The organism is Bifidobacterium sp. ESL1118 (genome assembly GCF_058505595.1).
The window spans coordinates 1,959,317-2,016,987 of sequence record NZ_CP196371.1; the positions used below are offsets into that span (position 1 = coordinate 1,959,317).

At 56.6% G+C, this 57,671-nt stretch carries 36 protein-coding genes and 6 rRNA genes (2 of these 42 running past the window's edge); 10 read left to right on the forward strand and 32 right to left on the reverse strand.

What is annotated here, in order from left to right; genetic code table 11:
* Positions 1 to 138: the 3' end of an ATP-binding protein gene (locus ACSYSS_RS07940; RefSeq protein ID WP_491703476.1), read on the forward strand. It extends 1,446 nt beyond the left edge of the window; only the last 138 of its 1,584 coding nucleotides appear in the window; its start codon lies off the left edge, out of view; it ends in the stop codon at positions 136 to 138.
* 47 nt (positions 139 to 185) lie between these two features.
* Here the strand turns inward: ACSYSS_RS07940 and ACSYSS_RS07945 are convergent, their stop codons facing one another.
* From ACSYSS_RS07945 to ACSYSS_RS07955, 3 genes are all read right to left on the reverse strand, one after another.
* On the reverse strand, positions 186 to 941 hold the full coding sequence (locus ACSYSS_RS07945) for an SDR family NAD(P)-dependent oxidoreductase (protein WP_491703477.1): 756 nt from the start codon (positions 939 to 941) through the stop codon (positions 186 to 188).
* 488 nt (positions 942 to 1,429) lie between these two features.
* The gene (locus ACSYSS_RS07950; RefSeq protein ID WP_491703478.1) at positions 1,430 to 3,067 is read right to left on the reverse strand and encodes a UDP-glucose--hexose-1-phosphate uridylyltransferase; all 1,638 of its coding nucleotides are present in this window, start codon (positions 3,065 to 3,067) and stop codon (positions 1,430 to 1,432) included.
* Positions 3,064 to 4,164 carry a phosphotransferase enzyme family protein gene (locus tag ACSYSS_RS07955; protein ID WP_491704281.1) on the reverse strand — a complete coding sequence of 367 codons (1,101 nt, stop codon included), beginning with the start codon at positions 4,162 to 4,164 and terminating at the stop codon, positions 3,064 to 3,066. Before ACSYSS_RS07955 ends, ACSYSS_RS07950 begins: the two co-directional genes overlap by 4 nt.
* 404 nt (positions 4,165 to 4,568) lie before the next feature.
* Here ACSYSS_RS07955 and ACSYSS_RS07960 point away from each other — a divergent pair, with 404 nt between their 5' ends.
* Positions 4,569 to 5,732 (forward strand): ROK family protein, encoded by a 1,164-nt coding sequence (locus ACSYSS_RS07960; RefSeq protein WP_491703479.1) that lies wholly within the window; start codon positions 4,569 to 4,571, stop codon positions 5,730 to 5,732.
* Here ACSYSS_RS07960 and purM read toward each other — a convergent pair.
* From purM to purC, 4 genes are all read right to left on the reverse strand, one after another.
* A complete protein-coding gene (gene purM, locus ACSYSS_RS07965) occupies positions 5,729 to 6,808 on the reverse strand; it encodes a phosphoribosylformylglycinamidine cyclo-ligase (protein WP_491703480.1) in 1,080 nt (359 codons plus the stop codon). The two genes, ACSYSS_RS07960 and purM, sit on opposite strands and share 4 nt — an antisense overlap.
* Before the next feature lie 72 nt (positions 6,809 to 6,880).
* Positions 6,881 to 8,392 carry an amidophosphoribosyltransferase gene (gene purF / locus ACSYSS_RS07970; protein WP_491703481.1) on the reverse strand — a complete coding sequence of 504 codons (1,512 nt, stop codon included), beginning with the start codon at positions 8,390 to 8,392 and terminating at the stop codon, positions 6,881 to 6,883.
* Between the two features lie 188 nt (positions 8,393 to 8,580).
* The gene (locus ACSYSS_RS07975; protein WP_491703482.1) at positions 8,581 to 12,750 is read right to left on the reverse strand and encodes a phosphoribosylformylglycinamidine synthase; all 4,170 of its coding nucleotides are present in this window, start codon (positions 12,748 to 12,750) and stop codon (positions 8,581 to 8,583) included.
* Between the two features lie 187 nt (positions 12,751 to 12,937).
* A complete protein-coding gene (gene purC, locus ACSYSS_RS07980; protein ID WP_491703483.1) occupies positions 12,938 to 13,705 on the reverse strand; it encodes a phosphoribosylaminoimidazolesuccinocarboxamide synthase in 768 nt (255 codons plus the stop codon).
* A 373-nt stretch (positions 13,706 to 14,078) separates the two neighbouring features.
* On the opposite strand from purC, the gene mscL reads away from it, so the two are divergent.
* The 3 genes from mscL to ACSYSS_RS07995 all read left to right on the forward strand — a co-directional run bounded on the left by mscL (position 14,079) and on the right by ACSYSS_RS07995 (position 20,468).
* Complete coding sequence (gene mscL / locus ACSYSS_RS07985) at positions 14,079 to 14,606, forward strand: large conductance mechanosensitive channel protein MscL (protein ID WP_491703484.1); 528 nt, start codon at positions 14,079 to 14,081, stop codon at positions 14,604 to 14,606.
* A 297-nt stretch (positions 14,607 to 14,903) separates the two neighbouring features.
* Positions 14,904 to 19,427: a CshA/CshB family fibrillar adhesin-related protein gene (locus ACSYSS_RS07990; protein ID WP_491703485.1), complete on the forward strand. Its 4,524-nt coding sequence runs from the start codon at positions 14,904 to 14,906 to the stop codon at positions 19,425 to 19,427.
* 255 nt (positions 19,428 to 19,682) lie between these two features.
* Positions 19,683 to 20,468, forward strand: coding sequence for a nitroreductase family protein (locus tag ACSYSS_RS07995; protein ID WP_491703486.1), 786 nt, complete (start codon positions 19,683 to 19,685; stop codon positions 20,466 to 20,468).
* A 282-nt stretch (positions 20,469 to 20,750) separates the two neighbouring features.
* On the opposite strand, the gene ACSYSS_RS08000 is transcribed toward ACSYSS_RS07995, so the two are convergent.
* The 20 genes from ACSYSS_RS08000 to ACSYSS_RS08095 form a co-directional block, all read right to left on the reverse strand.
* The gene (locus tag ACSYSS_RS08000) at positions 20,751 to 21,569 is read right to left on the reverse strand and encodes a TrmH family RNA methyltransferase (RefSeq protein WP_491703487.1); all 819 of its coding nucleotides are present in this window, start codon (positions 21,567 to 21,569) and stop codon (positions 20,751 to 20,753) included.
* Positions 21,570 to 21,760: 191 nt separating this feature from the next.
* Entirely contained in the window at positions 21,761 to 22,024 is a 264-nt protein-coding gene (locus ACSYSS_RS08005; protein ID WP_491703488.1) for a hypothetical protein, read from the reverse strand.
* 222 nt (positions 22,025 to 22,246) lie between these two features.
* A complete protein-coding gene (gene ptsP, locus ACSYSS_RS08010; RefSeq protein ID WP_491703489.1) occupies positions 22,247 to 23,866 on the reverse strand; it encodes a phosphoenolpyruvate--protein phosphotransferase in 1,620 nt (539 codons plus the stop codon).
* Complete coding sequence (locus tag ACSYSS_RS08015) at positions 23,866 to 24,126, reverse strand: HPr family phosphocarrier protein (protein WP_491703490.1); 261 nt, start codon at positions 24,124 to 24,126, stop codon at positions 23,866 to 23,868. Before ACSYSS_RS08015 ends, ptsP begins: the two co-directional genes overlap by 1 nt.
* A gap of 244 nt (positions 24,127 to 24,370) precedes the next feature.
* Complete coding sequence (gene alsE / locus ACSYSS_RS08020; protein WP_491703491.1) at positions 24,371 to 25,114, reverse strand: D-allulose 6-phosphate 3-epimerase; 744 nt, start codon at positions 25,112 to 25,114, stop codon at positions 24,371 to 24,373.
* 71 nt (positions 25,115 to 25,185) lie between these two features.
* Complete coding sequence (locus ACSYSS_RS08025) at positions 25,186 to 26,304, reverse strand: PTS fructose transporter subunit IIC (protein WP_491703492.1); 1,119 nt, start codon at positions 26,302 to 26,304, stop codon at positions 25,186 to 25,188.
* 45 nt (positions 26,305 to 26,349) lie between these two features.
* The gene (locus ACSYSS_RS08030; RefSeq protein ID WP_491703493.1) at positions 26,350 to 26,661 is read right to left on the reverse strand and encodes a PTS fructose transporter subunit IIB; all 312 of its coding nucleotides are present in this window, start codon (positions 26,659 to 26,661) and stop codon (positions 26,350 to 26,352) included.
* A gap of 59 nt (positions 26,662 to 26,720) precedes the next feature.
* On the reverse strand, positions 26,721 to 27,203 hold the full coding sequence (locus ACSYSS_RS08035; protein WP_491703494.1) for a PTS sugar transporter subunit IIA: 483 nt from the start codon (positions 27,201 to 27,203) through the stop codon (positions 26,721 to 26,723).
* Complete coding sequence (locus ACSYSS_RS08040) at positions 27,203 to 27,643, reverse strand: hypothetical protein (protein ID WP_491703495.1); 441 nt, start codon at positions 27,641 to 27,643, stop codon at positions 27,203 to 27,205. The genes ACSYSS_RS08035 and ACSYSS_RS08040 overlap by 1 nt, the downstream gene beginning before the upstream one ends.
* Before the next feature lie 8 nt (positions 27,644 to 27,651).
* Positions 27,652 to 29,217: a BglG family transcription antiterminator gene (locus ACSYSS_RS08045; RefSeq protein WP_491703496.1), complete on the reverse strand. Its 1,566-nt coding sequence runs from the start codon at positions 29,215 to 29,217 to the stop codon at positions 27,652 to 27,654.
* Between the two features lie 449 nt (positions 29,218 to 29,666).
* Entirely contained in the window at positions 29,667 to 30,605 is a 939-nt protein-coding gene (locus ACSYSS_RS08050; RefSeq protein WP_491703497.1) for an aldo/keto reductase, read from the reverse strand.
* A gap of 214 nt (positions 30,606 to 30,819) precedes the next feature.
* Positions 30,820 to 30,936 (reverse strand): 5S ribosomal RNA (gene rrf / locus ACSYSS_RS08055).
* Between the two features lie 164 nt (positions 30,937 to 31,100).
* A 23S ribosomal RNA gene (locus ACSYSS_RS08060) occupies positions 31,101 to 34,167 on the reverse strand.
* Between the two features lie 405 nt (positions 34,168 to 34,572).
* A 16S ribosomal RNA gene (locus tag ACSYSS_RS08065) occupies positions 34,573 to 36,095 on the reverse strand.
* Together the 16S, 23S and 5S rRNA genes form the textbook arrangement of a ribosomal RNA operon.
* Before the next feature lie 1,028 nt (positions 36,096 to 37,123).
* Positions 37,124 to 37,576 (reverse strand): GNAT family N-acetyltransferase, encoded by a 453-nt coding sequence (locus tag ACSYSS_RS08070; RefSeq protein WP_491703498.1) that lies wholly within the window; start codon positions 37,574 to 37,576, stop codon positions 37,124 to 37,126.
* A gap of 79 nt (positions 37,577 to 37,655) precedes the next feature.
* Entirely contained in the window at positions 37,656 to 38,651 is a 996-nt protein-coding gene (locus tag ACSYSS_RS08075) for a lipid II:glycine glycyltransferase FemX (protein ID WP_491703499.1), read from the reverse strand.
* 194 nt (positions 38,652 to 38,845) lie between these two features.
* A complete protein-coding gene (locus tag ACSYSS_RS08080) occupies positions 38,846 to 39,289 on the reverse strand; it encodes a GNAT family N-acetyltransferase (RefSeq protein WP_491703500.1) in 444 nt (147 codons plus the stop codon).
* A 173-nt stretch (positions 39,290 to 39,462) separates the two neighbouring features.
* Positions 39,463 to 39,579, reverse strand: a 5S ribosomal RNA gene (rrf, locus tag ACSYSS_RS08085).
* A gap of 164 nt (positions 39,580 to 39,743) precedes the next feature.
* Positions 39,744 to 42,810, reverse strand: a 23S ribosomal RNA gene (locus ACSYSS_RS08090).
* A 405-nt stretch (positions 42,811 to 43,215) separates the two neighbouring features.
* Positions 43,216 to 44,738 (reverse strand): 16S ribosomal RNA (locus ACSYSS_RS08095).
* A gap of 727 nt (positions 44,739 to 45,465) precedes the next feature.
* On the opposite strand from ACSYSS_RS08095, the gene ACSYSS_RS08100 reads away from it, so the two are divergent.
* Positions 45,466 to 46,221: a Sir2 family NAD-dependent protein deacetylase gene (locus ACSYSS_RS08100; protein WP_491703501.1), complete on the forward strand. Its 756-nt coding sequence runs from the start codon at positions 45,466 to 45,468 to the stop codon at positions 46,219 to 46,221.
* Between the two features lie 287 nt (positions 46,222 to 46,508).
* Here ACSYSS_RS08100 and otsB read toward each other — a convergent pair whose 3' ends face one another.
* Complete coding sequence (otsB, locus tag ACSYSS_RS08105) at positions 46,509 to 49,262, reverse strand: trehalose-phosphatase (RefSeq protein ID WP_491703502.1); 2,754 nt, start codon at positions 49,260 to 49,262, stop codon at positions 46,509 to 46,511.
* 508 nt (positions 49,263 to 49,770) lie between these two features.
* Here otsB and ACSYSS_RS08110 point away from each other — a divergent pair.
* The gene (locus ACSYSS_RS08110; protein ID WP_491703503.1) at positions 49,771 to 50,538 is read left to right on the forward strand and encodes a sulfite exporter TauE/SafE family protein; all 768 of its coding nucleotides are present in this window, start codon (positions 49,771 to 49,773) and stop codon (positions 50,536 to 50,538) included.
* Between the two features lie 22 nt (positions 50,539 to 50,560).
* Here the strand turns inward: ACSYSS_RS08110 and ACSYSS_RS08115 are convergent, their stop codons facing one another.
* A complete protein-coding gene (locus tag ACSYSS_RS08115; RefSeq protein ID WP_491704282.1) occupies positions 50,561 to 51,019 on the reverse strand; it encodes a nucleoside deaminase in 459 nt (152 codons plus the stop codon).
* Positions 51,020 to 51,345: 326 nt separating this feature from the next.
* Between ACSYSS_RS08115 and ACSYSS_RS08120 the strand changes: the two genes are divergently transcribed.
* Complete coding sequence (locus tag ACSYSS_RS08120; RefSeq protein WP_491703504.1) at positions 51,346 to 53,421, forward strand: cation:proton antiporter; 2,076 nt, start codon at positions 51,346 to 51,348, stop codon at positions 53,419 to 53,421.
* A gap of 9 nt (positions 53,422 to 53,430) precedes the next feature.
* On the opposite strand, the gene ACSYSS_RS08125 is transcribed toward ACSYSS_RS08120, so the two are convergent.
* Positions 53,431 to 54,234, reverse strand: coding sequence for an alpha/beta hydrolase (locus ACSYSS_RS08125; protein WP_491703505.1), 804 nt, complete (start codon positions 54,232 to 54,234; stop codon positions 53,431 to 53,433).
* A 207-nt stretch (positions 54,235 to 54,441) separates the two neighbouring features.
* On the reverse strand, positions 54,442 to 55,224 hold the full coding sequence (locus ACSYSS_RS08130; protein WP_491703506.1) for an acetoin reductase: 783 nt from the start codon (positions 55,222 to 55,224) through the stop codon (positions 54,442 to 54,444).
* Positions 55,225 to 55,479: 255 nt separating this feature from the next.
* On the opposite strand from ACSYSS_RS08130, the gene dcd reads away from it, so the two are divergent.
* The gene (dcd, locus tag ACSYSS_RS08135; RefSeq protein WP_491703507.1) at positions 55,480 to 56,061 is read left to right on the forward strand and encodes a dCTP deaminase; all 582 of its coding nucleotides are present in this window, start codon (positions 55,480 to 55,482) and stop codon (positions 56,059 to 56,061) included.
* A gap of 523 nt (positions 56,062 to 56,584) precedes the next feature.
* Here the strand turns inward: dcd and crgA are convergent.
* On the reverse strand, positions 56,585 to 57,103 hold the full coding sequence (crgA, locus tag ACSYSS_RS08140) for a cell division protein CrgA (RefSeq protein ID WP_491703508.1): 519 nt from the start codon (positions 57,101 to 57,103) through the stop codon (positions 56,585 to 56,587).
* A 91-nt stretch (positions 57,104 to 57,194) separates the two neighbouring features.
* On the opposite strand from crgA, the gene ACSYSS_RS08145 reads away from it, so the two are divergent.
* Positions 57,195 to 57,671, forward strand: the 5' portion of a protein-coding gene (locus ACSYSS_RS08145; protein ID WP_491703509.1) for a DUF881 domain-containing protein. Its footprint extends 294 nt past the window's final position; the window shows 477 of its 771 coding nt (coding positions 1-477); it begins with the start codon at positions 57,195 to 57,197; its stop codon lies beyond the right edge, outside the window.

A 57,671-nucleotide genomic window follows, 5' to 3' on the forward strand; every position in this document is an offset into this window, starting at 1 on the left:
GAAATGGCGAACGCCACCGGCAAATCCAAAGAGACGATTCGCCTTGCACTCCAACGTCTTGAAAAGAGCGGAACGATTAAAGCAATCGGAAAGCCACGTAGCCGAAACCGACGTTACCTTAAAGTCGTCTCTTCATGAAATTAGCTCAGAATGCAACAGACCTCCGCTGACATCACGTGAAGCATTCAGTGTCTATAGAGTTTGGTGTAGGAGCCTTGGGCGCGCGGGCGCACCACAATCGAGTCGATGTCGACGCTGTCCGGCTGGCCCAGAGCCCATCGCACCGATTCGGCAATGTCTTCGGCGGTGAGCGGGTTCGGCACCCCGGCGTACACGGCATCGGCCTTAGCCTGGTCGCCATGGAACCGGTTGAGCGAGAACTCGTCCGTCTTCACCAAGCCCGGCGCCACGTCGATGACACGCAGCGGCTGGCCCACCTGCTCCAGCCTCAAGACCCGAGCCATCACGCGCTCAGCCGACTTTGCGGCGCAGTAACCGGAACCACCTTCGTACGGTTCGATGCCCGCAGTGGACGAAATGACCACCACCGTGCCACCGCCTGGAGCGGCTTTGAGTGCGGGCAGCAACTTCTGCGTGATGCGCAAGGTACCGATCACATTGAGCTCATACATCGCTCGCCAGTCGTCGAGGTTCGAACCTTCCACCGAGTCCTGGCCAACGGCACCGCCTGCGCAGTTGACCAGCGCCTTCACCTCACCGCCTGCGAGCGCCTTGCCCACTGCCGCCTGGGTGGAAGCCTCATCCGTGACGTCGCAGACCACCGGCTCACACGTGCCGGCACCATATTTCTGGTTCAGCTCATCAGCGAGCGCCACCGCCGTGGCCCTCCCGATGCCGCTGGAGGCGCCCGTCACCACCGCGCGCCGGACAACCGCGCCACCGCCCTCAGTCTTTGAAGTTTCCTTACTCATCGCCGCCATATCAATCTCCTTATCTTGAGCCACCGAGCCGTTGAACCGTCCCAGAATGACGCCACAGGCACAACAACATCAAGTAATACTTAAATCTTATCCACGAAACCTTAGAAAATATCGAATTCTCTGCAATTTTCAATCTCACACGCCCGAAAATCGTTCGGTTGGGACTTTCCAAGCGACCTCGCAAAATCTAGTTAAACAATCGTTGTAATTCCGCCATTTCCCGATTCTGATTTGCTATACATTTTCGGAAAAGCCACTACCGAACAAAATCAAACGGTCGGCCGACCTGTTTTGCTGAGCCCGGGCATCGATTTTGGCGAAAACCGAAATCTTTCGTTCAGAGGGGACTTTTTCTCGAAATTTTGTGATAACGAATTCCAGAATCGTCTGAATTCCAGCATGATGAAATTCAAACACAGGCATGTACCTGCTAAAAGTCCCCTCTGAACGAAAATGCCTCACATAAAAGGCCTTTTCATATGAAAAGATCAGATTTTTGCGAATCCCAGACCCTCCATGAAGGCCAATGTGTCCTGTTTACGCTTGAAAACGGCAGTATTGCCTAAGATTCGCTCGCAAATGCTGCCGAGCTCGTCTTGGATGGCGGCGCGAACCACCTCACAGGGGTAGCCATGCGAACCGTTCACCGCCTCTGAAGGCCTTGCACCACTGCAAGAAGCGGCGAGTGCCTGCTGCAGTTCATCCCACTCGAACGTGAATTCGGATTCGGCCTGCGGCAGCGGCTTCCCGGCCACCAGCGCATCCTCGATGTGCGCAAGCTGAGTCTTCAGGCGGCCAGGCAAGACGAAGAGCCCTTGCGCCTCGATAAGCCCGATGGGCTCCTGCTTGACGGCCCAGAACTCAGGGTGCGCGTGGAAGATGCCCTGCGGGAACTCCTCGCTGACACCGTTGTTGCGCAAGATGAGGTTCATCTCGTAGCCGCGGGGCGTGATGACCACGCTCGGCGAGACGGCGCTGCGTCGGCCTTCCGGCCCCTCGCACACAATGTCAAAATCAGGGTTGGAGTAGTGGATCCAGCCTTCGCGGATGCGGTCCGAAAGCTCGACAACGGCCTCTCGCGAGCGCGAGACCACACGCACCGCAGTGCCCGGCCAGTCGAGAATCTCGACGGTGGCGTCACTTTCGCCCGCGAACCGCAGGGTGGCCCAGGCGCCGGCCTTGTGCATGGGCATGAGCTCGCCGCCGCCCTGGTAGTGGTCATGCACCAAAACGGAACCGCCGATGCGTGGCAGCGCTGCGTTGCAGCCCAGGAAGTAGCCGGGGAAACGGTCAACGAAATCAAGCAGATTCACGAAGGTCCGCCGGTCCACATGCATAGGCGTGTGATCGGAGTTCACACAGATGCCGTGCTGGTCAAAGTAGCCATACGGCGAGAATTGCCAAAACCACTGATGGCCCCCGAGCATGACCGGGATGGTGCGCAGCGTGCGCTTGCTGCGCACCGCGAACCCCTCGTTTTCGTAGCAGATGGTGCACTTCGGGTAGCCGCCCGAGACGGCATTGCCGGCCGCAGCATTCTTCATGGTGCGGAACTCCGGCTTTGAGCAGTTGATGGTGACCACGAGGCCGTGCGAATCGAACCGCAGGTTCCGTGCCAAACGCGAGCGCTTCACATAGGTGCTATTGCCGCAGTAGTCGTAGAACCAACGCATCGCCGCCATGCCACCTTCCGACCGCTCGATGTCCGCAAACCGATGTTGCAAAGCGGAGGGAAGCGCAGTGAAACAGCCCATCACCGCGTCGTCAAGCGCATCGTTGTTGCTTGCGGCATCGTCAATGAGCCTGGCCGGAGTGGTGGCCATACGGCCGTCAGCACCCATTTGCTCGGGCGCACCCTCGTCTTCGCCTTCCAGCAATCCCTTTGCCACGGCGGCCGCACGCAGCCGTTCCAGCAAGTCGTCAACAGTGGCCTCGCCCGCCGTCGTTCCCGTCGGCTGGTAGGAGTCCAACCCAAACAGCTCAAACACGCGGTTTCTGGCCCAAGTTTCATCGGCCGAATCAAGTTCCAGACGCCGAACCGCAAAATCCGTCAACGCATCGATGGCTTTGTACACGGCATCGACAGTGCCGACTGGCTGCGCGCTCCTATCTTCAACATCGCTCATCGTGCATCGCCCGTTTCATTCATCACATCATCGACGATTCGTGCCACTTGCGCTTCCTTCTGCTCCATCTCCTGCACCAGCTTGATCTGCGTGCGGCACCGCACAAGGTTATGTTCGGCGTAATCGGTGGCAAAGTAGGTGTCCCCCTCAAGATAGTCGGCGAGGAACCGCATGCCGCACTCCAATGTCATCATCCTAGCCCCAACGCCAAGCAGCTCTGCCTCGCGGTCGGTGATGCTCGGACGCACCGCCCCGACGAATCCTTGGGCATACGCGCGGAACAGGCCCGTGCTGAAATGCACGCGGTCAAGGTCCTTTTCATCCTCAAGTGCGGTCGAGGCGCCAAAACGAATGGAGTCTCCGAAGTCAAACAGCATCGACCCCGGCATGATGGTGTCCAGGTCGATGATGGCCCGTGCCTTATGGGTTTCCGCATCCATCAATATATTGTTAAGTTTAGTGTCATTATGTGTCACACGAAGGGGAATCGACCCATTGGCAAGCCCATCCATGATCATGCCGTATTGAGGGGCATGGTCTAGGTAGAACCGAATTTCAGCCTTGCAACCGGCCGCACGGCCGAGCTTGTCGGCAGCCAGAGCCGCTTGAAAATCACGGAATCGCTTGGGGGTATCGTGAAAATGCGCGATGGTCTCCGTCAATTGAGAGGCGTCGAACTCCGCCAAATCGTTCTGGAACTGTCCGAACGCAGCTCCCGATTCGCGGAACACGTCAGCCGAAGGCACCAAACTGTAGGATATGGTATTTTCGATGAAGTCGTAGGCTCGCCAATCCCCGCTTTGTAGATGACGGTAGTATGCGCCGTCCTTGGTGCGCACAATGTTAAGCGTCTCTTTGCCGCGCCCCCTTAAGAAGGCCGTAACAAGCTCAATGTTGCGCATCAGACTCACAACATCAGGGAAAATGTCGGTGTTCATGCGCTGCAGAATGTAGCGGCGCTTGCCTGTCGTAACCAAATAGGTCTGATTGATGTGGCCATCGCCATATGGTGCAACGCTTTCAACAGCACCTTCGAACAAAAAGCACGCGGCTACGTGCGTCAACGTTGCGTCTTCAACGGTGTCTTCGTCGCCCATCATGCTGCCCCTTTCCAACGCCTGCATTACTTCGCTTCGCAACCCGACGATTACCAAGCAATGCCCGTCACCGTCATACGTTCAAGCACCGCGTTTCGTCCCAGCAAATTTTGGCCATATCATTCTGAAAACGCACTACGATACCCTTTTGTTAATATACTATACATAAATAGGCGAACACGCCCGAAATACACGCTTGCATGATGTCGACAAGCCTCTGACGAGCCCTTCACGCCACCAAAATTGACAAAATGTGTTCATTTGAGAGCATTACCACCCCCCCAAATACGAATAAGGTGCAACACTTTTATTGACGCGTACGGTATACTTCTGCTAAGTTTGTTTCAGTGGTTGTTTGCCAGCTACAACGTCAGCGTGCGTGGCAAACCAAGAATTGAGGGTAGATGTCGAGCAACAACATCAAATCGGCCAATCTGCGGTCCGCTGCGACCAGGGTAAAGGCCAGCCCCTCCGACATACGTCGCAATAATCGCTCCCTCATCTTCAACCTGCTCTATCCATCCGCCACTTACTCCCGCGCGCAATTGGGCAGGGAAACAGGACTTTCACGGGTTGCCATATCCGACGTCACAAACGACATGCTCGCCGAAGGGCTGATTTGCGAGTCCGGCTACGAGACCCGCGCACTTGGCAAAGGCAAAAGGGGCATGCTGCTGGCCGTGAACAACCAGCGACTGCGCATCGTCAGCATCGATCTTTCGCAGGCGCACCTTATCAGCGGCGAGGTCACCGACTTGATTGGCACGCCATTGCACCACGCGGAAGTGGCACTCAACTCCCGCAGCAGCATTGATTGCGACACCATTGCGAACCTCGTTCGGCAGCTGTGGGAAGAAATGCCCCACTCAGGCATCAAAGGTGAACGAATGGCCGGAATCGGCATTGCCGCAACGGGTGTGGTGCACGACGGGGTCATTCTCAACTCCACTGAGCTGGGCTGGCGCAACGTCGATTTGCAGAGCCAACTCGAGCAACGATTCGGGGTACCGGTCATCGTAGCCAATGACGTCACCTGCTCGATGCTGACCGAACGCTATTTCGGCCGGGGAAGCAGGAACTTGCTGTTCGTTAAAATCGACCGAGGCATCGGCGCCGCCACCCTGGTCAACGACGCAACGATTCTTGGAGAGAATTACGCAGGCGGCGAGATAGGCCACATCGTTGTGGAACCCGGTGGTCGTAAGTGCCCGTGCGGCAAGCGTGGATGTTTGGAAACTGTGGTTTCGGCTCCGATCCTGCGTTCGAGCATGGAAGCCGCCCAATCGGATGCCGATCGGGAGCAGGTGATTGCCGGCGCCGGCGAACATCTGGCGCAAGCTTTGGCCATGCCCGTCGGGCTGCTCGACATGGGTGACGTGTGCGTCTGGGGACCGCCCGACATCGTCAATGACGTGTTCATCAACGCAGCCCAGGACTGCCTCAACCGCACCACCGCGTCCACCTTCCACAAACACACCACCATCCGGCGCTGCCAGTGCGGCATGGACATCACACTGCGCGGAGCCACTGTGGCCGTGGCGCAGATGTGCGCCGCCAACGGAGTCTAATCATCCTCAATCTTGGGGGTTCGCCTGAACACAACGCGCATAGGTGTTGTTTCAACTTGCTGCACCACTTTGCCAACGCGGTAGGCCTTCTCTCCGTTAGCTTCGAGCAACTTGAGTGTCTCGCCCGCACGATCTGCAGCAACGGTGAGCACCATGCCAAGGCCCATGTTGAAGATGTTGTACATCTCCATGTGGTCGATGGAACCGGCACGCTCGATCACGTCGAAAATCGCAAGTGCCGGCCACGAGCCGAGATTGATGCTCGCCGCCAGTCCTTCGGGCAGCATGCGCGGGATGTTCTCAACAAACCCACCACCAGTGATGTGGGCCACACCTTTGACAAGATGGGCTTTGAGCAAAGGCTCCAGCGCCTTGACATAGATCTTCGTAGGCGTGAGCAGCACATCGCCGAGCGACTTGCCCCCAAGTTCGCCCAATCGCGTATCCACCGTGTACCCGGCCTCGTCGAACAGCGCCTTACGCGCCAGCGAGAAGCCGTTGGAGTGCACGCCCGTTGACGGCAAGCCGATGAGGGCATCTCCAGCTTTGATTCCGGTGGCACCACTCGCCCCGTCAATCAGCTCCGACTTCTCGGCTACCCCCACTGCGAAGCCGGCCAAGTCGATTTCATCCGCATCGTACATGCCCGGCATCTCGGCCGTCTCACCGCCGATGAGCGCACATTCGGCCTCAACGCAACCGTCAGCCACACCGGAAACTACCTGCTCAAGCCGAGCCGGATCATTGTGCCCGCAGGCAATGTAGTCAAGAAAGTAGAGCGGCTCGGCGCCCTGAGCCACAATGTCGTTGACGCACATGGCCACGCAATCCACGCCGATGGTGTCGCTTTTGCCCATGGCCTTGGCCACCATGAGCTTGGTGCCCACACCGTCGGTTCCGGAGACCAAAACCGGCTCTTTGTAGCCCAGCGACGACAGGTCGAAGAGTCCACCGAACCCACCGATGCCGCCCATCACACCAGGCCGGCTCGTGCGCGCCACGTGCTTGCCGATGCGCTTGACCACCTCGTACCCCGCCTCGACGCTGACGCCGGCTTCCTCATAGGCTTCTGGCATTCGTGCTCCTTTGTTGCTCTGCTGACATACTACATTGAATTTTGCGTTATGGCGGGGCGAATCCGTCGCCGCTTATTGCCCGGCCACGCTTTGCCCTGCCGCAGTCGGGTTATGCCGATATTCACTGGACTTCCATACCTGTTGCAGCCGCTCACGTTCCGATTGCGGCAGCGACTCGAGGAACGGCTGCTCGTAATCGTCGAGCGCCGTTGGGTAGTCGCCGTTGAAATACGCCACGCACAGGCCGCCGTAGGGCGCGTCCTCATGCATGCCGATGGATTCCACCAAGCCGTCCAGACTCAGGAATGCCAACGAATCCGCACCGATGTAGTCACGGATTTGCGGCACAGTCATCTTGGCGGCGATGAGTTCCCTGGTGTTCGAGATGTCGATGCCATAGAAACACGGATACTTGAGCGGCGGCGAACTGATGCGCATGTGGATCTCGGCCGCGCCGGCCTCACGCAGCAGCTGAACGATGCGCTTAGACGTGGTGCCACGCACGATGGAGTCGTCAATCACCACCACCCGCTTGCCTTCCACCACGCCGCGCACTGCGGAGAGCTTCATGCGCACACCCTGCTCGCGCAACTCCTGCGTGGGCTGAATGAACGTTCGCGCCACGTATTGGTTCTTGATCAGCCCCATCTCATTGGGCAGGCCACTGGTTTCGGCGTACCCGGAAGTGGCGGAAAGCGAGGAGTTCGGCACCGCGATCACCATGTCCGCGTCCACTGGCGCCTCGCGAGCCAGCCGGGCCCCCATGCGCTTGCGGGCAGAGTGCACGTTGATGCCGTAGATGTTGGAATCAGGCCGCGCGAAGTAGATGAACTCCATGGAGCAGATGGACAGCTGCGGATTGTCCACATACGTTTCAATGCTGTAGCCGCCGTCATCCACCGTTATAATCTCGCCCGGGCCGATGTCACGCACAAATCGGGCACCCACCACGTCCAACGCACAGGTCTCGCTGGCCAGCACGTACGCACCGCCCGGCAACTGGCCAAGCTCCAAAGGGCGGAATCCGTTGGGGTCGCAGATGCCGATGAGCTTGTCACCGGTCATGAGCAGGTACGCGAAGCCACCGTGCACCATCGGCAGCACTTCCTTGAGCCGTTCCATCAGCGTCGGCTTATTGGAACGGCGGATGAGGTGCATGAGCACTTCAGTGTCGGAATTCGAATGGAAGATGGCGCCTTCGAATTCGAGCTTGCGTTTCAGACTCGTGCAGTTGGTGAGGTTTCCGTTATGACACAGGGCGCAGTCGCCGTCGTGGAAGCGGAAAAGGAATGGCTGGATGTTGTCGAGGCTTTTCGAACCGGCAGTGGCATAGCGTACGTGGCCTACGGCGCGATTGCCTTTGAGCCGTTCCATTTCGGTTTCGTCGTGGAACACCTCGGTGAGCAGTCCCAAACCCCGGTGGCCCATGAGTTTGCCGTTATCATTGGTCACGATGCCGGCACCCTCCTGGCCGCGGTGCTGTAGGGCATGCAGCCCGAAGTACGTCAAGTGAGCGGCGTCCGGGTGGCCCCAAACACCGAACAGCCCACATTCCTCATGGATGTCCTCAAGCTCGACTGACATGGCTACCTCCCTTGTGCCATTTCGTCCTGACCATTTCGTTCACGCGCCACAGAACCATCACTAACCGCAACGTAGAGAATGGTTCCGTAGGCGGACACGACCGCATACGCCGCAAAACCATCGCTAAATGCAAGTCAACGATGGTTTCGTGGCGCGTCGGCACAACGACGCGACGATTCCTTATCCGATCAATACGCAAAGTAGGCCACCCCCGCCTCGAATATCGGCTGGAAACGGTCGGCATCCGGCACATTGCGGTAGAGGTTCTTGCCACTGCGCTCCGAATGCCCCATCTTGCCGAAGACGCGGCCGTCTGGACTGGTGATGCCCTCGATGGCGAGCGCCGAGCCGTTGGGATTGACGCTCAAGTCCATGCTCGGCCGCCCGGCTTCGTTCACATATTGCGTGGCAATCTGGCCGTTACCCGCTAGTCGCTGCAGCTCCTGCGGCGAGGCTACAAACCTACCCTCGCCATGCGAGATGGCAACGGTGTGAACCGCTCCGACGCTGGTGAGCGCGAGCCATGGCGACTTTACGGATGCCACGCGGGTGCGCACCAGCCTGCTTTGGTGGCGGCCAATGGTGTTGAACGTGAGCGTGGGGCAGTCCGGCGTCATATCGACGATGTCGCCGTACGGCACGAGGCCGAGTTTGATGAGCGCTTGGAATCCGTTGCAGATGCCGAGCATCAAGCCGTCACGGTTCTGCAACAGGTCACGCACCGCATCCGCCACCTCGGGGGCGCGGAAGAACGCGGTGATGAACTTGGCCGACCCGTCCGGTTCGTCGCCGCCGGAGAAACCGCCGGGAATCATCACGATCTGGCTGGAGCGGATGGCGGCGGCGAGCGCCTTCGTGCTTTCGACCACCGCGTCCGCGTTCAGATTGTTGACAATCAGCGTCTGCACATGTGCTCCGGCGCGGCGGAACGCCTTCGCCGAATCGTACTCGCAGTTATTGCCAGGAAAGACGGGAATAACCACGTTCGGACGCGGTGCAGTGAGGCCGGGCCGACGAGAAAGGTACAGACTCGGCGCGTCATAGTTGAGTGTCGGAACGCTGGAAGCGAAGGCTAAGACACCACTCTTGTTTGCAACGTTGCCGTTTTCGTCAACGCTACGATATGGATATACATCTTCGAGCGGTTCCTCCCAGCTCTCCTGAACGTCGTCCAAATCGAGCGACTGCACAGATTCATCTGCTGCCGCACCACAGTACAGCGCGCCGTCTTGCGATTGATCGCGGTGAGTCTCGTCGCCTTGAGCTGTACCGCCCTGCGCCGCATCACCTTGAACCTGCTCCCGCGAGACGACGGTGAATCGATAGTCAGCCGTCGTCTCGCCGATGACCTCCATATTCACCGATTCGTCATCGACCCGGGGCAGCTTGGCACCGTCAGCCACCTCCAGCAGGAACGACCCGTACGCGGGCGTGAAGAGGGAATCCAAATCCACGCCGACGAGCCGCACCCCGATGCGGTTGCCGAGCGTCATCTTGAACAGGGTTTCGGCGCTGGCCCCATACCCCGGCGTAGACGCAGCGAGCACTGCACCCTCGCCTTCCAACCACTCAACGACGTCGACGACAGCGTTCAAACTCTGTTTGCGCGGAATGATGCGATAAGCGGCGTTCACAGTCTCGCTCACGGCAACGGCGGCGCTCACGGAGCGCTCACCGTTAGCCTCGGTTTCGCCACTGGTTGCCCTGCCGCCGCCACGATTGGCAGCAGCATCGCCTTCAGTACTGCCTGCGGCCTCACTTTCGATATCGTCGATATTGTCTGCCGAAATGCCGTATTTCGGCGCGATACGGACGATCCGATGCCCGGCACCCTTGAACTCGGGTGAGATGGCGCGTGAGGCATTGCCCACACAAACCGCGAAAGAGATAAGCGTCGGCGGCACGTCCAAGTGTTCGAAGGTACCACTCATCGAGTCCTTGCCGCCGATAGCGGCCACTCCCAGGTCCACCTGCGCCATCAATGCGCCAAGCACTGCGGCCGCCGGCTTGCCCCACCGTTTGGGGTCGCTGCCCAACTTGCCGAAGTATTCCTGGAAGCTCAGGTAGGCGCCTCTCATGCTGAATCCGGTCGCCACAAGCTTGCACAACGACTCCACCACCGCGAGGTAGGCTCCCACGTACTGATTGCGCTCGGAAATGTACGGATTGAAGCCCCACGCCATAGCTGAGGCAGTGTCGGTTTTGCCGTCCACGGGGAACTTGGCCACCATCGCCTGCGTGGGCGTGAGCTGCCGCCTTCCGCCAAACGGCATGAGCACCGTGGCCGCACCGATGGTGGAATCAAACCGCTGCGCCAGCCCCAAGTTGGAAGCCACGTTGATATCGCTGACCAACGCATTCATGCGTTCGGCCAACGAACCACTGCGCCAAAGCTTGGTGTAGGCCAACACGTCGTTATCGGCGCTTCCCTCGATGGCCTGTTCGCCGGCAAGTCGCTCTTCCACAACGCTTTCATCGGCGCAAATATGGACGGCCTGCTCTTTGGGTGCACCATCGGAATCCAGGAACTCACGGCTCAGGTCCACAATCTCATCGCCACGCCACGTCATGCGCATCCGAGGGTCTTCGGTGACCTCTGCCACCACTGTGGCCTCAAGGTTCTCCTCGCGCGCGTAACCCAAAAACTCCGAAACGTCGTCCGCCGCCACATCGACGGCCATGCGCTCCTGCGACTCGGAGATGGCGAGCTCCGTGCCGTCCAATCCCTCGTATTTGCGGGGCACCGCGTCCAAATCGATGCGCAGCCCGTCGGCAATCTCGCCGGTGGCCACGGATACGCCGCCAGCCCCGAAATCGTTGCAGCGCTTGATGAGCCGGCAGGCGTCCCCACGCCGGAAGAGCCGCTGCAGCTTGCGTTCCACAGTGGCGTTTCCCTTCTGCACCTCGGCCCCGCGCTCCTCAAGCGAATGCTCGTCCTGCGCCACGGAAGCACCGGTGGCCCCGCCGATGCCGTCGCGCCCCGTGCGGCCGCCGAGCAGAATGATGCGGTCTCCAGGAGTCGGCGTCTCGCGGCGCACGTGGCTGGCCGGGGTGGCGCCGACCACAGCGCCCACCTCCATGCGCTTGGCCACGTATCCGGGGTGGTAGATCTCGCTGACTTGCCCGGTGGCAAGGCCTATCTGATTGCCATACGACGAGTAACCCTCAGCGGCGGTCGTCACCAACTTGCGCTGCGGCAGCTTGCCCGGCAGCGTCTGGGAGACCGGCACGCGCGGGTCGCCGGCACCTGTGACGCGCATGGCCTGGTACACATATGACCGCCCGGAAAGTGGGTCGCGGATGCAGCCGCCGATGCACGTGGCGGCTCCGCCGAACGGTTCGATTTCAGTGGGATGGTTGTGCGTCTCGTTCTTGAAGAGAAACAGCCAGTCCTCGGTGTTGCTCAAGTCCTCCCCGGTCTCGTCCACGCCGTTGCCGTCCACGTCCACCTTGACTTTGACGGTGCAGGCGTTGATTTCCTCGGATTCGTCGAGATTAGCGAGCCCACCCAACGACTTGAGCCATTTTGCACCGATCGTGCCGATGTCCATGAGGCTTTCAGGCTTGCCCTCACGTCCAAGCTTGCGACGGATATCAAGGTACTTATCAAACGCCCGCCGCACAACTTCATCGTCGATCTGCACATCGCTGAACGCAGTGTTGAACGTGGTGTGCCGGCAGTGGTCCGACCAATATGTATCGATCACTTTGATTTCGGTGATGCTCGGCGCGCGCCCCTCGCCCCGGAAATAGCTTTGACACACCTTCGCGTCGACCACATCCATCGCCAAGCCATGTGCATCGATGAACCGCTGCAACCCTGCATCATCGAGCTGATCAAAGCCCTCAAGCCGCTCCACATCCGCTGGAACCGGCACCTTGACCTGCAGCGTGTCCGGCATCGTGGCAGCCAAGGCTTCGGTTTCGCGCGCTTCCACAGGATTGATGACGTACTGCTTAGCGGCCTCAACGTCGGCGGCGCTCAAGTCAAAGCCGACGAGCGCATAGAGCGTGGCGGTACGCACCACAGGTCGCTCCGCCTGCGAAATAAGCTGAATGCACTCCGCCGCGGACTCAGCCCGCTGGTCAAACTGGCCGGGCAATGGCTCAACCGCAAACGTCGCCGCCCCATCGAAATCCGGCAGATCCAAAGAAGCGTTGTCGGTCTGCGGCTCGCTGAACACTGTCGGCACCGCGCGGCGGAAGAGCTCCTCGCTCACGCCTTCTACATCGTAGCGGTTCACCATGCGCACCGAAGCCAGCCCACTCAGCCCAAGCACACTGCGCAATTCATCGCACAGCCGCCTGGCCTTGATGTCGAACCCCTGCTTCTTTTCAACGTAAACTCGGAAAACCATGGATTCCCGCTCTCGATTGGTGGATTACGATTGGAAATTTTGAACAGCCACAGACCTATTACAACATGAACAACGAAGTTGCGCGGCATATTATGGCAGTTCGTGAGAAATTCTGTATTAGAGCATTGCCAGTTACCCCAATGGATTCGCCCGCATCTGCATTGCTGCAGGTGCGGGCGAATATAAGTCATTCTCTCAGTGTGATGCGCTCGGCCGCAGCCAAGTCAGACAGACGATGCTCGATCTCTTCGTACGCCGGAATGATGCTTCCAAGATCACGTCGGAAGAGGTCTTTGTCGAGATGCGCGATCTGCCCGCCATATGACCCGTTCACAGCATCCCGCTTATCCCAGAGTCTGCAAGTGTCAGGGGTGATCTCGTCGGCTAGCAAAATCATGCCCGCCGCGTTGCGTCCCTCTTCAATTTTGAAATCCACCAATTGCACATCAATGCGATTGAAGATGTCGAGCAGAGCATCATTAACAGCCCGCGCCTGCCGCGAGATCTCCTCGAACTCGGCCTCGGAAACCAGCCCAAGCGCAAGCATGCCGTCCTCATTGATGAACGGATCGTGCAGCTCGTCAGATTTGAGGCAGAACTCCAACACGGGCCGTTTGAGCTGCGTGCCCTCAGCCACCCCGTACCGCTTGGAGAACGAACCGGCAGCGACGTTGCGCATGATGATTTCCAGCGGAAACATATCCATACATTGCACCAGCTGCTCCGTATCGCTTGTGCGCCGGATGAAATGGCTGTCGATGCCACGAGCCTTGAGCAAGTCGAACATCAACGACGTGATGTGGTTATTGAGCACACCTTTGCCGTCAATGTTTTCTTTCTTTGCCCCATCGCCTGCAGTGGCTTGGTTCATATATTCGACCCAAAGTACATTTGGATCTTCAGTTGCATAGAGTTTTTTGGCCTTGCCCTCGTAGAGCTTATCCAGTTTCTCCATTTACCGCTACCTTCCCTCGAAAAATCGAGACGAATTTGGTGAATTCTTGGAATTGCTTGGGATAACTGACAAGTCAGAAGTGTAGCAAAACTCACTTACATACTATGCCACGCAACACGCTAAGCACACGCAGCAAGCGTTCAATGTACGCCATCGCATCGTTTTCGCACACTTCGTTCGCTGAATCGCATTCAGCGAACGTTCGCTGCCATTCCAGCCAGGTTTGTGCACATTCCACTCTCTACCAGTGCCATTGCATTCTCAGCGTTGCGGCGAAGCTGCCCGAGGGAGATAATGGAAGCGAATACAGCAGAAAACGCCAAGCAAATAGCGGTTCAAGACGCAGGACCAGTACGCCGTCAAAGGAGAAACAATGTTCAAGGGATTCAAGGAATTCATATCGCGCGGCAACATGATCGACATGGCAGTCGGTGTGGTGATGGGCTCCGCGGTCACCGCCGTGGTCAACGCCATCGTCAAGGACCTCATCAACCCGCTCATCGCCATGGTCTTCGGCAAGCCAAACATGGACAACATCCTCAACATCTCATTCAACCATGCCACCATCTCCTTCGGCGGCATCCTTTCAGCGCTGCTCAACTTCCTGCTCATCGCCATAGCGGTCTACTTCTTTATTGTGCTGCCCATCAACAAGTTCCGCAGCGTCTCCCAAGCCCTCGCCGACAAGATGGGCCTCAGGCACGAGGAGGAAGCCGCGGACGAGGACAAGAAAAAGGAAGAGACTCCGCAGCAGGTACAGGCCGACCCGCAGACCATCGAGCTGCTGAGCCTCATCGTCAGCAATCTCGAATCCATCAATCACGTGTCCAACGGTACTGCTTCTGGTGCGATCTCCGACGGCGGTTCCGCCCATGTCCGCCAAACTTCCCATAGCCGTTGAACCAATATGCCATCCTGCTTATGCCTTGCGCGGAATCCAACAACATAAACCACCAGAATTAGCGAACTTATATAAAAATCTACATTCATATTTACTACTTGTCGTCAAACGTGCAATACTGTTAATAGCAACATTGCACATTGGCATCAGGCGGTGAGTAACGGAGGCGAGTTTCCAAACACCTGTTTGATTTCAACAGTTTTAGGCCATGTGCAACGCAAGAGCAGAGCACGAAGCAGGGAGGCAACCGTGATCGAACAGCCGCGACTGAAAAATCCAGCGATTCCGCGTCAAATTTTGAAGAAAGCCTGTGCCATCACCGGCGCAGCGGCCATGTGCTTGGTAGGGCTGGCTGGAACCGGCGCAAGCGCATACGCAGAGAACGCACAGCGTGGAGCCATAGGCCCACAGCTGGTGGCGGAAAGCGGTGAGGGCAGGTACCGCCAGAGCATAGATTGGATGGAATGGGCCAATACCCCCGACCAGACCATCACAAGCGCCACGACCGTCTGGTCCACCCCGCACGACGCGGGCAACAACCAGTCGATCGCCACGCAGTGCGTCGTCACGCCGCAAGGCCAAGGCTCCGCGCTGGAGACCTACCGCACCGGTGAGTTCTACGGCGACGCATTGACGCAGATGTACAACGTGGGCACCAACAACATCGTAGGCGTGGCCAACCGCGACGACGGCAATTCCCCCACCTTCGACTACACCTGCAAGGAATACCTCATGTCCAGCAGCGAGGCATCCTCGCTCGGAGCAAGCACCCCAACAGCAGGCATGACGAACATTCCGCTGGAAGGCCTCGTCTTCGCAGATGCCGAATCCAACAACTACACCTGGTATCAGCAGGAGACCATCACCGCCAAGCCGAACGATCCGCAGGACCACCCGAGTTGGCGCCTACTCGACAGCTACCGCACACCAGGCTGCAACACCAGCTCGCTTGCCTCGGTCGACGCCAATGGCAACATGATCTTCCGCTCCGATGGCGGCCAGTGCGCCAACGACAGCGGCAGCAGCAAAGGCCCGGCATCGGTCATGTTCCTGCAGGGCTCGGAAAGCTCCACAGTCACCGTTAAGGGCGGCGGCCGAACCGCAGTGGCCCTGGGTGTCATGCCCTCGCTCGACTTCGGCGACGCACCCGCCAGCTACGGCGTGGCCAGCGCCTCGTTCGGCCCCAACTGGACCGGCGGCAAGCTCGGCGTCGACAACCTGCCTTCGAAGGTCATCGATGGCACCACCTGGTACAACCTCTCTGAAGCGCGCGAGGAAGGCGCGAATCCCGGCACCAACGTAGCCAATGACAAAGGTTTCCTGGCCAAGATGGACCAACCCATACCAAGGCTCGGCGCCACCGAGGATTCTGAGACAAGCAACAAGACCAGCGACTGGGCTGACGGTGATGACACTACCGGTGCTTCGCAGGGCGGCCATGGCGACGAGGACGGCGTGGCGATGAGTCCCGACGTCAACAGCAACGACGTGGTCAAAATCAAAGGTGCAGTCGCAGGCAGAGCCTATTCCCAGGCGGTCACATGTGCCGGCGGCGGCAAGGTAAGAGGCTGGATCGACTGGGACCGCAACGGAACCTTTGACGATGACGAAGCCAGCGCCCAAACCACCTGCCCTGCAGGCGGCAACGCCTCGCTGAGCTTCGCCGTGCCCAATGACGTAAAGCGCTCGGTCGCCGGCGATGACGAGGGGCATCCCACATTCATGCGTGTGCGAATCTCCAAGCAGCCCGGCACTCTTGCTCCAACCGGTTTCATTGCTGACGGCGAGGTCGAGGACTACCAGGCCGCAGTGATGATCCCGCAGATCAGCGTCATCGCCAATCTACCCAGCAAGACACACTCCGGTGGACGACTGGACCCCTCCGACCAGTTCGATGTGACGCTGAAGGACGGCACCGGAGCATCTGTGGCCTCGACAACGACAACAGGCACCACTGGCGGAGCCCAAGCAGACACTGCAATAAGCGGCAAGAGCGTAACACCCGGCCAAAGCTATACGGTGGGTTCTTCACTGCAAGCAGGCTCCGCCACTACGGACGAAACGAATTACGAAAGCCAGATCGACTGCCGGGACATCAGCCAGCCCAACTCCCCTAAGGTCGCCGTAGACGCCAATGGGCAGCTGACCATCCCGGCCAATGACGACGATGCCAACGTGCAGTGCATGGTGACCCGTGTGCCATTCGACGAAAGCAACCACGCCAAGCTGACGGTGAGCACCGTGGTGAGGAACACCTACGGCCAGCCCGCCAACCCTAGTGATTTCAACAGAGATGTGACTCCTGCCTCTGGCACCGCAGTGCCCTATGGCAATGGCATCCTCAACGTGGTCGATAGAGGTGACTACACGGTCTCCGGCAACACAGTCAACGGATACACTGCCCCGGAATATGCCTGCACCGACAACGGCACAGCAATGACATTCAGCGACCCGCTTAACCTTCAAGATGGTCACACCTATGACTGCACCATCTCCTATGAAGGGCAGCCCGGCAGTGTGAGCTGGACCAAGACCGACAGCGCCACAGGCAATCTGCTCGGCGGCTCGACTTGGTTGCTCAAGGACGAAGAGCAGAACTCCGTGACCGTGCGTGACTGCACATCTGCCGGCAGCTGCTCCACCGACCGCTACCAGGACACCGATCCCACTCCCGGCAAGTTCAACGTCACCGGCCTCGATTGGGGCACCGGCTACAAGCTCTCCGAAGTGAATCCGCCGGCCCATTACGCACCGAGCCCCGATGTCAAAACCTTCGACATCATGGCAGGCACCACACCGGTGCTCAATCAGGACCTCGGCGCCATCGCCAACACGCAGGCCCTTGGCAAGCTGACCATCAAGCGCAAGGTCATCGACGGCAACGCGCAGGAGTCCGAATTCGCCCCATCGTTGAAGGACACAGGAGGCAACAACGTCGCATACACGCCCGATACCGCCAAAACAGTGGATTCAGACAAGTACGTAATCGGCGCGGGAACGATGGCTTCGGGCTACAAACTCGCAGATTCCGAGCCAATCCACTGCACTTCGACTGATAACACAGGCGGCTGGGACCTCAACCCCAGTGATGCCTCGTATGACCCGAACACCGTTTCCGTCTTCGACGGCGGCGATGTGACGTGCACCGTGCCGTACGAAACCATCAAGCCGACGCTCAAAGTGGTCACGGTGGTCAACAACACCCACGGTGGCACGGCTGGGCCAACGGACTTCGATCGCACGGTGGTCGGCTCTGACGACACCAAGGTGGAATACAACCAGAACCAGACCTCAAACGTCACCGATGGCGTCTCCTACAAAGTCGAAGGCTCCACCAAGGCCGGATATTCCAAGCCTGTGGTCACCTATGAGTCGGTGGACAAGAACGGAAACCACATTGCAGACCTCACGGCAACGGCAACCGATGCAGGTGTGGCTGCAGCCAACGGACAGAACGTGGTGGCCACAGTGACCTACAACGATGAGCCCGCCAAAGTCACTGTCACCACAGTGATTCCTGCTGGCAGCGACCTCAACGCCGATTCACTGGGCCGCACCGTCACCGGCCCCGCTGCCTCCGATACCGCCACCTACACCAACGGTGAAACCAAAGACAACCTCAATGCCGGCAACTACAAGGCCGACGGCGAGAATGTCCCCGGCTACATCAAGACCGTCACCTACAAGCTGGACGGCGAAGACGTGCCGGCCTCTCACATTACGGAGAACGGCGTAAACGTCGGTGTCGGGCAACACCTGGAGGCAATGGTCACCTATGTGCAGGCGGGCAAACTCACCGTCAAAACCGAGGTCCAGGGCGGCACGGCCAACCCTGATGACTTGGGTCGCACAGTGACCTATCCCGATGGCAGCACCCACACATTCACCAATGGCGAGAGCCAGGACATAGTCCCCGGCTCCTACAAGGTGAAAGGCGCAGACGCCCCTACCGGCTACTCAGATCCAACCTACAAGTACACGCTTGCAGACGGTACTGAGCTGCCCGAGGAGCAGGCCAGCGTGGCCATTGCGGGTGGCCAGGATGTGACGGCCACGATTGTCTACAAGGCCAAGTCCACGCTTGCGGTCAACGTCAGTGGCGACTTCAAGTATGGCGGCACAGACGCAGGTTCCGGTTCCAATGTCACCGTCAAACATGACGCAACCAGTGTGGACGTGCCAGTCGGCGCCTCCACGCCCACCACAGTTGACTCCGGCACCTACTCTGTTACCCAGCTGCTCAATGCCGGCTACAAAATGGACGGCATCATCGTCACCGACACCACCACCGGCCAGCCGATAACGGTGGCTGCTGATGGAACGTTCAAGGTGGAGCCTGGCCACAATGTAAAGGTCGACATCAAGAACGTGGATGCGCCCGGCACCATCGACTGGCAACGGTTCGACAAGGACGGCAAGACTCTGCTCTCCGGCTCGAAGTGGCAGCTCAACGGGCCCGATGGCGAAAAGCTCGATGTTGAGGACTGCACGGCCTTGGCCTGCACAGGTCTCGACAAGGATCCCACGCCTGGCAAGTTCAGCGTAACCGATCTGAGGTGGGGCAACTGGACCATCACTGAGACCAAGGCTCCGGCAGGTCACAGGCTTTCCGAACCACTCACGGTCAATCTTGGACCTGCCACCACGCTCCACGCACACGGTGTATTCCAAGACGGCAAGTCCGGTGTGCCCACCCAGCCAGATAAGCCGGCTCCGGGTCTGAGCCAAACGGGCGCCGCAATAGCCGCCATCGCAATCGCCGCCGCGGTGCTGGCGCTGATAGCAATTGGCATTGTGGCACTGCGCCGCCACAAGCAGTGAGAGCCCCCTCCCAGTGCCGCTTATAAAGCGTGCTCTTGAGCGGCACTGGGGGCCTTGGTGATGCAAACAGTAATGGCTGTGCGGTTTCAGGGACCGCACAGCCATTACTGTTTGCATCACCGGCGAAGCGCACTGCGCCATACATATGTCATCGGCATCGCCTGCATCCAGTCTTCAACGCCTGCACCACCTCTGCATATTCCCTTCCAGCGCAAAAAACTCGATTTTTTCGACAAACCATGTCAGAATACCCATATGACATCTTCAACGAAACCAACCAACAGCACGATAGAGACGTTGCTGAACCGCCGCTCCATCCGCAAATTCAAGCCGGAAGACATCGACGCCGAAACCGTCGCCACAATCGAGGAAGCCGCCCAACGTGCAGCCAATAGTCAATATCTGAACGACTGGTCGGCCATTAGGGTCAAGGATCAGGCAGCCAAAGACAAGATCGCCGAGATGGGCAACCAGAACTACATCGCCCAGGCGCCGCTGCTCTACGTCTTCATTGCCGACGAACACCGCAATGCCGCAATCGCCGCCAAAACCGGAATCGACATCCACTCCGACGAATTCACGCTGAATTCCACCTACAGGCTCATCCAGTCCCACAACGATGCCGTGCTGGCCCTGCACGCCATGGAGACCGCTGCCGAGTCTCTTGAGCTGGGCTGCGTGGTGCTCGGTACTGTATTGAGCAACACCCCTGAGCTTATCAAGCTGCTGCACCTGCCGGAGTTCACCTACCCCGTTCTGGGACTGGCCATTGGCAAACCCGACCAGGAGCCGGCCTTGAAGCCACGCATGCAGCGTTCGGCCCAATTCTTCGACGACGCATATCCCGAAAACGACGAAACGCTCTTGAACGATATGACTGACTTCGACGACACTGTGCACCACTACTACGATCTGCGCCGGCCGGACCGCCCAGTGGAAACCTTCAGCAAGCAAATCGCCAAGAAAGCCGTGGACCGCAGCGTCTTCGATATGGCTCTCACCAGGCATGCCCCTGCCCAAGGCTTCAATCTCGAACGATAGACTACCCACTGAAAAGCGTATAACGCTCAAATGCAAAACCGCGGAACCCATTTTTTGTTGGAATTCCGCGGTTTTCTATAATCTGTTTTTAATAGGGTTTTCACTCAGTGGGTACTTTGCTTCGCAATTCCACTGCTTACCCTCCAAAATTGCCACTCAAGACGCAAAACAGCCATTCATTCACTGGCCAGTTACATTGTCAAACTCTCGTATCCATTGGCCACATTCACTGGTCACAAGTCATGTTCATCGCCCACTGGCCATATTTACGGCCAGTCACATTCACCGACGACTGGTCTGATGCAGAGCGATATTCCTCTCCATCCGCTGCTGCAAGGCGATGCCGGTGGCCACAGAGACGTTGAGCGACTCCACTTCGTCGATCATCGGTATCGAAACGGTTGCAGCATTAAGCCCCGCGGCATCAAACGACGGTCCACGTTTCTCGCTGCCCATCACGAACGCCAGCCGCTCGTCAATGCCAGTCAGCGAGCGCAGATCGGTCTGTCCATGGGCGTCAAAAGTGACGGGACGCACGCGCTCAACAGTCAGGAATTCACGCAGTTCACTGGCATCACTGAGCACCACAGGCAGCGAGAAGACGTATCCACGGCTGGAACGGATCAGGCGTGCGTCCGAAATTCGTTCCAGATCACTGTCAAGCAGCACTACTCCAGAAGCTCCGAGCGCATACGAGGTACGGATGATGGCACCGATATTGCCCACAATCTTGACTCCGTCAAGCACCACCACGTCGGCTCTACTGCCGGCAAGCGCTTCCAGTGTCAGCGGACGAGGAGCAGCTGCCACACCGAATAGTTTGGGTTTCTTGCCCGCCGGAAACATCACCTTGAGCATTTCGTTGGTCACCGGTCGCACTGGTATGCGTCGCTGCTCCGCCATGCCAAGCACATCGTCGGCCGGTGGGAAATTCTCAGCAAAATACAATTCATGTACCTTCACTCCAGCTTTCACCGCCTGAAGCGTCGGCTCCTCATCCTCCAATAGGATGGTCTTGGCACTCTGCCGGGAATGCTTGGTGATGTCCAAGATCCTTTGAACCGCCGAATCGTTGCGTTTGTCAACTGTCTCACCTATCATCTGCGACACTGTCCCTACCCTCGTTATCTACGATATTGTCTCATTGCATTCTACAGTCTCCCTGAAACTGCCACGAATGCCTGCCTGCATACGGCACAAAACAGACGAATCATCGCATACGGCCAGCCGATGGCCGGACACTATGCTTCATGCATCTGCGCCAGACGTTGACCGATGCGTGGTTTCACTTCTCACCGTCTTCTGGGCTTGAAACCACGCTTGCGCGACCTGGGGCGCCTGCCAGCTTTTTTGCCAGCCTGCGCGGCAGCAATGGCCACTTCGTCCTCCGGATTATGATGCGTCAAATGCCACTTGCCGCAGAATTGGCAACGATACACCCAAAGCTCCGCCCCACGCTCGATGAAGCTTTGCTCCGAAGCCCGCAACGCCTGAGCCTTGTCATGATACATGATCTTGCGGGATTCAGGGCAACGTCTCGGAGTGAAGTAATGCATACGCCCATTGTACGCACGACGCCCATGGCGAACAGTGACGGCTCCATCAAGAGCAAAACGCGCTACAAGTCGAATATTGCGTAGATTCTGCGTTGCTGACCAGTAAATAATAAACCGGCCCATATAAAAACCGTGTCGGCCATCTGCACTATTCGCAGATGGCCGGCACAGCCTAGCATCATTCACGCCGCACCGTTCAGCGGCATATGGCATCGGATCGAATCAGTGCTCGCGCACCACCTCGCGCAACGGCAGCACGCTGCTCGGTGTCACCGAGAGCTCGTCGATGCCGTCGTCAAGGAACGTCTGCGTCAGCTCGCGGTCGGCTCCCAGCTCGCCGCAGATGCCACACCAGATACCGGCATCATGCGCGGCCTTTGCAGCCATGGCGATCATGCGCAGCACGGCCGGTGAATGCGGGTCGGCAAATCGGCCGAGATTCGGGTTCTGCCGGTCGCATGCCAGAGTGTACTGCGTCAGGTCGTTGGTGCCGATGGAGAAGAAGTCCACTTCGTGGGCCAGCTCAGGAGCCATGATCACCGATGCCGGTGTCTCGATCATGATGCCGATCTTGATGCCCTCGTTGAAATCAATGTGCTCAGCCCTCAAATCAGCCTTCACCTCGTCGATAATCGCCTTGGCGTCGTGCACTTCCTTCACCGAGGTGATCATCGGAAGCATGATGGAGATGTTGCCGAATGCCGATGCACGCAGGATGGCACGCAGCTGAACCTTGAAAATCTCCGGTTTGGTCAGGCAGATGCGGATGGCACGGTAGCCGAGCGCCGGGTTGGCCTCGTGCTCCAGGTTAAAGTAACCCACCTGCTTGTCGGCGCCGATGTCGAGCGTGCGAATCACCACGTCCTTGCCTTCCATGCGCTCTGCCACCTCGCGGTATGCGTTGAACTGAAAGTCCTCCGTGGGGTAATCCGTACTGTCGAGGTAGAGGAACTCGCTGCGGAACAGACCGATACCCTCAGCATCGTTGGCTAGCACATCGTCCACGTCCGAGGGGCGGCCAATGTTGGCATAGAGCTTCACCTTCTGCCCCGAGTGGGTCTGGGTGGGCTTGCCTTTCAGGTTCTGGAGCAAACGTTGATGTTCGTCATACTTCCGCTTTTTCTCTTGGTATTCCTTCAGGTTTGCCTCATCGGGGTCAACCAGCACCACGCCGGTTTCACCGTCTACAATGGCTTCCTTTCCATCGTCCCCCTCATCGAAGGCGTCGCCGATGCCTATGACGGCAGGCAATGCCATGGTGCGGGCCAAAATGGCTGTATGCGCATTGCGCGAGCCCTTGGCAGTCACCAATGCCATGATCTTTGTACGGTCAAGCTGTGCCGTTTGGCTAGGTGTCAGATCTTCGGCAAGGATGATGTGCGAGCCACCATCCGCTGCGCTCTCATTCTCATCATGGCCCTCAAGCACCGCAATCAGACGCTCGGAAATATCACGTACATCCGCCGCACGACCCCGCATATAGTCGTTGTCCATACCGGCGAACATGGCTGCGAACTTCTCTCCGGTGGAGCTGACAGCATATTCGGCGTTCACACCCTCATCGTCAATCATCTGCTCCACGCCACCAGCGTAGCTTGGATCTTGAATCATAAGTTTGTGGGCATCAAACAGCTGCGCCTTATCCTCACCCAACGAGGCCGCAGTACTGACGCGTAAGGCATCAAGCTGAGCCACAGCACGCTTCTGGGCGGCATGGAACCGCTCCACTTCGGCCTTGCGGTCGCCCACCTCTCGGCGTAAAACCTCCTGCTTTGCACGCAGCACAGCAATACGCCCGATGGCGACACCTGCCGAAACACCAGTGCCTTGTATTTTCTTCATCACAGATTCTCCTTAAAGAACTGTTCCAAGTCCTTGGCAGCAGTGTCTTCATCTTCGCCTTCGACAGTGACGGTGAGCGTATCACCGGCCTTGACGCCCAGGCCCATCACTCCCAGAATGCTCTTGGCGTCGGCCGTGGGCTCCCCCACGCCCACCATGACCTTGGACTTGTATCCCTGAGCCTTGGAGACCAGCTCACTGGCCGGTCTGGCATGGATGCCATTGGGGTCGCCAACTGTAAATGTAAATGTACTTGCCATTGCTACTTCCTTTATCCAAAATCAGTCATCCGCTCCACTGCACACCGAAATTCAAAAACCTAAATGATGTTTTGCCGCGCCTCAAGCACGCAACACAGTGCAGCCTGTCGTATCTTTATTTGACGATTCGTCAATATATAAAACCGGTCCGGGCGGCCACATGCGAACGACCGCCAGAACCTGGTTTCAACCCCGTCGCACTTCACGGCGGGAAATCCCTATCGATGCGGAGACTGTTGCCCCCTCACTTCCTGCAGTCGGGCATGCCCGTATCGAACCTGTAGCCGGTGGACTGTTCATACTCACCGACCATCTGCTTCCAAGAATCCGCGATGTTGTCGGTCAAACCGAAGAGCCCACTGCGACCGATCACATATACGTCGGGATCGGCGTCCGAAATCATCTTCCAATGCGCCAGATTGGTTGAGCCATCCATCTGGATGCGGTACTTGTAGCCCTTCTCCTCACGCAGCCTACGCAGCTCAACGATCTTGTCGAGGCACACCTGGAGGAAGCGCTGACCGGCAAAACCAGGATCGATGGTCATCACCATCACACTGTCGAGCTGGTCGATGAACGGCATCAGTGAGCTGACCGGGGTCTCGGGGTTCATCACTATGCCGGCCTTGAGCCCAGCGTCATGAATCTGATCGATGAGCCTGAACGCCACACCGTTGGTCACCTCCACCGGCATACTGATCTCCTCGCACTTGATGTCGATGAGCTGTTGCACCCAGAACGGCGCGTCCGTCACCATCAAATGCGCGCTCATGGGCAGCTTCGAAATCTTGCGGGTCTGCTCGATGAACCACGGCGAAAGCGTGATGTTCGGCACGAAATGGCCGTCCATGATGTCGATGTGATATTGGTTGACCCTGGTGTCGAGGAAGGAGACCTGCTCCTTGAACTGATCGAGATCCATGGTCATGAGCGAAGGCGCAAGCGCGATCGGCCGATCTTTGAGGTTTGACTTCGAGACTTCCGACATAGAATTTCCTTTCGATTGATTGCAACAACGGGTGCCGGCACACCGCGGCACGCCGGCACCCGTCGACGCCGTTACATGACCTGGATGTCGTCCAAGTCCAGGTCTTCCTCATCTTCGGCGGTGGCAGGGCCGGCCTGCTCGCTGCCTTCGGGGATGTTCTTCTTGATCAGTGCATAGACCACGCCTGTCACCAGCACGTTTGCCGCGATGGCCAGCAGACCGACCCACCACAGGGATCCCATGGTCGGCAGCATGAGGAAACCACCGAACGGCACCGTTGCACCCTTGGCGCCGGTCATGGACATGAGGATGGCGCCTTCGCAAACGCCACCGCAGGCCGCGGCGATGACACCACGGACGATGTCGTTCATCACAATCGGGATGGTGCCTTCGACGATGTTCACCACGCCCATCGGCACGGACGACTTCAAGGTCTCCACCTCTTCGTTGGTGTAGATGCGCTTACGCAGCAGCTTGGCCACGAGGTACGCAAAGCCAAAGCCGATCGGGGTGGCGGTGTTGGTCAACTGCAAAGCGGTGACCGGGCCGTTGATGCCCTGTGCCTGAAGCGTCAAGCCGAATGCGAACACGGTCTTGTTGATCGGGCCGCCGAAATCGACGATGCTCAGGCCCCCGATGACGCCGCCGAGCACCAGGTTGGAGGCGCCGTTGAGGCTCTTGAGCAGACTGGTGAGCCAGTCGGTGAACCAGGAGACCGGGGTGCCGATGATGTAGACCATGATCAGGCCGCTGACAATGGATGCCAGGAACGGCACGATCAACGTCGGCATCAGGCCCTTGGCCCAATTCGGAACCTTCACGTACTTGAGCACCGCGAAGGCAAGCCAGCCGGCGATGTAGCCACCGATCATGCCGCCGATGAAGCCGGCGCTAATGGACACAGCCGCAAGGCCGGTCACAAAGCCGGGGGCGATGCCTGGCTTGCCTGCAATCGAGAAGGCAATGCCAGTGGCGATGATGACAGGCAGCAGACCCAAAGCCTTGCCACCAAGAGTGGCGAGCGCCTGCCAGAAATCGAACTTGCCCATCACGAGCGCATCCTGGCTCTTGCCTCCGAATGCCATGCCGATGGCGATGATGAAGCCGGCACCGCACACAATAGGAATCATGTACGAGATGGCGGTCAGGAGGTGACCCTTAAAATTCGCTTTTTTCCAAAAATCCTTCATGTTAACTTCTTTGTCTTGTGTTACTTGTTATTCCGCCCGATGCTGTTACTTCGCAACGATTTCATGAAGCTTGGCAATGAGCTTGTTCGGGGACTTGATGGCGGTGTCGGTGGAGACCTTCACCACTTTCTTGCCCTTGAAGCGCTCTTCGTCGGCAATCTTGATGTCGACGGCCAGAATCACAACGTCGGCTGCGGCGATGTCTTCCTTAGTCAACGCATTCTCAATGCCGATGGTGCCCTGGGTCTCGATTTTGATCTCGTCGCCCTTGGCCTCAGCGGCATCCTGGAGCTTCTGTTGCGCCAGGTACGTGTGTGCGATGCCGATCGTGCACGCGGTCACTCCTACAATTTTCATATTGTTCTCCTTTGATGAACCTTGCTAATATGAAACTTTGATATCTCTGATACGAATGCTCACCGGCCGAGCAATGCCGATTTGACGTCATCGACACTCTTGGCGGCAATGAGCGCATTGACCACATCCGCCTTCGCAAGCCTTCTGGCAAAGAGCGAGAGCAGCTTGAGGTGTCGCTTCGATCCTTCGTCGTCAGCGCCCACTGCAAAGAGCACCACGACCTTCGCCCCCGTATCGTCCAAGGACTCCCATGCCACTTCGTCGTGAAGAATGGCAATGGCCACACCGTTGCGTTGCACAGTGTCGCTTCTGCCGTGCGGTATGGCAACATGCCCGCCGATGCCTGTGGCCCCCTGTTGCTCACGCTCATGGACGGCGTTGATGAATGCATCCACATCGGCGATATAGCCCGCGGACTGAAGCCGGGCGGCCAATTCCTTGAATACATCTTCCTTGGAAGTCGCCACCAAATCGGTCACTATGGTCTTGGTGTCAAGCACCTCCGCGAGTGCCGCCGCATCCATACCCGTAGTATCTACCATTATTCCCCTTCCGTCAGCACTAGATGCTGAACTTCCTGTTGTGTGCCATTGGCCAATACCGCCAACACTCCTTCATCCGCCATCTCGTGGTACAGCGTCTGTATCTGCATGCCGTCTTCCCTGCAGAGCCTTGCAGGAACGACGGTCACCAACATGCGGTTGAAATCTTGTTTTCGCGGTGCCGCGATGTCGAAATGCAACTGGTCTGCGAACTTTAGGTACAGCAACACCGCATCCTCTGCATCATCGCTTTGTGCATGCGGATTGGGAAATCCTGGAGCCAGCATCACGTCACCGGCCCTGCAGCGGTTCTCAAGCAAAACCGCCAGCGCCGCACCGCTATGAACCAGACCCAACCCGTAAAGATAGTTTCCGGCCGCCTGCAGCACCTGCGTCATATTGCGGCACTGTGCCATCTGCGGATCCTCCCACAACACCATTCGCCTCATCATTGACGTCCTCGCTGTTCTTGTGGCTCTTGCTGCGCGAATGTCTTGGATTGAAGAATCTCGTTGGCTACCAGTTCGAGCCGCTGCTGATCCTCAATAGTGAGCATGGCACTGACCACGAGCACCCGCACATCGAAGTCCTCACCCAGGTCCACCGTCGAAACCACCAAATCAGTCTCAGGGTGCTTATCTATCTCCTTCTGCAAATCCTTAGCAGCCACGGTTTGCAAAATGTTAAATGTAGAGAATCGCCGCTCAATCTTGCCTCTGAGCAGCTGCGCCGTACCCAAACCCGTTGTGCATACCAGCATGATGTTGATCTTCGGGCGGGCATTGTCGTATGCATTGGCAAAATAGACCGTAATGAACCCGACTTCTTCATCGCAGATGTCATTAAGCGAGAATTGCTCAACCATTCGGGCACATACCGACTTGACCGTGGCGTACAAATCAGGGTATTCGAGAATAATCTGTTCCAAGAGGTTGTTGTTTACCCTGATTTTGTTTTGCAAACGGTTGAGCAGCGGCTTCATATGCTTCGCGAGATTCAAGAAGAGAGTGTCCACATCGATGTTGTGGTGGGGCAACGCGGCTGTCACCTCGTTGATGAGGTAGTGCGTCACTTCCCCCACTATCGGCGGAATCGTATATGTTCCCGACTGCCGGGCATCAATACGAGACGACGAAAGGTATTGGTAGAGGTAATACATCTCGACTTCAGGGAGCTGAGCATTAAGATATTCATTGATGTCATCGATGACTGAACGGCAAATCTGTTTCCACGCCGGATCCTGGTCGAGCTCCTCGCGGGCCTGGGCGGGATACTCCTCTGACGGCATCACTCCGACCTCACGGTATCGTTCAATCAGTATGTACAGATGGGTGAAGAGGTTGACGCTATACGGATAGGGGATTTCAGCATCCGTCAGCTTTTCGATATTGCCAAGCAGCTGCTGAACGAACGCTACGTCACGTTGCTGGACGAGTTGGTTTGGCTGAAGAAAACGACCAGTCTCCATAACGTTCGAGCTGGAAAGCAAATCGCATATGGCCCTACGAATATCGGACTCCGAGCCATCAATCCAAATAATGTCGCCGCTGCGCACCACTTTGCACTCATATTTGCCCAGCACACCACGCAATTTGTGGATATCCATCGAAATCGCGGATTCACTGATGAAGTATTGACCCCACAACGTTGTAATGCGATGCTGCTGAGGCGAAGTCATCAACAGTTTTTTCAGTATCTCGTCCCTGCGCTCAACAGACGTAAGACGACTTACCCGATTGCGTTCATCATGGTTGACCTTTGATGGGGTCGCCAGCGTACCGGGATTGGTCGCTGCCAACGACTCCGACCTTTGATATGGCTGTGCCAAGCGGTATCCGCGCCCACGGCGTGATTCGATCACCGCAAATCCAGAATTCGAATCATTGATCTGTTTGACAGTACGACCAACCGTACGTGTAGACACATTGAAAACGAGAGCGATTTCGGAAGCCGGTACAAAATCCCGTCGGTTCGCTAGATAATCAACAACTGATTGTTCGCAAAGCGCCATCATCGACCTCCTTAGAGATTACATGGTACTGAAATCTCTGTAGGGATTGCCTTACGCAAACACAGGATCAAGTCAATTGACAATGGACATTTTCTCAACAAGGTAATAGGCATTTGAATCCAAACAATCTAGACATTTTAATTTATTATGATGGATATAATCAGCAACCAAATATATCGTTCGTAGCAGGCGGAGCCATGGCCTTCAATGCTCATAGCAGAAAATTTCCGCATGATGAAATAGATATGAAGCCGCTTATCTGTGAATTATTCGGTGACTATTGTGCACTATCCGGAACGTTTAGATTTTTCCCGTTCGAGCATGAAAAAGCCCGCACAGTAACAACCATGCGGGCTTTTATCCGACTGTAAAGAATCCCTTTCGAATCGCAACACAGTCATAAGGCGAGCAGTGCACAATCAGCACACACTTCGCCTCGCGCGAAGCGTTGCCTACGGCAAATCGTTTCCGGCTGAAAGATACAGGTCGTACCACTCCTGTGCGCTGAGCTGCACATCTGCACCTTGTGTCATCTGCACGATGCGCTTGGGAGTCATTGAGCCTATGAGCACCTGCATCATTGCCGGATGACGCAGAATCCAGGCCACTGCTATGGCATTCTTATTAGTGCCGTGTCTATTCGCCACGGTTTCCAGCATGGCATTGAGTTCAGGAAACTTCGGATTATCCATAAACACACCATCGAAAAATCCCGTCTGGAATGGGCTCCAAGCTTGGATCGTCATATTTGTCAGCCTGGAGTAACTAATGAGTCCACCGTCATGGTCAAGGCTTGCGGCGTCGTCCATATTCACATGAAACTCCTGCTGAATCATCCCGGTGTGGCCAAGACCAAACTGCAATTGGTTCACCTCGAGTTTCTGCCCCACCGCGCTTTGAAGCATCTCAACTTGCATGGGGCTGACGTTGCTGACACCAAAGTGACGAACTTTGCCGCTGTTCTGCAACTCGTTGAAGGCTTCGGCCAGTTCGTCCAAATCGACAAGCGTATCTGGTCTGTGCAAAAGCACAAAGTCAACATAATCCGTCTGTAGATTGTTCAATTCATCATCAATGGCTTCCAGCAAATGCTGCTTGGAAAAGTCGTACCGGGTAATCTTGTCGGTTTGGGGATTACGATAAATCCCAAATTTGGTCTGGATGTAGATTTTCTCTCGTTCCACCCGCAAATCTTTGAGGGCCTGTCCAAGTCTTCTACTGCTCTCCCCAGCGGCATAGCCATCGGCAGTATCGAAAAAATTAACGCCCTCAAGCAACGCAGTGGAAACAATTTCCCGAGCATCCTCCGGAGATTTACCATCGATGCGCATGACGCCTAAAGCCACTCGTGATGCGTTGACGCCTGATTGTCCAAGTTCGGAATATTTCATTGCCCCACCCAACCCTTTCTTTGAGAATCAGAACATACAATCCTGTTCAAGTCAAGTATATGTGGAAAATGGGATATAGGCGCCGCCATCGGGCACGCGGGGTAAGGTCGGGGTGCCGGTCTGTTTCGGGTGTGGGGTGCCGTCTCGCGTGTGTGGTTCCATGCGGGAGGGCCCCGCATGGAACCATGTCCATGCGGGGCCCTCCCCAAGTGTGGTGCGGCGGCGTGCTACTCTCCCACATCCTTCCGGGTGCAGTACCATCGCCGTGCCAGGCCTTAGCTTCCGGGTTCGGAATGGGACCGGGCGTCTCCCCTGGGCTGTGGCCGCCGCAAATCTTCAGTTGTACGTCCCGCGCGCACGCGGGGGAATCCGCGGCGGTTCGGGGACCGGACAGGGGACGCGATCGTGATGCAGGCCGTCTTGTGACCTTGTGCGCAGAGTGTGTATGATGCTTACTTTCCATGAGAGGCACCCACGCCCGATCCGGGAATCGGATGTGTTGTCGTCTCTCGGCCGTTAGTACCGGTCGGCTCCACCCCTCGCGGGGCTTCCACGTCCGGCCTATCAACCAGGTGTTCTGCCTGGGGCCTTCCACGCCTCGAGGGCGTGCGGAACACTAATCTTGGAGCGGGCTTCCCGCTTAGATGCTTTCAGCGGTTATCCCTCCCGAACGTAGCCAACCGGCCATGCCGCTGGCGCGGCAACCGGCACACCAGAGGTTCGTCCACCCAGGTCCTCTCGTACTATGGGCAGGCCTCCTCAATGTTCCAACGAGCGCAGAGGATAGAGACCAAACTGTCTCACGACGTTCTGAACCCAGCTCGCGTGCCGCTTTGATCGGCGAACGGCCGAACCCTTGGGACCTGCTACAGCCCCAGGATGCGACGAGCCGACATCGAGGTGCCAAACCATCCCGTCGATATGGACTCTTGGGGATGATCAGCCTGTTATCCCCGGGGTACCTTTTATCCGTTGAGCGATGCCGCGTCCGTACGCCGGCACCGGATCACTATCCCCGACTTTCGTCCCTGCTCGACCCGTCGGTCTCGCAGTCAAGCTCCCTTGTGCGATTGCACTCAACACCCGATTGCCAACCGGGCTGAGGGAACCTTTGGGCGCCTCCGTTACTCTTTGGGAGGCAACCGCCCCAGTTAAACTACCCGCCAGGCACTGTCCCTGACACGGATCACGCGTCGAGGTGAGACGCCAGACGGCGGCAGAGCGGTATTTCACTAACGGCTCGCCCATGGCTGGCGCCATGGGGTCGAAGCCTTCCGCCTATGCTACACAGCCGCCGTCTAACGCCAATACCAAGGTATAGTAAAGGTCCCGGGGTCTTTTCGTCCTTCTGCGCTTAACGAGCATCTTTACTCGTACTGCAATTTCGCCGAGCTCCTGGTCGAGACAGTGGGGAAGTCGTTACGCCATTCGTGCAGGTCGGAACTTACCCGACAAGGAATTTCGCTACCTTAGGATGGTTATAGTTACCACCGCCGTTTACCGGGGCTTGAATTCACCGCTGCCCCCGAACGAGTCGGGATGACGGATCCTCTTAACCTTCCGGCACCGGGCAGGCGTCAGTGCATATACAGCGGCTTGCGCCTTCGCATGCACCTGTGTTTTTGGTAAACAGTCGCTACCCCCTGGCCTGTGCCACCCCCCTACGCCCCGGGCGCGAAGCCCATCACGAGAGGGGGTCTCCCTTATGCCGAAGGCACGGGAGTGATTTGCCGAGTTCCTTGACCAGGATTCGCTCGATCGCTTTGGTATACTCTACCTGACCACCTGTGTCGGTTTGCGGTACGGGCGCCGCACGCCCTCACGCCGAAGCTTTTCTCGATCACGGGATCCACCGGATTCGCCCCATAAGGGACCCACCGTCACGCCTCGCCCCGAACTCCCCCGGATTTGCCTGGGGGAGGGGCCGCACGCTTGACCACGGACTACCACCGCCGCGGCCGGCCTACCCGTCATGTCACTCCTGCGCTGCCCTACTACACGGTCTGTCCCAACCACCACGCATCCGCACCCCCGAAGGGGAGCATCCGCGAGGCGGGAGGTTAGTACCCACGCCTCGGACCTGTCGGTCGTACGCCGGTACGGGAATATCGACCCGTTCGTCCATTCGACTACGCCTGTCGGCCTCGCCTTAGGACCCGACTCACCCGGGGACGATGAACGTGGCCCCGGAACCCTTGGTCATCCAGCGGACGGGATCCTCACCCGTCTCTCGCTACTCATGTCTGCATTCTCACTCCCCAGCAGTCCACGGACGCTTCCGCGCCCGCTTCGCCCCGCTGGGGACGCTCTCCTACCCAGTATGAAATACTGCCGCGTCTTCGGTGGCGTGCTTGAGCCCCGCTACATTGTCGGCGCGGAACCACTAGACCAGTGAGCTGTTACGCACTCTTTCAAGGATGGCTGCTTCTGAGCCAACCTCCTGGCTGTCGATGCGACTCCACATCCTTTCCCACTTAGCACACGCTTGGGGACCTTAGACGACGGTCTGGGCTGTTTCCCTTTCGACGACGGAGCTTATCCCCCGCCGACTCACTGCCGCGCTCGGCCCGATGGTATTCGGAGTTTGGTTGCCGTCGGTACCCGCAAACGGACCCTCAGGCATCCAGTAGCTCTACCCCCACCGGGGAACACGCGACGCTGCACCTAAATGCATTTCGGAGAGAACCAGCTATCACGGAATTTGATTGGCCTTTCACCCCTAGCCCCAAGTCATCCCCCCAGTTTTCAACCTAGGTGGGTGCGGTCCTCCACGCGGCCTTACCCGCGCTTCAACCTGCTCAGGGCTAGATCATCCCGCTTCGGGTCCAGGACACGCGACTGCCACGCCTCATTGAGACTCGCCTTCGCTACGGCTCCCCCACACGGGTTAGCCTCGCCACATGCCACTGACTCGCAGACTCATTTTTCGATAGGCACGCCGTCACCCCATAACAAGGCTCCGACGGTTCGCTGGCGCACGGTTTCAGAAACTGTTTCACTCCCCTCCCGGGGTGCTTTTCACCTTTCCCTCACGGTACTAGTACGCTATCGGTCAGACAGATATATTCAGGCTTTGCCCAACGGTCTGGGCTGATTCACACGGAATTCCTCGTGGACCGTGCTACTCGGGAGTCACGATCGGACCGGAGCGCGCCTTCGGCTACGGGGCCATCACCCTCTGCGGCCCTGGATCCAACCAGGTTCGCCTACCACGCTCGCTGTCGTCCGCCGGCCACGTCGGAGGCCGGACACATGATCCCACAACACCCCACGCGCAACGCCCGACGGCTGTCACACGCATGGGGTTTAGCCATGATCCGCTTTCGCTCGCCACTACTCACGGAATATCCTTTCCTGCAGGTACTGAGATGTTTCACTTCCCTGCGTACCCTCCACGCCCATACGAGCGGGTGCCGGCCCATGACGGCCGGCGGGTTGCCCCATTCGGAGACCCTCGGATCACAGCCGGCTTGACGGCTCCCCGAGGCTTATCGCAATCTGCTGCGTCCTTCATCGGTACTGTCTGCCAAGGCATCCGCCATGCGCCCCCAACAACGACACACACCATGCAAACACATGGGATGCACGCCATGGGACCTCACACGAAAAACACCAGACAACACTATATTCTATCGCACAAAATGATCACAAAACGATCGACCGGACCCCCTAGAAACAGGGCCCAGCCATTAAAATTGCATCACAAAGCAAGGAAAAATCCTTGCTCGCGTCCACTATCCAGTTCTCAAACCACCGCACACCCACACGCCACGCGACGCCACACAGGACGACCGCAGCACATGGGGCGCAGACCGCACCAGGCCAACGCCTGGGGTGACGGTCCGGGGACCCAAAAGCATGTCCGCACCACAAAGCATCCGAACGTTTCCACACCAGCAGGACCGCCACGGGAGCATCCCATGGGGTCCGACACCGGCCACCAGACAGTGGCCTGAACTCTCCGTAGAAAGGAGGTGATCCAGCCGCACCTTCCGGTACGGCTACCTTGTTACGACTTAGTCCCAATCGCGAGCCTCACCTTAGACGGCTCCGCCCACAAGGGTTCGGACACCGGCTTCGGGTGCTGCCCACTTTCATGACTTGACGGGCGGTGTGTACAAGGCCCGGGAACGCATTCACCGCGGCGTTGCTGATCCGCGATTACTAGCGACTCCGCCTTCACGGAGCCGGGTTGCAGGCTCCGATCCGAACTGAGACCGGTTTTCAGGGATCCGCTCCGCGTCGCCGCGTCGCATCCCGTTGTACCGGCCATTGTAGCATGCGTGAAGCCCTGGACGTAAGGGGCATGATGATCTGACGTCATCCCCACCTTCCTCCGGGTTAACCCCGGCGGTCCCCTGCGAGTTCCCGCCATGACGCGCTGGCAACACAGGGCGAGGGTTGCGCTCGTTGCGGGACTTGACCCAACATCTCACGACACGAGCTGACGACGACCATGCACCACCTGTGAACCGGCCCCGAAGGGAGGCCCCATCTCTGGGGCTGTCCGGCACATGTCAAGCCCAGGTAAGGTTCTTCGCGTTGCATCGAATTAATCCGCATGCTCCGCCGCTTGTGCGGGCCCCCGTCAATTTCTTTGAGTTTTAGCCTTGCGGCCGTACTCCCCAGGCGGGATGCTTAACGCGTTAGCTCCGACGCGGAACCCGTGGAACGGGCCCCACATCCAGCATCCACCGTTTACGGCGTGGACTACCAGGGTATCTAATCCTGTTCGCTCCCCACGCTTTCGCTCCTCAGCGTCAGTGACAGCCCAGAGACCTGCCTTCGCCATTGGTGTTCTTCCCGATATCTACACATTCCACCGTTACACCGGGAATTCCAGTCTCCCCTACTGCACTCCAGCCTGCCCGTACCCGGCGCGAATCCACCGTTGAGCGATGGACTTTCACACCGGACGCGACAAGCCGCCTACGAGCCCTTTACGCCCAATAAATCCGGATAACGCTTGGACCCTACGTATTACCGCGGCTGCTGGCACGTAGTTAGCCGGTCCTTATTCGAAGGGTACACTCACTCTCGCTTGCTCCCCAACAAAAGCGGTTTACAACCCGAAGGCCTCCATCCCGCACGCGACGTCGCTGCATCAGGCTTGCGCCCATTGTGCAATATTCCCCACTGCTGCCTCCCGTAGGAGTCTGGGCCGTATCTCAGTCCCAATGAGGCCGGTCACCCTCTCAGGCCGGCTACCCGTCGAAGCCTTGGTGGGCCGTTGCCCCGCCAACAAGCTGATAGGACGCGACCCCATCCCATGCCGCCAGAGCTTTCCCACACCCCCATGCAGGGGCGCGGAGCATCCGGCATTACCACCCGTTTCCAGGAGCTATTCCGGAGCACGGGGCAGGTCGGTCACGCATTACTCTCCCGTTCGCCACTCTCACCATAGTGCAAGCACCATGGATCCCGTTCGACTTGCATGTGTTAAGCACGCCGCCAGCGTTCATCCTGAGCCAGAATCGAACCCTCCACAAAAAACATTGCAGAAAGAATCCTCAACAGACTCTCACAATAATCATTGACGGGACCGTTTGAATAAGGATCAAACGGTCCACACTAAAAAACCCCGACACCCCTTGGCGCCCCCTCGGACGACCCCGGCCAACAGGCCAAGGCGGACATCGGACTGGCATTCAAAATACTTGAAAAAGTAGTACAGACACACTCTTGAGTTCTCAAACCACCACCACACCAACAAGTTCAATCTATTTCGAAGAAATATTGTCGCTGTCAGGCAGCAAAGGAATAATTTACTAGATTCCGTCTACTTACGCAAGTAGCACATCTATAAATTTACAAAAACACTTGCAAACATTAGCCTTCATCGGCGTGTCGAATTCACGCGAATAATGATTTTCTTACTCCAGAAAAGCGATACGATGACGAAATATTTTCTTGTATTTCTTTCACTACGGTGTGTCGCCATCTTTTTTCGACCTCTCAGCTTTGCGTTACCCTGCATTCTTGATAGCACCCTGCGCACAGTAAAAAATCTTTTCTTAAAACACAGCTTACACAGCCACAGGTTTACTTACCTATCATGTTTACCCACCTATTTTTAACAAACCTTCCTGTTTCCTGCGGATTCAATCTAATCGCAACCTCATTTGAGAAATTATCCGATGCAGTTAGAAGGCTCACGGCATTCCTACCATCATTACCGAATTTCGGCATAAGCGCTGCAGCCTTGGTTTTTCAAGGCAATATTTTCCAGCAAAGCCACATTATTTTTCCCAATGTTAGGCAAACAATCGCATCAGCAGCATTCCGTATTTTGATGGCCCGCTACGCGAGCCACATACTACGTCTACTTGCATCGTCTGCTCTGTGCATTGATTCTAATTAATTTTTTACGGACGAAGTAAAAATAAAATCCGATAATGGACATTATGTCGTAATCTTGGCGGTCAATCACCACACGCCTTCGAACAGCGCACACAGCGGCATTCAGTCTTTCGATTTTTGTTTACTCTCGCTCATTCATCGCGGGAATCTGCTCCCGTCTATTGCGCAATAGTGGCTGAATACTTCATGATGATCTCGCCTTTATGAAGTTCACCGGTGGGGCGAAAACCCATCTTGGTGTAGACGTACTCCGCACGCGTATTGCCGGGAACGTATGAGAGCTCCAGTGAATCATGCGACGTATCTTCATTCAACTCATCAATGAGAATCTTCAAGGTCTTCGTCCCATAATCCTGGTTCACGTACTCTTCAGGTATCAGAAACCTGGCGATGATTCGCGTGCTCTTGGCCGGAACATCATACGTAACCACGAAACCCACCAACTCGTCATCGCTGTAGATGGCGCGCGGACGAACCACATACTTGTCTCGGTAGAGCCAAGCCTCGGCAAGCGAAACGCTGTTGGGAGATACGTACTCTTCGCCGTCAGGACGTTTCTGGTCAAGCACCTCATAAAAGTTATGGCGATCTATCGGCTCGAGATGCACCATGTTGCCTTCTTCAAAAAATTGAGTTTTAAACAAATCTGGATAGTAGACGCGCATTGGCCGTGCAAGTTGCGGCTTTCAGTCACCGATCACGGAGGCGTTTGGCCGTCACCAAAGCCGTATAGAACGTATTTCTCAAAGGTATGTCACGATTGGGGGCCACCGGGGTGGTTTCTGCAGTGAATTTCGTCTTGAACTCATTGAGCCCCTTGAGGCTGGGCGCGAAATCGTCACCGATGCCCATCATGTCGTAGCTCTCCACACCCTTGTTCGCACCGAGATCGCAGCATTCGAAATACACAAGTTTGTCTGTGACGTGCTGGCGCATGCTGGCGTTTCGGCTGGCACCGTAGTAGCGCACACCACGGGTGCCTGAAATCGTGACTATCGACCAGGTGACCACCCGGCCGTCGATGCGACCGGCGTAGACACGGCAGTGCTCAGGGCCAAGGATCCGGATCATATCCTCATAGTCGGAGCATGGAGCTGGATGGAAACCATCCCTATTGCCGGTCTCCTGCATGACATCGTAATATTCCTCGAACGAAACCGCAGCCTTGTCGGTTTCATCTGCACATTGTGCAGGACTTTCGCGCAGCGACTTACGCACATCGCGGCGTCCTCTGGATTTCATCCTCCTGAGGATCTCATCGTCTCCGCCGGTCACATCGATAATGACGGTCTGGTCGTAGGAAATGGTCGACAGCACTGGGCAACACAAACTCAAGTCGGAATATGTCGAAATCCTTAAAAATACCTGCTTATGATCTTTCTTATGGACATATTGAGTCAATGCCTCAAGCACAGCCTTTTCAGACTCAGGCGACGGCGTCTTTACCCAGACAGGTGCGTGTAACGCATGCAGCGAGTGATAGCCATGAGTCCTGTAATCAGTGAGATTTACCAACGCCAATGTTTGCTCATTGTCTTTGATGGCTACGGCTCCCCACTCAGTTCTCCCCTCAATGGTCTCCTGATAATTCTGCCAAACCTTGGTTTGCTCAATGGGAAGCAAGATACCCAATTGAGCTGCTTGGTTTTCGAGTTCGTCCACACTAATCTGTTGGACATGAATCATTACAGTCCCCCGTAAGAAATCGAATATGTTAAAGCCGAAATATCAGTATAGCCTATAGCGTTCGTTGAATGTAAATTCCGACTTAACGTGCAATTGAAAGTAAAAGCGGCAAAACGGTAAATGGCCGAAAAAAAAGAACATTGAATCAGACTCAAATTGCTTTTGCTGACAACAGACATTATGTAGGTATTATGTCAGCGCACATCGTACTTCATGACGATTTCACCGTCATCGATCGCACCGGTGGCACGAAAACCGGCTTTCATATACACGTGCTCGGCAGCCGCATTGCCAGGCACATAAGAAAGCACCAGCGAATCAAAAGCCGGATCTGCTCGTACCTCTGAAATGAGAAGCTCCAATGCACGTGAGCCATAACCGTGGTTTACGAATTCCTCAGGTATGAGGATCCGCCATAGATCGCGCGATCGCCTGGCACAATCGTCATGAGTCATCACGAATCCGACAAGCTGATCGTCGTTGTACAACGCGCGAGGCAATACGGTGCCTTCGTTGCGGTACAGCCATGCCTCGGCCAAGGAAACGCTGTTGGGCGCCACATACGGCTCGCCTTCAGGCCTCTGAAGGGAGAGGACCTCGTAAAAGTTACGATGGTCTATCATCTCAAGATGAATCATAACGGCCTGTCCTTAGAACGTTACAAAATGGGATATAGGCGCCGCCATCGGGCACGCGGGGTAAGGTCGGGGTGCCGGTCTGTTTCGGGTGTGGGGTGCCGTCTCGCGTGTGTGGTTCCATGCGGGAGGGCCCCGCATGGAACCATGTCCATGCGGGGCCCTCCCCAAGTGTGGTGCGGCGGCGTGCTACTCTCCCACATCCTTCCGGGTGCAGTACCATCGCCGTGCCAGGCCTTAGCTTCCGGGTTCGGAATGGGACCGGGCGTCTCCCCTGGGCTGTGGCCGCCGCAAATCTTCAGTTGTACGTCCCGCGCGCACGCGGGGGAATCCGCGGCGGTTCGGGGACCGGACAGGGGACGCGATCGTGATGCAGGCCGTCTTGTGACCTTGTGCGCAGAGTGTGTATGATGCTTACTTTCCATGAGAGGCACCCACGCCCGATCCGGGAATCGGATGTGTTGTCGTCTCTCGGCCGTTAGTACCGGTCGGCTCCACCCCTCGCGGGGCTTCCACGTCCGGCCTATCAACCAGGTGTTCTGCCTGGGGCCTTCCACGCCTCGAGGGCGTGCGGAACACTAATCTTGGAGCGGGCTTCCCGCTTAGATGCTTTCAGCGGTTATCCCTCCCGAACGTAGCCAACCGGCCATGCCGCTGGCGCGGCAACCGGCACACCAGAGGTTCGTCCACCCAGGTCCTCTCGTACTATGGGCAGGCCTCCTCAATGTTCCAACGAGCGCAGAGGATAGAGACCAAACTGTCTCACGACGTTCTGAACCCAGCTCGCGTGCCGCTTTGATCGGCGAACGGCCGAACCCTTGGGACCTGCTACAGCCCCAGGATGCGACGAGCCGACATCGAGGTGCCAAACCATCCCGTCGATATGGACTCTTGGGGATGATCAGCCTGTTATCCCCGGGGTACCTTTTATCCGTTGAGCGATGCCGCGTCCGTACGCCGGCACCGGATCACTATCCCCGACTTTCGTCCCTGCTCGACCCGTCGGTCTCGCAGTCAAGCTCCCTTGTGCGATTGCACTCAACACCCGATTGCCAACCGGGCTGAGGGAACCTTTGGGCGCCTCCGTTACTCTTTGGGAGGCAACCGCCCCAGTTAAACTACCCGCCAGGCACTGTCCCTGACACGGATCACGCGTCGAGGTGAGACGCCAGACGGCGGCAGAGCGGTATTTCACTAACGGCTCGCCCATGGCTGGCGCCATGGGGTCGAAGCCTTCCGCCTATGCTACACAGCCGCCGTCTAACGCCAATACCAAGGTATAGTAAAGGTCCCGGGGTCTTTTCGTCCTTCTGCGCTTAACGAGCATCTTTACTCGTACTGCAATTTCGCCGAGCTCCTGGTCGAGACAGTGGGGAAGTCGTTACGCCATTCGTGCAGGTCGGAACTTACCCGACAAGGAATTTCGCTACCTTAGGATGGTTATAGTTACCACCGCCGTTTACCGGGGCTTGAATTCACCGCTGCCCCCGAACGAGTCGGGATGACGGATCCTCTTAACCTTCCGGCACCGGGCAGGCGTCAGTGCATATACAGCGGCTTGCGCCTTCGCATGCACCTGTGTTTTTGGTAAACAGTCGCTACCCCCTGGCCTGTGCCACCCCCCTACGCCCCGGGCGCGAAGCCCATCACGAGAGGGGGTCTCCCTTATGCCGAAGGCACGGGAGTGATTTGCCGAGTTCCTTGACCAGGATTCGCTCGATCGCTTTGGTATACTCTACCTGACCACCTGTGTCGGTTTGCGGTACGGGCGCCGCACGCCCTCACGCCGAAGCTTTTCTCGATCACGGGATCCACCGGATTCGCCCCATAAGGGACCCACCGTCACGCCTCGCCCCGAACTCCCCCGGATTTGCCTGGGGGAGGGGCCGCACGCTTGACCACGGACTACCACCGCCGCGGCCGGCCTACCCGTCATGTCACTCCTGCGCTGCCCTACTACACGGTCTGTCCCAACCACCACGCATCCGCACCCCCGAAGGGGAGCATCCGCGAGGCGGGAGGTTAGTACCCACGCCTCGGACCTGTCGGTCGTACGCCGGTACGGGAATATCGACCCGTTCGTCCATTCGACTACGCCTGTCGGCCTCGCCTTAGGACCCGACTCACCCGGGGACGATGAACGTGGCCCCGGAACCCTTGGTCATCCAGCGGACGGGATCCTCACCCGTCTCTCGCTACTCATGTCTGCATTCTCACTCCCCAGCAGTCCACGGACGCTTCCGCGCCCGCTTCGCCCCGCTGGGGACGCTCTCCTACCCAGTATGAAATACTGCCGCGTCTTCGGTGGCGTGCTTGAGCCCCGCTACATTGTCGGCGCGGAACCACTAGACCAGTGAGCTGTTACGCACTCTTTCAAGGATGGCTGCTTCTGAGCCAACCTCCTGGCTGTCGATGCGACTCCACATCCTTTCCCACTTAGCACACGCTTGGGGACCTTAGACGACGGTCTGGGCTGTTTCCCTTTCGACGACGGAGCTTATCCCCCGCCGACTCACTGCCGCGCTCGGCCCGATGGTATTCGGAGTTTGGTTGCCGTCGGTACCCGCAAACGGACCCTCAGGCATCCAGTAGCTCTACCCCCACCGGGGAACACGCGACGCTGCACCTAAATGCATTTCGGAGAGAACCAGCTATCACGGAATTTGATTGGCCTTTCACCCCTAGCCCCAAGTCATCCCCCCAGTTTTCAACCTAGGTGGGTGCGGTCCTCCACGCGGCCTTACCCGCGCTTCAACCTGCTCAGGGCTAGATCATCCCGCTTCGGGTCCAGGACACGCGACTGCCACGCCTCATTGAGACTCGCCTTCGCTACGGCTCCCCCACACGGGTTAGCCTCGCCACATGCCACTGACTCGCAGACTCATTTTTCGATAGGCACGCCGTCACCCCATAACAAGGCTCCGACGGTTCGCTGGCGCACGGTTTCAGAAACTGTTTCACTCCCCTCCCGGGGTGCTTTTCACCTTTCCCTCACGGTACTAGTACGCTATCGGTCAGACAGATATATTCAGGCTTTGCCCAACGGTCTGGGCTGATTCACACGGAATTCCTCGTGGACCGTGCTACTCGGGAGTCACGATCGGACCGGAGCGCGCCTTCGGCTACGGGGCCATCACCCTCTGCGGCCCTGGATCCAACCAGGTTCGCCTACCACGCTCGCTGTCGTCCGCCGGCCACGTCGGAGGCCGGACACATGATCCCACAACACCCCACGCGCAACGCCCGACGGCTGTCACACGCATGGGGTTTAGCCATGATCCGCTTTCGCTCGCCACTACTCACGGAATATCCTTTCCTGCAGGTACTGAGATGTTTCACTTCCCTGCGTACCCTCCACGCCCATACGAGCGGGTGCCGGCCCATGACGGCCGGCGGGTTGCCCCATTCGGAGACCCTCGGATCACAGCCGGCTTGACGGCTCCCCGAGGCTTATCGCAATCTGCTGCGTCCTTCATCGGTACTGTCTGCCAAGGCATCCGCCATGCGCCCCCAACAACGACACACACCATGCAAACACATGGGATGCACGCCATGGGACCTCACACGAAAAACACCAGACAACACTATATTCTATCGCACAAAATGATCACAAAACGATCGACCGGACCCCCTAGAAACAGGGCCCAGCCATTAAAATTGCATCACAAAGCAAGGAAAAATCCTTGCTCGCGTCCACTATCCAGTTCTCAAACCACCGCACACCCACACGCCACGCGACGCCACACAGGACGACCGCAGCACATGGGGCGCAGACCGCACCAGGCCAACGCCTGGGGTGACGGTCCGGGGACCCAAAAGCATGTCCGCACCACAAAGCATCCGAACGTTTCCACACCAGCAGGACCGCCACGGGAGCATCCCATGGGGTCCGACACCGGCCACCAGACAGTGGCCTGAACTCTCCGTAGAAAGGAGGTGATCCAGCCGCACCTTCCGGTACGGCTACCTTGTTACGACTTAGTCCCAATCGCGAGCCTCACCTTAGACGGCTCCGCCCACAAGGGTTCGGACACCGGCTTCGGGTGCTGCCCACTTTCATGACTTGACGGGCGGTGTGTACAAGGCCCGGGAACGCATTCACCGCGGCGTTGCTGATCCGCGATTACTAGCGACTCCGCCTTCACGGAGCCGGGTTGCAGGCTCCGATCCGAACTGAGACCGGTTTTCAGGGATCCGCTCCGCGTCGCCGCGTCGCATCCCGTTGTACCGGCCATTGTAGCATGCGTGAAGCCCTGGACGTAAGGGGCATGATGATCTGACGTCATCCCCACCTTCCTCCGGGTTAACCCCGGCGGTCCCCTGCGAGTTCCCGCCATGACGCGCTGGCAACACAGGGCGAGGGTTGCGCTCGTTGCGGGACTTGACCCAACATCTCACGACACGAGCTGACGACGACCATGCACCACCTGTGAACCGGCCCCGAAGGGAGGCCCCATCTCTGGGGCTGTCCGGCACATGTCAAGCCCAGGTAAGGTTCTTCGCGTTGCATCGAATTAATCCGCATGCTCCGCCGCTTGTGCGGGCCCCCGTCAATTTCTTTGAGTTTTAGCCTTGCGGCCGTACTCCCCAGGCGGGATGCTTAACGCGTTAGCTCCGACGCGGAACCCGTGGAACGGGCCCCACATCCAGCATCCACCGTTTACGGCGTGGACTACCAGGGTATCTAATCCTGTTCGCTCCCCACGCTTTCGCTCCTCAGCGTCAGTGACAGCCCAGAGACCTGCCTTCGCCATTGGTGTTCTTCCCGATATCTACACATTCCACCGTTACACCGGGAATTCCAGTCTCCCCTACTGCACTCCAGCCTGCCCGTACCCGGCGCGAATCCACCGTTGAGCGATGGACTTTCACACCGGACGCGACAAGCCGCCTACGAGCCCTTTACGCCCAATAAATCCGGATAACGCTTGGACCCTACGTATTACCGCGGCTGCTGGCACGTAGTTAGCCGGTCCTTATTCGAAGGGTACACTCACTCTCGCTTGCTCCCCAACAAAAGCGGTTTACAACCCGAAGGCCTCCATCCCGCACGCGACGTCGCTGCATCAGGCTTGCGCCCATTGTGCAATATTCCCCACTGCTGCCTCCCGTAGGAGTCTGGGCCGTATCTCAGTCCCAATGAGGCCGGTCACCCTCTCAGGCCGGCTACCCGTCGAAGCCTTGGTGGGCCGTTGCCCCGCCAACAAGCTGATAGGACGCGACCCCATCCCATGCCGCCAGAGCTTTCCCACACCCCCATGCAGGGGCGCGGAGCATCCGGCATTACCACCCGTTTCCAGGAGCTATTCCGGAGCACGGGGCAGGTCGGTCACGCATTACTCTCCCGTTCGCCACTCTCACCATAGTGCAAGCACCATGGATCCCGTTCGACTTGCATGTGTTAAGCACGCCGCCAGCGTTCATCCTGAGCCAGAATCGAACCCTCCACAAAAAACATTGCAGAAAGAATCCTCAACAGACTCTCACAATAATCATTGACGGGACCGTTTGAATAAGGATCAAACGGTCCACACTAAAAAACCCCGACACCCCTTGGCGCCCCCTCGGACGACCCCGGCCAACAGGCCAAGGCGGACATCGGACTGGCATTCAAAATACTTGAAAAAGTAGTACAGACACACTCTTGAGTTCTCAAACCACCACCACACCAACAAGTTTCTCATTTCCAGAAGAAGTGGAAGCCGTGTTGAGCAGCAAGAGATAAATATACGCACTTTGCCACACAATTGCAAATCGGGCATAGCAATGAGCCGGAGAAACCTTGCAATTTCAACGTTTCCTCGGTGTGTCGAAATACTCCCCTCTTCGCTTATATCATAGATATTCTAGGTCCGATTCCCTTAAATGCAAGTCAAAAAAAATCTGATGCAGCGTGTCGTATTTCCTTTTTGCCCAGAACGACGCCTTGACTGATTTATAGCTACATACTTATGGCTCTAATACTCACCTGCTGAGCTCACAACTACCATTTCATTCTTCAAACCGACTTTCGGCTACCCACACATACAACAACGAACACATCGGCAGCACACGTCATTGAAAGAACATAACTATGAAAGCAGCCCGACTGCGGCTACGCTCACCACACAATGGGAATATTGCTTCCCGCTGAAATAAGGGGTTCCTCACGTCAGTCAGCACGTAGATATAATGAATGCATGACCAAGAAAATAGCAGTTCTAACAGGTGCTGGTATCTCTACTTCTGCCGGAATCCCCGACTTTAGAGGTCCGCAAGGCGTGTGGACTAAGCATCCGGATCAAATGAGCGTCTACGACATCGACGCATTTCTGGACGATACTGAGGCGCGAAAGTACTCGTGGGCGTGGCAGAAGGCCTCCCCAGTGTGGAACGCCCAGCCTGGAGCGGCGCACAGGTCGTTGGTTAAGCTAGAAAAGGCCGGCATGCTTTCGGTGCTGGCCACGCAGAACTTCGACGCACTACACGAGAAAGCCGGAAACTCACCTGACCTAGTGGTGAATTTGCATGGCACGATTGGCACATCACATTGCATGAAATGCCACGCAGCATATAAGACGGCCGACATCATGGATAATCTCGACAACGAGCCTGACCCGCATTGCCATAGGAAGCTGCACTATAAAGGAGACATGCCCTGCAACGGACTGATCAAGACCGATGTGGTCTATTTTGGGGAAATGCTGCCGGAAGGGGCGATGGAAAGGGCCAGCACGGAAGTAGCCAAGGCCGACGAATTCTGGGTGATCGGTTCGACACTTGAAGTATTTCCTGCAGCGTCGTTGGCGCCGATCGCCGCACAGGCCGGCACTCCGATAACCATCATGAACATGGGGCACACGCAGTACGACAACATTGCAACGACGCTGATCCACGAAGACATTGCCAAAGCATTGCCCGAACTCGTCGACCGCACCATCGCCGAGAACGCGTGAGCATAGCATTCCGATGCCACAGCAACAGTAATTCTCCTTTATATAGTGTAACGGCTACAAAAGATGCCACAAACCAGCATTATTTACCGCAGAAAAACTCAAAGCCGACAAATAATGACGATTTGTGGTACTTTTTATAGCGCTCAACAGACGGAACTACACTTTCTGCCCTGAAACGGCATTAGTTACCGTGGCTAAGCCGAAGGCCGACACATTGTGTCAAAAAATGGCACTTTTTGTCGGCCTTCCTGTGCGGCCTACGTTTATGCTTCGTAACACACCGAAGCCTATTGCAGACGAGCCTTGGACTCTGCGGCGAGATAACCGAGCAGACGAACCGTGTCGGAGGAGTCGGCGATACGATGGCGGGCCTTGGTGGGACCGACACCGACCTTGATGGTCCAACCAGCTCTGGTGCCGGTGCTTCTGGTACTGGAAGCACCGGCACCAGAAGCGTCAGTAGCCGAGGTATCGGAGAAATCACCGGACTTCACCAATGCACTCTGGACATCCTGGGCATTCTTTGACGAGTCGGCAACTGCAGCAGCCTTCCGGGGTCCTTCAGTAGCGGATGCGCTGCCATTCACCGTAACTTCGGTACTCACCGCAGCGTTGGCGGCGGTGCCTGCAAAAACACTGGCACCTGGCGACACCTCATCCAAAGCAGTATTGCCAGCGTCTCTTCCTGTAATTCCGGCACTCGATGAAGTCCCATCAACTGTATTGCCGGAGTTCGTGGCAGCATTGACAACCGACGGTTGCGACAAATGCTCAGGAACGACAGAGAACATGGTTTCATCTGTGATATCGTCACCAAGCGCCACCACCACATCGTATGTTCCGCTGGACACCAGCGATGAAACAGCAAGGCCTTTGCTGATGGAAACCGGGCAGACCTCGATGACCTTTGAATTTTCCATGGTCATCAGGTCGTACTTCGAACAGACCTGATGTAACTGATGCAGCAGACGGTCACATTCCTGGTACGCGAGATGTTGATTGCTCATCCGGTAGTGCCAGGCCAAGGTGTTGGACTTACGCTCGATAAAGGACTTCGGCACACGGGCAACAGACTCGTTCATAATGCGTTCGATAACCGGATGCCAGACACTGGGATCAGGAAGATTGGCCGCCTGCTGCCACTGACGCCCATCCGACTGAGCCAGCAGCTTGCGAGGCTGCGTATCGGAATCATCGCTGTCGGAATATTCTGCATTGGGGTTCGTGCTGGACCAGGCACCATGCTCAGCGATAAGGCGAACCGGCAAATCGCCGAACCAATCCTGCATGGTCTGGCGGTTGCGCCCCGAAACAAGCACCAGATCAACCCCGGGCATGGAACCCAAGCGGGTGAGAAGATTCCGCAAATTCTTGGTCGGCCGGGCGCGGTCAGGCGTACGGACCAAAGGCGTAAGCGTGCCATCGTAGTCGCAGAGCAACAACTTCCTGCCGGCGCAACCCCATTGCTTGACCAATTCATCTCGTTGGGCAGTACGCAGGCGGTGATCGGAAAGCCCCTCGGTGCTCGCCTGATGCAAAGCGGAAATGAACTGACTGCACCATAAGCCGGCAGTGGCATATTCCAGACGTGCCTGCATACGCTTATTACGGCGTGTGGCCTCGGCCGAATCAATCTCAAGAGCATGATGAAGCGCATCACAAACGGCCTCAATGTCGTACGGATTGACGATGAACGCATCGGTGAGTTCCCTGGCCGCGCCACACATGTCAGAGAGCACCAGGGCACCATCACGCCCATCATGGCAAGCCAGATATTCCTTTGCAACCAAATTCATACCATCGCGCAAAGGAGTGACCAAAGCCACGTCGCCTGCGGAATAGATACCACAAACTGGCTTGATGGGCAAGGAGCGGGTGATGTAATGGATTGGAGTCCACGATAGCAACGAGTATTTACCATTGACCTCGCCGACGAGCTGGTCCACCTGCCGTTTGAGCCTTCTATAGGAAGCCACCCCCTCACGCGATGGAGTGGCCAACAGATAATACGTAACGTGCCCCACCCACTCAGGGTATTTTTCAAGCATTCGGCCAAAAGCCTTGATTCGCTCCGGAAGGCCTTTGGTGTAGTCAAGCCGATCGACGGAAACCACGATCTTATGCGGCTTAAGCTTACCCGAAGCCACAGGCCGCACCAGAGAAAGTTCCGAAAGCTCTTCATTGGAACGGTGGCTCCACCACGAACCCTCCTTTTGCTCGGCCTCAACCGCGGCCAAGGACTCAGCAGACAGGGAACTGTTGAGACGACGAGTACGTTTACCGCTTGCCGCCTCGATGCCATGCCGCATACCTTGCGACAACTGGGAATGCGAGGTGCGCTTGTATAGATTGTAGTCGATGCCGATCGGGAAAGCGTCAATTGTGACACGACGGCCGTCCGCGAGCGCTACCCGCCCGTCACCGTCGACATCAAGGTCGAGCAACAATTTGACCGCCGCCACGAAATTCGCGCAAAAATCAACGGTATGGAAACCAAGCAGATCAGCTCCTAACAGACCACGGAGTAGCTCCGCACCCTGCGGAAGTGAATGGAAAATCTCCGGGCTTGGGAATGGGACATGGAGGAACCAGCCAATGTTCAGACTTGGAAATCGCTTGCGCAGCAGAGAAGGAAGCATCATAAGGTGATAGTCCTGAACCCACACAGTGTCACCTGGGCGTACGAACTGGGCAATGGCCTCAAAGAACCGCTCATTGACTGCTTGATAAACCTGCCACGTGTTGGGATCAAACTTCGCCTCATGTGAGAAATCATGGAACAATGGCCAGAGGGTGTCATTGGAGAACCCGCCGTAGTAGCCTTCAATCTCATCGTCGGTAAGGAAAAGCGGGATGCAACGTCGAGACTCAAACTCTTTGGTTATCGAGGCAATGCGTTTCTTGCTCAGACCCTTCGTATCTATGCCACTCCAACCAACCCACAGACAATCACTATGAGTCTTGTGATATGGACCTATGGCAGTGGCCAAACCACCGACATTCTGCGTCAGAGAAAACGATCCATCCTCTTTTAATTGCAAAGATACAGGAAGTCTATTAGATACAATAATCAAACGCGACATCAGCACCACAGCTTTCCACAGACTACAACGCTCAACGAACACTCCACACCAACCAGGGCCCATACTGAACGTCATCCACAAAGTATCACTAAATCCAAGTCTATGCCCAAACAATGGAAAATATGACGGATTGAGGAAAATCTTAGCGATGGCGTAACCGTGCGAAGCATCCGGATGCACACCCTAGCCATGAATCGAGCTAAGGTTCAGTCTCTGTAAGCTTGACAATTATTCAATCCAGAGCAATGCACCACGTTGGAACTTCAATACGAAAATAGCCATGGATAAACAGATTCAGACATGACAGATGATGGACAGCGACGGCCTGGTTCAATCCGTTTGAACGATACTGAAAGGTATGGGTGACGTGAGCGCAAACACAGAGGCAGAGTCGAGCAATGGGTCAGGAGCAAACGACTCCAAGACAATTACAGAGAGGCACCGGCACATACATAATATCGTTGTGATGATTGCAGTGGGTCTCCTTGCCGGCTTTCTCTCCGGGTTGTTCGGCATAGGCGGAGGGTCCATCATCGTACCTGCGCTGGTTTGGATAGGCTACACTCAACGTCGTGCAGCCGCCACCTCACTTGCGGCGATCATTCCGCTTTCCATCTCAGGAGTGGCCTCGTACGCTGTCAATGGCAATGTGGACTGGCTGGCGGCACTGCTGATGGTCTGTGGAACCGTGGTTGGCTCGATTGTTGGTTCCTGGCTGCTCTCCAGGCTGTCGGAACTGCTGCTTCGCTGGGTATATGTAGCGTTTCTGGCCTTTGTGATGATCTCACAAATCATACTGGTTCCATCACGCGATTCGACCATACATATGAGCGTCATCAAAGGCGTCAGTCTGGTGATACTCGGAATGATTATCGGCATGCTTTCGGCGCTACTGGGTGTAGGCGGAGGAGCAGTGGCAGTTCCTGCGCTCTCACTGGCATTTGGCGCCAGCGACCTTATAGCCCGAGGCACCTCACTGCTGGCCATGTTTCCCAGCTCGATCACTGGCACCATCGCCAACTGGCGGCGTGGACTCGTGAGCCTAGGAACAGGTTTGCTTATTGGGATCACAGCGGCTTTGGCCACACCGCTCGGATCTTCGATTGCAGCGATGGTGTCGGCACGCACGGGTTCATACCTGCTAGCGGCCTATCTATGCGTCGTATTACTGCGATGCATCTGGACGGCACTGAAAATCACCCCTGGAATTGGCCCGAAATTGCCAAGAAAATAAACCCAAATGGATTGTTTGCTCTTCAGGAACGCTGGGACCTGAAAAAATCCCGGAGAACGACCGAGCACTCAGCCTCTTTCACACCACCTACCACCTCCACGTGTGCTCCGACGTGCGGATCGCGAGGGATGTCCCACACAGAGCCACAAGCACCGAGTTTGGAATCCCACGCGCCGAAGACGATGCGGCCGATGTGCGCCTCAAGTGCGGCGCCGGCACACATGGGACAGGGTTCCAACGTAACCACCAACGTGCAATCGGATAGATTCCAGCCATGCCAAGCACCAGAGCATACTCCCCTACGACATTGCGCCGCCTGACGAATGGCCTCGACTTCCGCGTGTGCCAACGGGTCGCCTTGACCCTCGCGCCGGTTACGCCCACGGCCAAGCACCTCACCGCCAGGCCCAAGCACCACAGCCCCCACGGGCACCTCGCCTGCGCAGGCTGCCGCACCAGCCAATCGTAGTGCCTCACCCATAGCTGATTCAAACCCACCGCGGCCGCTGGCCCCAGGGTTCGCAAAATCCGCAGAGTCGCCAAAGTGTGCAATAGCCATGCCAACAAGTCTAATCTTCACAGTACAATCACTGCACTGCGCAGCCTATGCACACCTTTGCAAACAATCTGCAAGCTACCCGCGCAATCCCAGAAATAAAAAACAACTACACCCTATACTTAATATATAGATATTGGGTACATACTCAGTCATAATATGCAACATTCTGCTTCAATTGCCGAATTGTTGGCTATTCGAGAGCATACCACCTAGCAATGATGTAGAACCCTCTGGAAAGCAGTGCGCGCGTGGAAATTTTTGAACTCATACTCTCAATTTTGGGGGCCGTGGTGGTCTCCTCGTTCGTGAGCCGGTTCATTCCGCGCATTTCCACGCCACTAGTACAGATAGCCCTCGGGGTAGCACTCACGCTCATGCCCGCATTCCCATCGGTCAAGCTCGACCCGGCACTGTTTATGGTGCTCTTCATCTCGCCTTTGCTGTACCTGGAAGCACACGAAACCGACAAAACCACACTGGTACGCACGCTCAAACCTTCTCTTGGACTTGCTGTGGGATTGGCACTGATGACCATGGTGGTGATCGGCTACACACTGCACCTGGCATGGCCGGCCATACCGTTGGCTGCAGCGTTTGCCTTAGGCGCGGCGCTCGGGCCTACGGATGCAGTTGCCGTTTCCTCATTGAGCCATGAAGCTTCGCTCACGAAACAGCAAAAAGGGATACTCCAGGGAGAATCACTATTCAATGACGCCTCGGGCGTAGTCGGCTTCCAGTTCGCCATTCTTGCGGCGGTCACCGGGCATTTTTCACTGGTCGATGCGACTTGGCACTTCATACTCTCGTTCATCGGCGGCGCGGGAATAGGCATAATGGCGGCGTGGCTGGTTAACAGACTGTTTGAGAGCATTCGTGCTGCGGGGTGGGAAACGACGACCAGCCGCATTCTCATGGAGCTGTTCCTGCCGTTCCTCATTTACGCTGCGGCCGATCAAATCGCACACGTCTCCGGCATCCTCTCGGTGGTGGCCTTTGGCTTATTCGTCCATTTCGACCGTACTGGAATAAGCCCGAATACAGCACGCACCAACATCGTCTCCAGCAGCGTGTGGTCAGTGGTGTCGTTCAGCCTCAATGGCACAGTGTTTATTTTGCTGGGCATGCAGCTTCCGGATGCGATTCGTGCCAGCTGGAACGACACTTCCGTACCCAACGGAACACTCATAGGTTTTATTCTGCTGGTTTCTGCAGCGGTTCTGATACTCCGGTTCGTGTGGGTGGCTGCGATGGTGGCGAGTACACGCGACCCTGAAACCGGCAAACGCAAAGGCGTGGATGCGGGGCGATGGCGTTCGGCTGCAATCATGACATTCGGCGGGGCAAAAGGGACCATCACCCTCTCGCTGATGTTCACCGTGCCATATGCGGTAAGCACAGGGGCGAAATTCCCGATGCGTTCCGAGCTGATCTTCATTGCTTCCGGAGTCATCATCGTGACTCTTGTACTGGCCAATTTCATGCTGCCACTGCTTGCACCAAACAAACAGTCCACTGAGACATCACGCCAGATGGCAGACGTGACCATCGACGTACTCCGCAGAACAGTGGAGCAACTTGCCGAACAAACAGACCCGGACAACAGAAGCGCCGTACTGCCGGTCATCGACTCCTACAATCGCCGTATAACTCGATTGAGGCAACGAACCGGAACATTCGACGAACAGAAGTTTCAGAAATTACAGATTCAGGCTTTTACATGGGAGAAGGACTACATCAAAGACCGCCTGCTCAAGACCAAGGCCAATGAACTACTCAACCAATACCAGCGCGATCTGCAGATTGAGGCATGCGAGCGCCTGATGGATCAAATCATGAATGCGCTTCGACATGCACAACAACATCGAGGAAGCCGCATTTTTCCAAGAATCCGCGGACGTGCACGAGCCTGGGGGCACCGTATGGGGCTGTGGTCACGCCGAATTATCAGCAAAGTTCGCCATAGCACCCCCATACTTCCTGAAAATGAGATCGATGCCGTTATGCGCAACACCCAGATAGATGCCGTGGAATATGTAATGGACAACATCTCGAAGGAAATACACAGCAGCAATCCTCTGACAGAATATTACACAACATTGCTCCGCGATTATCAGCGTAACGAACAGGCGCTGCGTAGCAACTTTACATTGGGCAGGCGCAACACAATGAAATCCAAAGTGGAGGAGGCGCAGCATGAGAGCTACGCCATCGAGCTCGGAATCATTCATGACATGCTGGAAAACGAAGAAATTTCAAGGGCACAGGCCAAACGGTTGCGGCGTAATGTATATGTGATGCAGGTGGATGCCGACTCAGAGCTGTAAACCTATTATCTACATCAGGCCCGAAGCGATATTGTGAAGCACAAGCCACTGTCGAATGTCTTCAAACTCCTCAAGACTCACGGCGTGGTCGAGGGTGCGATATTCTTTGACTGTGGGCCAGGAATGCTCACCAAGCCATGCGGCGAGCGCTGCGGATTCATACTTTGGCAACACCGAATCACGACTGCCGTACCCATAAAACACCGGAATCGTCATGCCTGGCAGGCGGTTGTCTGCGGGGGCCACGCCAGGGACATCTGCAGGAGCAAGAAAACCGGAAAGGGCGATGACAGCGCGATACCGTTCAGGGTGGATGCGCAGCAGGTGGATGGCGAGAGCCGCTCCTTGGGAGAATCCGATGGGAACGATGGGGCGCTTCGAATCAATGTGACGCTCGACCCAGACGTCCACCGCCTTGGCTGCCGCATAGATATCACGGTCGAGATCCTCCCCGGTAGGCACGCCATCGTGGAACCAGCTATAGGCACCCACTCCACTGCCAAACTCGCCTGGACCTTCTTTATAGAGCACCAACGGGGCCCGCAGCGAAGCATAATCATTGCCGGGGGCCACATAGCGCATCATATCCGCAAGATCCTGCTCATTGGAGCCCCAGCCGTGCAGGCACAGGAACAGAGGTCGGCCTGGCTGGGCTTTACCGCCACCGCGTGAATAGACTACACGCGAAATTTCCAGATTGTCCCCAAAATGACCGGCAATGGCCTTGGACTCACGGCCTACCAATGAATCTGAACTCTCAACATCATCGTCACCTTGGACATTGTCATTATCCTCAACAGAATCTTCATTCATGGTTCTTATCTTAGATGCTCTTTGCAAACATCACAATCAAAGAGAAACCCCGGTGCCATTGACACCGGGGAAGAGAAAAGAGAGAAAAGAAGGATTCAGTTATCGGGAGCGAACTCCTGGCCAGCTCTTGCTGACAATCATTATCTAACTCCCCTTTTCTTCAAGGAACTCTGGGGTTCTCTGAAAGTTTCCTGAGAATCTTTCATATCAGCTGTACTGCATGCCACCATCCACGATGATGGTCTGACCAGTGACGTACTTGGCATTCTCGCTTGCCAGGAACGACACTGCACCGGCCACGTCCTCCGGAGTCTCGGCACGGCCGAGCGCGATGGAGCCAATCATATCCTTGAAGTTCTGGCCCTTGGGCTTGCCGTTGAGCTTACCCATCTCTTCGTCGATGGTGCCCCACATCGGCGTATCGACGATGCCGGGAGCATAGCAATTGATGGTGATGCCTTTGGGAGCCAACTCCTGGGCGGCGGCCTGCGTAAAGCCACGGACGGCGAACTTGGCGGCGGAGTAGGATGCGAGAATCGGGAAGCCTTCCTCACCGGCGATTGAGGAGGCGGAGATGATGCTCCCCTTCTTGCCCAGCTCCATGAACTTGGCGGCAGCGGCCTGGATACCATAGACCACACTGTAATAGTCAACGTTCATCATTGACTTCAGCTGGTCTTCGGTGATGTCGGTGACCGGAACGATCTGGCAGATGCCCGCATTGTTGACCATGACGTCAAGCGTACCCAGTTTGGAAACGGTTTCGTCAACCAAACCAAAAACCTGGCTACGGTCCGAAACGTCCGTCGCACGGAAGAAGGCCTTGCGGCCCTTGGCCTCAATGGCTTCAATAGTCTCCCGAGCAACACTCTCCTGGCTCGCAAGATCGGCGACGGCGACATCGAAACCATCGCTGGCAAGCTTCTCTGCGATGGCACGTCCAATGCCCCGCGCAGCACCGGTAACAATAGCAACTTTTGACTCTGGCATAATGCCCCTTTACTTGTGAATCGTCATTGATCGAATGGCTGTTTCATATAAATACTCAGCATAGCAAATCACTGCTATACCGCACAATATTATACTGATTCATCATCAAAAAATGTGAGCGCTAACATAAAGAGCATCCACTGATTACCATAAGCGCTTTCACTGCAGTTTCTGCTCTCCCGCCATCCCCACTATCCCTCCCGTTCGCGCACAATGGCTAAACTGAATACAGAACTACGTTTTAAGGAGAACGCCATGCTGCTTTCCGACAGGGATATTCTGGCTGCACAGAGTGAGGGACACCTTTCATTGGAACCGTGGACACCCGAAATGGTGCAGCCAGCATCCATCGATGTGCGTCTTGACCGCTACTTCCGGCTATTCAACAACCACGCATACACCTATGTGGACCCCGCCGAAAACCAAGGTGCGCTCACCGAGCAATTCGAGGTTGGGCCGAACGAGCCGTGGATACTGCACCCCGGCGAATTCGCATTGGGCTCGACGTGGGAGCGTATCAAACTTGATGCCACGATGGCTGCACGGCTGGAAGGCAAAAGCTCATTGGGGCGTTTGGGCATTCTGACTCATTCAACAGCCGGGTTCATCGATCCGGGATTCGAAGGGCACATTACACTGGAGCTTTCCAACGTGAGCACGCTTCCGGTCAAACTTTGGCCTGGCATGAAAATCGGCCAAATGTGCTTCTTTGAGCTGAGTTCTCCAGCAGAGCATCCTTACGGATCAGCTGGCACAGGATCACATTATCAAGGTCAGCGCGGGCCCACACCATCCCGCTCTTATGAACATTTCTATAGGGCAGTGATTGAGGACTGAGCGGCAACAATACTATCAACCAAACGTATACCGGTAAACCCTCAGGCCAAATCCTGAGGGTTTACCATAGCATCAAAAAGGGTATTACACCGCTGTTCATTCTGTTCAAATTACATGCCTGTTATTTTTCCACAGGTGTGGAAAAAAATGTGGATAACTTGGGTGTAAGTCACCGTTCGGTTGTGGAAAACTTGTCAACAATGGCGCAAGTTATCCACAAAGTTGCGCACAAATCCACATTTTCTAACAGTTTTGCGCATGTGAACAATGTGGAAAACAGATATGCACAATTGCGTAAGAATCTCTAATCTTGTTGAGCTGGTCCGCTTTCATCAGGAAATACAATCCAACTACAACAAGCTACGCTGCGAACCACTATTGTGCCCCGACCACAGCCGACGGTCTCCCCCAAATGGAATGAGCAAAACATCGACTCAACAAAATTGCCGCCCGCTCAAAGCGGACGGCAATAATCAAAACAATAGGCTTACCGACAACAACAGGCCCAAACAACACCCACCATTCAGTGCCAGGCTACGGTCATGATGAATCCGACAAGCATGATGACAAAGGCCACCAATAGATTCCACTGCTTCAACGCAGGAATCGGGTAACTGCTACCGTTCATGCTGCTGGTGAGATAGTAGACCACGGCCCACAGCAGGCCAATGATCATGAGCGCACAGAACAGCGGCACATACCAGCGTGGGCTCGTCTTGGTGTTCTTCACCGTTTCTTCCACACGACGCTGGCTCTCCGCCTCACGCTGCGCAACACGACGCATCTGCGCATTCATGCCTTTACGATTGGAATTCGAGGCATCAAGCAATGCGTTGATCTCATCCATAGGTAGGTCAAGATCATCATCATCGGTCTCGGAATCCGCCTCTGCCTGAGCACCCTTTGCATCATGCTGTTCGGCAGCACCGTCATTCGAGGTATCCGCAGAATCATCCTCGGTATGTTGTGTGGTCGGAACGCCTGCGACTTCGGCATCTGTGGCCGCATTTACCTCGCTGTCTTTCGGCTCTTGGTCTGCCATAAGCTTACGTCTCCATTTCAAAGTGCTATATACCTTGAACTATAATAGTGCATACACTCGAAACTGGCCACTACGGCAAAGATATTGGGACATGACAAAACACACAGGCAAACATACAGGCGGTAAACATAGCGCGAAGCACTCGATATTCAGCAGTGCGGCGATGTTTCTCGTTGTGGCACTTAGTGGTTTTTTGTTGACGACCAATATCAGAGTCAACAAAACAACGACGGTTTCCTCCGACACAGCGGAACTGGTGGAGCAACGAGTCGCCAGGGTGGGCAAACTCCAAAAACAAGTGAAAGATTTGGGCACTCAAATCAACACACTCGACAAAATCGCAAGCTCAGGCAAAGAAAGCTCGGCCGACAATCCAAGTCAGGACGCCGGATCAGCCACCGTGCTGCCCGCTGTGCAAGGCCCGGGCATCAGCGTGACGCTGAATGACTCGCCGCTATGGCAACACATGGTCAACAGCTCCGGCAGCGCCTCCAATATCAATGATTATGTGATCCATCAGCAGGATATAGAGTCTGTGGTCAACGCACTGTGGAACGGCGGGGCGGAG

Excerpts from the sequence above, each read along its gene's own strand:
- alsE (WP_491703491.1), bottom strand. The coding sequence starts at position 25,114 with ATGTCGGAAGTCTCGAAGTCAAACCTCAAAGATCGGCCGATCGCGCTT.
- ACSYSS_RS07955 (WP_491704281.1), bottom strand. The coding sequence starts at position 4,164 with ATGGGCGACGAAGACACCGTTGAAGACGCAACGTTGACGCACGTAGCC.
- ACSYSS_RS08035 (WP_491703494.1), bottom strand. The coding sequence starts at position 27,203 with ATGGTAGATACTACGGGTATGGATGCGGCGGCACTCGCGGAGGTGCTT.
- ACSYSS_RS07975 (WP_491703482.1), bottom strand. The coding sequence starts at position 12,750 with ATGGTTTTCCGAGTTTACGTTGAAAAGAAGCAGGGGTTCGACATCAAG.
- ACSYSS_RS08115 (WP_491704282.1), bottom strand. The coding sequence starts at position 51,019 with ATGGGTGAGGCACTACGATTGGCTGGTGCGGCAGCCTGCGCAGGCGAG.
- dcd (WP_491703507.1), top strand. The coding sequence starts at position 55,480 with ATGCTGCTTTCCGACAGGGATATTCTGGCTGCACAGAGTGAGGGACAC.
- ACSYSS_RS08015 (WP_491703490.1), bottom strand. The coding sequence starts at position 24,126 with ATGGCAAGTACATTTACATTTACAGTTGGCGACCCCAATGGCATCCAT.
- mscL (WP_491703484.1), top strand. The coding sequence starts at position 14,079 with ATGTTCAAGGGATTCAAGGAATTCATATCGCGCGGCAACATGATCGAC.
- ACSYSS_RS08130 (WP_491703506.1), bottom strand. The coding sequence starts at position 55,224 with ATGCCAGAGTCAAAAGTTGCTATTGTTACCGGTGCTGCGCGGGGCATT.
- ACSYSS_RS08025 (WP_491703492.1), bottom strand. The coding sequence starts at position 26,304 with ATGAAGGATTTTTGGAAAAAAGCGAATTTTAAGGGTCACCTCCTGACC.
- ACSYSS_RS08005 (WP_491703488.1), bottom strand. The coding sequence starts at position 22,024 with ATGCATTACTTCACTCCGAGACGTTGCCCTGAATCCCGCAAGATCATG.
- purM (WP_491703480.1), bottom strand. The coding sequence starts at position 6,808 with ATGCCAGAAGCCTATGAGGAAGCCGGCGTCAGCGTCGAGGCGGGGTAC.
- ACSYSS_RS07995 (WP_491703486.1), top strand. The coding sequence starts at position 19,683 with ATGACATCTTCAACGAAACCAACCAACAGCACGATAGAGACGTTGCTG.
- ACSYSS_RS07960 (WP_491703479.1), top strand. The coding sequence starts at position 4,569 with ATGTCGAGCAACAACATCAAATCGGCCAATCTGCGGTCCGCTGCGACC.
- ACSYSS_RS08040 (WP_491703495.1), bottom strand. The coding sequence starts at position 27,643 with ATGGTGTTGTGGGAGGATCCGCAGATGGCACAGTGCCGCAATATGACG.
- ACSYSS_RS08080 (WP_491703500.1), bottom strand. The coding sequence starts at position 39,289 with ATGATTCATCTTGAGATGATAGACCATCGTAACTTTTACGAGGTCCTC.
- ACSYSS_RS08125 (WP_491703505.1), bottom strand. The coding sequence starts at position 54,234 with ATGAATGAAGATTCTGTTGAGGATAATGACAATGTCCAAGGTGACGAT.
- ACSYSS_RS08000 (WP_491703487.1), bottom strand. The coding sequence starts at position 21,569 with ATGATAGGTGAGACAGTTGACAAACGCAACGATTCGGCGGTTCAAAGG.
- ACSYSS_RS07945 (WP_491703477.1), bottom strand. The coding sequence starts at position 941 with ATGGCGGCGATGAGTAAGGAAACTTCAAAGACTGAGGGCGGTGGCGCG.
- purF (WP_491703481.1), bottom strand. The coding sequence starts at position 8,392 with ATGTCAGTCGAGCTTGAGGACATCCATGAGGAATGTGGGCTGTTCGGT.
- ACSYSS_RS08045 (WP_491703496.1), bottom strand. The coding sequence starts at position 29,217 with ATGATGGCGCTTTGCGAACAATCAGTTGTTGATTATCTAGCGAACCGA.
- crgA (WP_491703508.1), bottom strand. The coding sequence starts at position 57,103 with ATGGCAGACCAAGAGCCGAAAGACAGCGAGGTAAATGCGGCCACAGAT.
- ACSYSS_RS08070 (WP_491703498.1), bottom strand. The coding sequence starts at position 37,576 with ATGGTGCATCTCGAGCCGATAGATCGCCATAACTTTTATGAGGTGCTT.
- purC (WP_491703483.1), bottom strand. The coding sequence starts at position 13,705 with ATGGAGAAACTGGATAAGCTCTACGAGGGCAAGGCCAAAAAACTCTAT.
- ptsP (WP_491703489.1), bottom strand. The coding sequence starts at position 23,866 with ATGAAGAAAATACAAGGCACTGGTGTTTCGGCAGGTGTCGCCATCGGG.
- ACSYSS_RS08100 (WP_491703501.1), top strand. The coding sequence starts at position 45,466 with ATGACCAAGAAAATAGCAGTTCTAACAGGTGCTGGTATCTCTACTTCT.
- ACSYSS_RS07950 (WP_491703478.1), bottom strand. The coding sequence starts at position 3,067 with ATGAGCGATGTTGAAGATAGGAGCGCGCAGCCAGTCGGCACTGTCGAT.
- ACSYSS_RS08030 (WP_491703493.1), bottom strand. The coding sequence starts at position 26,661 with ATGAAAATTGTAGGAGTGACCGCGTGCACGATCGGCATCGCACACACG.
- ACSYSS_RS08075 (WP_491703499.1), bottom strand. The coding sequence starts at position 38,651 with ATGATTCATGTCCAACAGATTAGTGTGGACGAACTCGAAAACCAAGCA.
- ACSYSS_RS08110 (WP_491703503.1), top strand. The coding sequence starts at position 49,771 with ATGATTGCAGTGGGTCTCCTTGCCGGCTTTCTCTCCGGGTTGTTCGGC.
- ACSYSS_RS08050 (WP_491703497.1), bottom strand. The coding sequence starts at position 30,605 with ATGAAATATTCCGAACTTGGACAATCAGGCGTCAACGCATCACGAGTG.